At 64.2% G+C, this 55,470-nt stretch carries 60 protein-coding genes and 1 riboswitch (1 of these 61 running past the window's edge); of the genes, 23 read left to right on the top strand and 37 right to left on the bottom strand.

From position 1 onward, the window contains the following. Nucleotides 1–13: 13 nt before the first annotated feature. Nucleotides 14–586, bottom strand: coding sequence for a TetR/AcrR family transcriptional regulator (locus tag AC5WEY_RS08580; protein ID WP_495645469.1), 573 nt, complete (start codon nt 584–586; stop codon nt 14–16). A gap of 106 nt (nt 587–692) precedes the next feature. On the opposite strand from AC5WEY_RS08580, the gene AC5WEY_RS08575 reads away from it, so the two are divergent. Both AC5WEY_RS08575 and AC5WEY_RS08570 read left to right on the top strand, forming a co-directional pair. After that, the gene (locus AC5WEY_RS08575) at nt 693–1,712 is read left to right on the top strand and encodes an aldo/keto reductase (RefSeq protein ID WP_495645468.1); all 1,020 of its coding nucleotides are present in this window, start codon (nt 693–695) and stop codon (nt 1,710–1,712) included. A 19-nt stretch (nt 1,713–1,731) separates the two neighbouring features. Continuing rightward, on the top strand, nt 1,732–2,403 hold the full coding sequence (locus tag AC5WEY_RS08570) for an LLM class flavin-dependent oxidoreductase (RefSeq protein ID WP_495645467.1): 672 nt from the start codon (nt 1,732–1,734) through the stop codon (nt 2,401–2,403). A gap of 50 nt (nt 2,404–2,453) precedes the next feature. Here AC5WEY_RS08570 and AC5WEY_RS08565 read toward each other — a convergent pair whose 3' ends face one another. The 10 genes from AC5WEY_RS08565 to AC5WEY_RS08520 all read right to left on the bottom strand — a co-directional run bounded on the left by AC5WEY_RS08565 (nt 2,454) and on the right by AC5WEY_RS08520 (nt 13,597). Beyond that, nucleotides 2,454–3,389 (bottom strand): NADP-dependent oxidoreductase, encoded by a 936-nt coding sequence (locus tag AC5WEY_RS08565; RefSeq protein ID WP_495645466.1) that lies wholly within the window; start codon nt 3,387–3,389, stop codon nt 2,454–2,456. A gap of 37 nt (nt 3,390–3,426) precedes the next feature. Further along, the gene (locus tag AC5WEY_RS08560; RefSeq protein ID WP_495645465.1) at nt 3,427–4,551 is read right to left on the bottom strand and encodes an LLM class flavin-dependent oxidoreductase; all 1,125 of its coding nucleotides are present in this window, start codon (nt 4,549–4,551) and stop codon (nt 3,427–3,429) included. Then, a complete protein-coding gene (locus AC5WEY_RS08555; RefSeq protein WP_495645464.1) occupies nt 4,548–5,288 on the bottom strand; it encodes a DUF1684 domain-containing protein in 741 nt (246 codons plus the stop codon). Before AC5WEY_RS08555 ends, AC5WEY_RS08560 begins: the two co-directional genes overlap by 4 nt. Further along, nucleotides 5,285–6,640 carry an NtaA/DmoA family FMN-dependent monooxygenase gene (locus AC5WEY_RS08550; protein ID WP_495645463.1) on the bottom strand — a complete coding sequence of 452 codons (1,356 nt, stop codon included), beginning with the start codon at nt 6,638–6,640 and terminating at the stop codon, nt 5,285–5,287. Before AC5WEY_RS08550 ends, AC5WEY_RS08555 begins: the two co-directional genes overlap by 4 nt. After that, a complete protein-coding gene (locus tag AC5WEY_RS08545) occupies nt 6,637–7,713 on the bottom strand; it encodes an LLM class flavin-dependent oxidoreductase (protein ID WP_495645462.1) in 1,077 nt (358 codons plus the stop codon). The genes AC5WEY_RS08550 and AC5WEY_RS08545 overlap by 4 nt, the downstream gene beginning before the upstream one ends. Continuing rightward, the gene (locus AC5WEY_RS08540) at nt 7,706–9,304 is read right to left on the bottom strand and encodes a dipeptide ABC transporter ATP-binding protein (protein ID WP_495645461.1); all 1,599 of its coding nucleotides are present in this window, start codon (nt 9,302–9,304) and stop codon (nt 7,706–7,708) included. Before AC5WEY_RS08540 ends, AC5WEY_RS08545 begins: the two co-directional genes overlap by 8 nt. After that, entirely contained in the window at nt 9,301–10,194 is an 894-nt protein-coding gene (locus AC5WEY_RS08535) for an ABC transporter permease (RefSeq protein ID WP_495645460.1), read from the bottom strand. Before AC5WEY_RS08535 ends, AC5WEY_RS08540 begins: the two co-directional genes overlap by 4 nt. Further along, the gene (locus tag AC5WEY_RS08530; protein ID WP_495645459.1) at nt 10,187–11,167 is read right to left on the bottom strand and encodes an ABC transporter permease; all 981 of its coding nucleotides are present in this window, start codon (nt 11,165–11,167) and stop codon (nt 10,187–10,189) included. The genes AC5WEY_RS08535 and AC5WEY_RS08530 overlap by 8 nt, the downstream gene beginning before the upstream one ends. Continuing rightward, the gene (locus tag AC5WEY_RS08525; RefSeq protein WP_495645458.1) at nt 11,164–12,777 is read right to left on the bottom strand and encodes an ABC transporter substrate-binding protein; all 1,614 of its coding nucleotides are present in this window, start codon (nt 12,775–12,777) and stop codon (nt 11,164–11,166) included. Before AC5WEY_RS08525 ends, AC5WEY_RS08530 begins: the two co-directional genes overlap by 4 nt. A gap of 220 nt (nt 12,778–12,997) precedes the next feature. After that, nucleotides 12,998–13,091, bottom strand: a riboswitch (SAM riboswitch). Between the two features lie 104 nt (nt 13,092–13,195). Then, nucleotides 13,196–13,597, bottom strand: coding sequence for a hypothetical protein (locus AC5WEY_RS08520; protein ID WP_495645457.1), 402 nt, complete (start codon nt 13,595–13,597; stop codon nt 13,196–13,198). Between the two features lie 469 nt (nt 13,598–14,066). On the opposite strand from AC5WEY_RS08520, the gene AC5WEY_RS08515 reads away from it, so the two are divergent. Both AC5WEY_RS08515 and AC5WEY_RS08510 read left to right on the top strand, forming a co-directional pair. Next, nucleotides 14,067–15,977, top strand: a complete 1,911-nt coding sequence (locus tag AC5WEY_RS08515; protein WP_495645456.1) for an HNH endonuclease signature motif containing protein — start codon at nt 14,067–14,069, stop codon at nt 15,975–15,977. A 120-nt stretch (nt 15,978–16,097) separates the two neighbouring features. Continuing rightward, nucleotides 16,098–16,364 carry a hypothetical protein gene (locus AC5WEY_RS08510; protein WP_495645455.1) on the top strand — a complete coding sequence of 89 codons (267 nt, stop codon included), beginning with the start codon at nt 16,098–16,100 and terminating at the stop codon, nt 16,362–16,364. A gap of 165 nt (nt 16,365–16,529) precedes the next feature. Here AC5WEY_RS08510 and AC5WEY_RS08505 read toward each other — a convergent pair whose 3' ends face one another. Then, complete coding sequence (locus tag AC5WEY_RS08505; RefSeq protein WP_495645560.1) at nt 16,530–17,885, bottom strand: LLM class flavin-dependent oxidoreductase; 1,356 nt, start codon at nt 17,883–17,885, stop codon at nt 16,530–16,532. 163 nt (nt 17,886–18,048) lie between these two features. Here AC5WEY_RS08505 and AC5WEY_RS08500 point away from each other — a divergent pair, with 163 nt between their 5' ends. The 3 genes from AC5WEY_RS08500 (at nt 18,049) to AC5WEY_RS08490 (ending at nt 20,339) form a co-directional block, all read left to right on the top strand. Further along, on the top strand, nt 18,049–18,387 hold the full coding sequence (locus AC5WEY_RS08500; RefSeq protein ID WP_495645454.1) for a WhiB family transcriptional regulator: 339 nt from the start codon (nt 18,049–18,051) through the stop codon (nt 18,385–18,387). A 120-nt stretch (nt 18,388–18,507) separates the two neighbouring features. Further along, nucleotides 18,508–19,266 (top strand): HAD-IIA family hydrolase, encoded by a 759-nt coding sequence (locus AC5WEY_RS08495; protein ID WP_068053998.1) that lies wholly within the window; start codon nt 18,508–18,510, stop codon nt 19,264–19,266. After that, on the top strand, nt 19,266–20,339 hold the full coding sequence (locus AC5WEY_RS08490) for an isochorismate synthase (protein ID WP_495645453.1): 1,074 nt from the start codon (nt 19,266–19,268) through the stop codon (nt 20,337–20,339). Before AC5WEY_RS08495 ends, AC5WEY_RS08490 begins: the two co-directional genes overlap by 1 nt. Before the next feature lie 5 nt (nt 20,340–20,344). Here AC5WEY_RS08490 and AC5WEY_RS08485 read toward each other — a convergent pair whose 3' ends face one another. Genes AC5WEY_RS08485 through AC5WEY_RS08470 form a run of 4 tightly spaced genes read right to left on the bottom strand, consistent with a single transcriptional unit; the run spans nt 20,345 to nt 23,446 of the window. Beyond that, nucleotides 20,345–21,568 carry an O-succinylhomoserine sulfhydrylase gene (locus tag AC5WEY_RS08485; protein ID WP_495645452.1) on the bottom strand — a complete coding sequence of 408 codons (1,224 nt, stop codon included), beginning with the start codon at nt 21,566–21,568 and terminating at the stop codon, nt 20,345–20,347. Further along, nucleotides 21,565–21,978 carry a rhodanese-like domain-containing protein gene (locus tag AC5WEY_RS08480; protein WP_037172108.1) on the bottom strand — a complete coding sequence of 138 codons (414 nt, stop codon included), beginning with the start codon at nt 21,976–21,978 and terminating at the stop codon, nt 21,565–21,567. The genes AC5WEY_RS08485 and AC5WEY_RS08480 overlap by 4 nt, the downstream gene beginning before the upstream one ends. A 45-nt stretch (nt 21,979–22,023) precedes the next feature. Then, on the bottom strand, nt 22,024–22,551 hold the full coding sequence (locus tag AC5WEY_RS08475) for an Rv0361 family membrane protein (RefSeq protein ID WP_057476616.1): 528 nt from the start codon (nt 22,549–22,551) through the stop codon (nt 22,024–22,026). A gap of 34 nt (nt 22,552–22,585) precedes the next feature. Further along, on the bottom strand, nt 22,586–23,446 hold the full coding sequence (locus AC5WEY_RS08470) for a TauD/TfdA dioxygenase family protein (RefSeq protein ID WP_495645451.1): 861 nt from the start codon (nt 23,444–23,446) through the stop codon (nt 22,586–22,588). Nucleotides 23,447–23,741: 295 nt separating this feature from the next. On the opposite strand from AC5WEY_RS08470, the gene AC5WEY_RS08465 reads away from it, so the two are divergent. Then, a complete protein-coding gene (locus tag AC5WEY_RS08465) occupies nt 23,742–25,127 on the top strand; it encodes an FAD-dependent oxidoreductase (protein WP_495645450.1) in 1,386 nt (461 codons plus the stop codon). A gap of 72 nt (nt 25,128–25,199) precedes the next feature. Here AC5WEY_RS08465 and AC5WEY_RS08460 read toward each other — a convergent pair whose 3' ends face one another. Continuing rightward, nucleotides 25,200–26,069, bottom strand: a complete 870-nt coding sequence (locus AC5WEY_RS08460) for an SMP-30/gluconolactonase/LRE family protein (protein WP_495645449.1) — start codon at nt 26,067–26,069, stop codon at nt 25,200–25,202. A gap of 55 nt (nt 26,070–26,124) precedes the next feature. Here AC5WEY_RS08460 and AC5WEY_RS08455 point away from each other — a divergent pair, with 55 nt between their 5' ends. Then, nucleotides 26,125–26,871 (top strand): amidohydrolase family protein, encoded by a 747-nt coding sequence (locus AC5WEY_RS08455; RefSeq protein WP_495645448.1) that lies wholly within the window; start codon nt 26,125–26,127, stop codon nt 26,869–26,871. Nucleotides 26,872–26,884: 13 nt separating this feature from the next. Here AC5WEY_RS08455 and AC5WEY_RS08450 read toward each other — a convergent pair whose 3' ends face one another. Continuing rightward, nucleotides 26,885–27,367, bottom strand: a complete 483-nt coding sequence (locus tag AC5WEY_RS08450; RefSeq protein ID WP_495645447.1) for a DUF456 domain-containing protein — start codon at nt 27,365–27,367, stop codon at nt 26,885–26,887. Nucleotides 27,368–27,391: 24 nt separating this feature from the next. Beyond that, the gene (gene purT, locus AC5WEY_RS08445) at nt 27,392–28,588 is read right to left on the bottom strand and encodes a formate-dependent phosphoribosylglycinamide formyltransferase (RefSeq protein WP_057476622.1); all 1,197 of its coding nucleotides are present in this window, start codon (nt 28,586–28,588) and stop codon (nt 27,392–27,394) included. 96 nt (nt 28,589–28,684) lie between these two features. Between purT and AC5WEY_RS08440 the strand changes: the two genes are divergently transcribed. Continuing rightward, the gene (locus AC5WEY_RS08440) at nt 28,685–29,761 is read left to right on the top strand and encodes a CaiB/BaiF CoA transferase family protein (RefSeq protein WP_495645446.1); all 1,077 of its coding nucleotides are present in this window, start codon (nt 28,685–28,687) and stop codon (nt 29,759–29,761) included. A 79-nt stretch (nt 29,762–29,840) separates the two neighbouring features. Here the strand turns inward: AC5WEY_RS08440 and yczR are convergent, their stop codons facing one another. Continuing rightward, entirely contained in the window at nt 29,841–31,322 is a 1,482-nt protein-coding gene (gene yczR, locus AC5WEY_RS08435; protein WP_495645445.1) for a MocR-like transcription factor YczR, read from the bottom strand. Nucleotides 31,323–31,413: 91 nt separating this feature from the next. On the opposite strand from yczR, the gene AC5WEY_RS08430 reads away from it, so the two are divergent. Beyond that, nucleotides 31,414–31,938: a methylated-DNA--[protein]-cysteine S-methyltransferase gene (locus AC5WEY_RS08430; RefSeq protein ID WP_495645444.1), complete on the top strand. Its 525-nt coding sequence runs from the start codon at nt 31,414–31,416 to the stop codon at nt 31,936–31,938. A 68-nt stretch (nt 31,939–32,006) separates the two neighbouring features. Here the strand turns inward: AC5WEY_RS08430 and AC5WEY_RS08425 are convergent, their stop codons facing one another. The 8 genes from AC5WEY_RS08425 to AC5WEY_RS08390 all read right to left on the bottom strand — a co-directional run bounded on the left by AC5WEY_RS08425 (nt 32,007) and on the right by AC5WEY_RS08390 (nt 38,718). Further along, the gene (locus AC5WEY_RS08425; RefSeq protein ID WP_495645443.1) at nt 32,007–32,447 is read right to left on the bottom strand and encodes an LGFP repeat-containing protein; all 441 of its coding nucleotides are present in this window, start codon (nt 32,445–32,447) and stop codon (nt 32,007–32,009) included. 89 nt (nt 32,448–32,536) lie between these two features. Next, the gene (locus AC5WEY_RS08420) at nt 32,537–34,057 is read right to left on the bottom strand and encodes a S24/S26 family peptidase (RefSeq protein WP_495645442.1); all 1,521 of its coding nucleotides are present in this window, start codon (nt 34,055–34,057) and stop codon (nt 32,537–32,539) included. Between the two features lie 110 nt (nt 34,058–34,167). Continuing rightward, a complete protein-coding gene (locus AC5WEY_RS08415; RefSeq protein ID WP_495645441.1) occupies nt 34,168–34,761 on the bottom strand; it encodes a SipW-dependent-type signal peptide-containing protein in 594 nt (197 codons plus the stop codon). Further along, a complete protein-coding gene (locus AC5WEY_RS08410; RefSeq protein WP_495645440.1) occupies nt 34,761–35,270 on the bottom strand; it encodes a hypothetical protein in 510 nt (169 codons plus the stop codon). Before AC5WEY_RS08410 ends, AC5WEY_RS08415 begins: the two co-directional genes overlap by 1 nt. Further along, nucleotides 35,267–35,866, bottom strand: a complete 600-nt coding sequence (locus AC5WEY_RS08405; protein WP_495645439.1) for a signal peptidase I — start codon at nt 35,864–35,866, stop codon at nt 35,267–35,269. Before AC5WEY_RS08405 ends, AC5WEY_RS08410 begins: the two co-directional genes overlap by 4 nt. Next, the gene (locus AC5WEY_RS08400; RefSeq protein ID WP_495645438.1) at nt 35,863–36,414 is read right to left on the bottom strand and encodes a hypothetical protein; all 552 of its coding nucleotides are present in this window, start codon (nt 36,412–36,414) and stop codon (nt 35,863–35,865) included. Before AC5WEY_RS08400 ends, AC5WEY_RS08405 begins: the two co-directional genes overlap by 4 nt. A 12-nt stretch (nt 36,415–36,426) precedes the next feature. After that, on the bottom strand, nt 36,427–37,002 hold the full coding sequence (locus tag AC5WEY_RS08395; protein ID WP_495645437.1) for an alternate-type signal peptide domain-containing protein: 576 nt from the start codon (nt 37,000–37,002) through the stop codon (nt 36,427–36,429). A gap of 426 nt (nt 37,003–37,428) precedes the next feature. Beyond that, entirely contained in the window at nt 37,429–38,718 is a 1,290-nt protein-coding gene (locus tag AC5WEY_RS08390) for an adenylosuccinate synthase (RefSeq protein WP_032401538.1), read from the bottom strand. Between the two features lie 163 nt (nt 38,719–38,881). On the opposite strand from AC5WEY_RS08390, the gene AC5WEY_RS08385 reads away from it, so the two are divergent. Genes AC5WEY_RS08385 through AC5WEY_RS08375 form a run of 3 tightly spaced genes read left to right on the top strand, consistent with a single transcriptional unit; the run spans nt 38,882 to nt 40,870 of the window. Then, the gene (locus tag AC5WEY_RS08385) at nt 38,882–39,586 is read left to right on the top strand and encodes a hypothetical protein (RefSeq protein WP_495645436.1); all 705 of its coding nucleotides are present in this window, start codon (nt 38,882–38,884) and stop codon (nt 39,584–39,586) included. Next, nucleotides 39,583–40,356 carry a site-2 protease family protein gene (locus AC5WEY_RS08380; protein WP_495645435.1) on the top strand — a complete coding sequence of 258 codons (774 nt, stop codon included), beginning with the start codon at nt 39,583–39,585 and terminating at the stop codon, nt 40,354–40,356. Before AC5WEY_RS08385 ends, AC5WEY_RS08380 begins: the two co-directional genes overlap by 4 nt. Before the next feature lie 46 nt (nt 40,357–40,402). Next, nucleotides 40,403–40,870 carry a pyridoxamine 5'-phosphate oxidase family protein gene (locus AC5WEY_RS08375; RefSeq protein WP_495645434.1) on the top strand — a complete coding sequence of 156 codons (468 nt, stop codon included), beginning with the start codon at nt 40,403–40,405 and terminating at the stop codon, nt 40,868–40,870. Here AC5WEY_RS08375 and AC5WEY_RS08370 read toward each other — a convergent pair. The 3 genes from AC5WEY_RS08370 to AC5WEY_RS08360 form a co-directional block, all read right to left on the bottom strand. Next, the gene (locus tag AC5WEY_RS08370; protein ID WP_057476641.1) at nt 40,860–41,789 is read right to left on the bottom strand and encodes a cation diffusion facilitator family transporter; all 930 of its coding nucleotides are present in this window, start codon (nt 41,787–41,789) and stop codon (nt 40,860–40,862) included. The two genes, AC5WEY_RS08375 and AC5WEY_RS08370, sit on opposite strands and share 11 nt — an antisense overlap. Before the next feature lie 93 nt (nt 41,790–41,882). Continuing rightward, complete coding sequence (locus tag AC5WEY_RS08365) at nt 41,883–42,977, bottom strand: FUSC family protein (RefSeq protein ID WP_057476643.1); 1,095 nt, start codon at nt 42,975–42,977, stop codon at nt 41,883–41,885. A gap of 37 nt (nt 42,978–43,014) precedes the next feature. After that, complete coding sequence (locus AC5WEY_RS08360) at nt 43,015–43,431, bottom strand: DUF3151 domain-containing protein (protein ID WP_057476764.1); 417 nt, start codon at nt 43,429–43,431, stop codon at nt 43,015–43,017. 147 nt (nt 43,432–43,578) lie between these two features. Here AC5WEY_RS08360 and AC5WEY_RS08355 point away from each other — a divergent pair, with 147 nt between their 5' ends. Next, nucleotides 43,579–44,448, top strand: a complete 870-nt coding sequence (locus tag AC5WEY_RS08355; protein WP_495645433.1) for an Rv0361 family membrane protein — start codon at nt 43,579–43,581, stop codon at nt 44,446–44,448. Between the two features lie 61 nt (nt 44,449–44,509). Here the strand turns inward: AC5WEY_RS08355 and fbaA are convergent, their stop codons facing one another. Then, nucleotides 44,510–45,550, bottom strand: a complete 1,041-nt coding sequence (gene fbaA, locus AC5WEY_RS08350) for a class II fructose-bisphosphate aldolase (protein WP_032380186.1) — start codon at nt 45,548–45,550, stop codon at nt 44,510–44,512. A 151-nt stretch (nt 45,551–45,701) separates the two neighbouring features. Between fbaA and AC5WEY_RS08345 the strand changes: the two genes are divergently transcribed. Next, nucleotides 45,702–46,442: a VTT domain-containing protein gene (locus AC5WEY_RS08345; protein ID WP_495645432.1), complete on the top strand. Its 741-nt coding sequence runs from the start codon at nt 45,702–45,704 to the stop codon at nt 46,440–46,442. A 73-nt stretch (nt 46,443–46,515) separates the two neighbouring features. Continuing rightward, nucleotides 46,516–47,181 carry a DedA family protein gene (locus AC5WEY_RS08340; RefSeq protein WP_495645559.1) on the top strand — a complete coding sequence of 222 codons (666 nt, stop codon included), beginning with the start codon at nt 46,516–46,518 and terminating at the stop codon, nt 47,179–47,181. Nucleotides 47,182–47,207: 26 nt separating this feature from the next. Here the strand turns inward: AC5WEY_RS08340 and AC5WEY_RS08335 are convergent, their stop codons facing one another. The 3 genes from AC5WEY_RS08335 to AC5WEY_RS08325 form a co-directional block, all read right to left on the bottom strand. Then, entirely contained in the window at nt 47,208–48,344 is a 1,137-nt protein-coding gene (locus AC5WEY_RS08335; protein WP_057476646.1) for a glycoside hydrolase family 76 protein, read from the bottom strand. Between the two features lie 74 nt (nt 48,345–48,418). Beyond that, nucleotides 48,419–49,099, bottom strand: coding sequence for a TrmH family RNA methyltransferase (locus tag AC5WEY_RS08330; protein ID WP_495645431.1), 681 nt, complete (start codon nt 49,097–49,099; stop codon nt 48,419–48,421). Beyond that, nucleotides 49,096–49,332 carry a DUF6636 domain-containing protein gene (locus tag AC5WEY_RS08325; RefSeq protein WP_495645430.1) on the bottom strand — a complete coding sequence of 79 codons (237 nt, stop codon included), beginning with the start codon at nt 49,330–49,332 and terminating at the stop codon, nt 49,096–49,098. Before AC5WEY_RS08325 ends, AC5WEY_RS08330 begins: the two co-directional genes overlap by 4 nt. Nucleotides 49,333–49,459: 127 nt before the next feature. Here AC5WEY_RS08325 and AC5WEY_RS08320 point away from each other — a divergent pair, with 127 nt between their 5' ends. Next, complete coding sequence (locus AC5WEY_RS08320) at nt 49,460–49,621, top strand: hypothetical protein (RefSeq protein WP_495645429.1); 162 nt, start codon at nt 49,460–49,462, stop codon at nt 49,619–49,621. Between the two features lie 196 nt (nt 49,622–49,817). On the opposite strand, the gene AC5WEY_RS08315 is transcribed toward AC5WEY_RS08320, so the two are convergent. Further along, complete coding sequence (locus AC5WEY_RS08315) at nt 49,818–50,606, bottom strand: SDR family oxidoreductase (protein ID WP_495645428.1); 789 nt, start codon at nt 50,604–50,606, stop codon at nt 49,818–49,820. Between the two features lie 89 nt (nt 50,607–50,695). On the opposite strand from AC5WEY_RS08315, the gene AC5WEY_RS08310 reads away from it, so the two are divergent. Then, nucleotides 50,696–51,148 (top strand): hypothetical protein, encoded by a 453-nt coding sequence (locus tag AC5WEY_RS08310; RefSeq protein ID WP_495645427.1) that lies wholly within the window; start codon nt 50,696–50,698, stop codon nt 51,146–51,148. Here the strand turns inward: AC5WEY_RS08310 and AC5WEY_RS08305 are convergent. Continuing rightward, nucleotides 51,116–51,754 (bottom strand): lysoplasmalogenase family protein, encoded by a 639-nt coding sequence (locus AC5WEY_RS08305; protein WP_057476650.1) that lies wholly within the window; start codon nt 51,752–51,754, stop codon nt 51,116–51,118. The two genes, AC5WEY_RS08310 and AC5WEY_RS08305, sit on opposite strands and share 33 nt — an antisense overlap. A 131-nt stretch (nt 51,755–51,885) precedes the next feature. On the opposite strand from AC5WEY_RS08305, the gene AC5WEY_RS08300 reads away from it, so the two are divergent. From AC5WEY_RS08300 to AC5WEY_RS08285, 4 genes are all read left to right on the top strand, one after another. Then, entirely contained in the window at nt 51,886–52,485 is a 600-nt protein-coding gene (locus tag AC5WEY_RS08300; protein WP_495645426.1) for an Rv1733c family protein, read from the top strand. A 69-nt stretch (nt 52,486–52,554) separates the two neighbouring features. Next, complete coding sequence (locus AC5WEY_RS08295) at nt 52,555–53,016, top strand: MarR family winged helix-turn-helix transcriptional regulator (protein ID WP_052058227.1); 462 nt, start codon at nt 52,555–52,557, stop codon at nt 53,014–53,016. Beyond that, the gene (locus tag AC5WEY_RS08290; protein ID WP_495645425.1) at nt 53,013–54,239 is read left to right on the top strand and encodes an MFS transporter; all 1,227 of its coding nucleotides are present in this window, start codon (nt 53,013–53,015) and stop codon (nt 54,237–54,239) included. The genes AC5WEY_RS08295 and AC5WEY_RS08290 overlap by 4 nt, the downstream gene beginning before the upstream one ends. 274 nt (nt 54,240–54,513) lie before the next feature. Continuing rightward, a protein-coding gene (locus AC5WEY_RS08285; RefSeq protein WP_495645424.1) for a hypothetical protein crosses the window boundary here: on the top strand, nt 54,514–55,470 show its 5' portion. It continues 900 nt past the right edge of the window; the window shows 957 of its 1,857 coding nt (coding positions 1–957); its start codon is at nt 54,514–54,516; its stop codon lies beyond the right edge, outside the window.

Raw genomic sequence — 55,470 nt, 5'->3', positions numbered from 1 at the left:
TCTCGTCAGGCTCTCAGGTGATGCGCAGTCCTGCAACCAGTACCCGCGCCATTTTTCGCGGGTCGTAGCGGGGGTCCGCTGCACCGATGCACAGGTTGCCGACCGCGCGCATCAGCTCCAGTGCGCTCTGCCCCGGTGCAATCTCCCCCGAGTCCGCAGCGGCGTCGAGCAACGACTCGCACACAGGAACCAATCGATCCAGGAAGTAGCTGTGCAAAGTTTCGAATCCGGCGCTGTCCGACTGCATTGCCTCGGCCAGACCATGTTTGGTGACCAGGAAGTCGACAAACCGGTCGATCCAGAGCGTCAACGCGGCGTGCGGTGACTCGCGGCCCGCGAGAAGCTCCTGACCCGCGACGACACACGCCTCCACCTGATGCCGAAAGACAGCAACGACGAGATCCCCGCGTGTGGGGAAGTGCCGATAGATGGTTCCCACGCCGACGCCGGCCCGCCGTGCAATCTCGCGCACCGGTACCTCTACTCCCGAGTCGACGAACGCAGACGCAGCCGCGTCGAGCAAGGTCGCTTCGTTGCGCCGCGCATCCGCCCGTTTTCTTGGCTGCTCGGCTTCGGCCACGGTCACTGCCCCTCCCGGTCTCGACAAACGGAACAGTGTTCCGTATGTTGGGTTACGGAACGTTGTTCCGCTTACTCACACCGTAGCCCACACTGGGCACAAGGAGATCAACATGCAGTACCGCACATTAGGACGAACCGGCGTCCAGGTCAGCACGCTCTCACTCGGCGCGATGAACTTCGGAGCCATCGGGCGCACTACGCAGGGCGAGGCCACCGCCATCGTCGATGCCGCACTCGAGGGCGGCATCAACCTCATCGACACCGCGGACATGTACAGCCAGGGGCAGTCCGAGGAGATGGTCGGCAAGGCGATCGCAGGTCGCCGCGAGAACGTCGTGCTGGCCACCAAAGTGTTCAACCCGATGGGCGACGAACGGAATCACCAGGGCAGTTCGCGACGCTGGATCACCACCGAACTCGAGAACAGCCTGCGCCGACTCGACACCGATCACGTCGACCTCTACCAGATGCACCGCTGGGATCCCACAACGAGCGACGAGGAAACCCTCGCCGCGCTGACGGATCTGCAGCGAGCCGGGAAGATTCGCTACTTCGGCTCCTCCACCTATCCGGCCTACCGAATCGTGCAGGCGCAGTGGGCAGCCCGGGAACACCACCTCGCACGGTTCGTCACCGAGCAGCCGCAGTACTCGATCCTGCAGCGCAGCATCGAATCCCACGTTCTTCCGGTCACGCAAGAGTACGGAATGGGAGTACTCGTGTGGAGCCCACTGGCCGGCGGTTTCCTCACCGGAGCCATCCGGGCAGGGCGAGCGGCCACCACCAACCGTGCGGTGATGATGCCCGAGCGTTTCGGCACGGACACCCCCACCGGACAGGCCAAACTCGATGCTGTGGAGAAGCTGGTCGCTGTCGCCGACGAGGCCGGCCTCACGTTGATCCAACTCGCACTCGGTTTCGTGACAGCGCATCCGGGCGTCACCAGCGCCATCGTCGGGCCCCGTACTGTCGACCACCTACACTCGCAGCTCGCTGCCGCCGACACCGTCTTGCCAGCCGACATCCTGGACAGGATCGACGAGATCGTCGCGCCCGGTGTCGATCTCGCTCCCGGTGACAAATTCGACACCCCACCCGCACTGCTCGACGCGTCCCTGCGGAGACGCTGACATGGCGAGTTTCGGTCTCATGACCCCTCCACAGAACGTCCCCTACGCCGACCTGCTCCGGGTGTGGCGCGAGGCAGACAGCATGCCCGAGATCGAGCACGCGTGGCTGTTCGATCACCTCATGCCCATCGGCGGAGATCTCGACGGCCCGATCTTCGAGGGTTGGACCACGCTGGCTGCCCTGGCCGCTCGGACCGAGCGGTTACGACTGGGAATCATGGTCACCAGCAATCGCATTCGCCCGCCGGCGATCCTCGCGAAGATCGCCGCCACGGTCGACGCGGTCTCGCACGGTCGGCTGGACTTCGGTATCGGTGCCGGGTCTCGGCCGAGTGTGCCGATGGCGCGACGGGAGTACGACGGCAACGGTCTTCCGTACAGTGACGCCGCGGATGCCGTTGCGAGACTGGGTGAATCGCTCACCGTGATTCGCAGACTGTGGACCGAGGACGAACCCTTCGACTTCCACGGTACCCACGTCGACGCAGTGAGCCGAGCGAGACTGCTCGACCGGTTCTGTGCGGAGATCGGGCGCGATCCAGCGACGATCACGCGATCGGTCGCTCTCGGAGTGTCGTTCGAGGAACCCGAGAAGACGAGAAACGACATCGGCGACGCCATCGCCGCAGGATTCGATCACATCGTCCTCATCCTCCAGGCCCCTACCCCGCCGGCATTGCGCACCGAGTGACCGAGGAGTTCATCGGTCGCTCATAGGAACCTGTGCGCCGAGCTTTGTCCTCAGGGAATCAGGACGAACTTTCCGCGCGGGTGCGTCGACTGCAACTCAGCATGCGCCTTCGCGGCGTCGTCGAGTGGAAAGGTCTTGGCAACCGTCACCTCGAACACCCCTGCACCTGCCTGCTCCAACAGCACCGGGGACGCCAGACGTCGACGCTCCATGCTCGCCGGCCCACCAACGGTGAGGAAACCGTCCGCCGACGCCCGCCCGAAAGCTGCCGTGCTGACCAATCTAGATCTGTTCGTGAGTAATTCGAGAGACACGTCGATGGCCTCGTCGGTGCCCACCGTGTCGATTGCCGCATCGATACCGTTCGGTGCGGCTGCTCGAACACGCTCGAGCAAGCCCTCGCCGTATTCGACGGGCTCGGCCCCGAATGCACGCAGTGCATCGTGGTTCTGTCGGCGCGCAGTCCCGATGACGGTGGCACCGCGCTCGAGGGCAAGCTGAGCCACGACGGACCCGACACCGCCTGCTGCTCCGTGCACGAGGACAGTGTCTCCGCTCTTGATAGCGACCGATTCCATTGCGTCGTAGGCGGTTCCAGCCACAGCGAGTACACCCGCAGCAATGTTCCAGTCCAAGGCGTCCGGCTTCGGAAACACAAATCGTGCGGGAACCAGAATCCGCTCGGCGTATGTACCGTTGTGGCCGGACACGACCACCTCGTCGCCCACTGCGATAGGCCCGCTCGGGCCCTCGACGGGTCCGCCGACCGCAACCACGATCCCCGATGCCTCGCTACCCAACGCAATCGGGAGTTTGGATTCGTCGGTGCCGAACGCGCCGCTGTAGCTCTTGTAGTCGAAGGGGTTGACGCCTATTGCCTTCACCTCGACCAGAACTTCACCTTCGGACGGCTCGGGCAACTCTCGGTCGACGATCTCGATGACGTCGGGACCGCCGTAGGACGCCGCAACTGCAACTCGTGTCATGCGCCGTACAACGGTCGCCACGGCGCATATGTTCCGCTCAGATCCGGAGGCGCGGTAGTCCCCATTCTTTACCGAGTAGTTCGTACGAGCGCAGCCGGTCTGCATGTCCATGTGCGACCGAGGTGATCACCAGTTCGTCCGCGCCGGTTGCGTCCTGCAGCGCCTCCAACTTGTCCGACGCCGTTGCCGCAGACCCGACGACCTGAGTGTCCACCCGATCGGCGACGAGCTGGTACTCCTCGCCGGTCAGGGGTGCCACAGCTTTCGGATCGGGATACTCGACTGCACCTCGGCCGCTCCGAATGCTGTGCACCCACTGCGGAAATGACGCCGCCAATTCTGCCGCCACTGAATCCTCTGCTGCTACAACCACATCGGCCGACACCGCAACGTATGGCTCGGACAGCCGATCCGACGGCACAAAGGCACGGCGATACTCGTCGATCGCCCCGAGAGTCGTCCCCGGGCTGAAGTGGTAGCTCGCTGCGAACGGCAGACCGCGGGCCCCGGCCTCACGGGCAGTCGGCCCAGCGCTGCTGCCGAACAGCCACAGCGCCACGTCGGCCCCGACACCCGGCCGTGCCGTCAGCGACACCCCGTCCCGCTCGTAGGTACCGGCAAGCAATGCAGTGAGGTCGTCGAGCTGCTCGTGGAAGTCCGGAGCCTCAGCGTGTGGTTGCTGCAACGAAGCCAACGACGCAGCCAACATCGGGGTCTTGCGCGGGGCGGCCGCGGCGGGTGCTACCGGGAACAGCTCCGAGGACCCTGATGACACCGCACGCTCGGGCGCAGCCTGCTCGGCATCGGCCAGGGCTGCTGCCTTGCGCTGACCGGACCTACCGACACCCAGATCGATGCGTCCCGGATACAGAGCGTCGACTGTCCCGAAGGATTCGACGACGGCAGCAGCCGTCGTGAATCCGAGCTGGACCGCGGCGGATCCAACACGAATCCGGTTGGTAGCAGCGGCAATCAGACCGATCAACACTGCGGGTGAAGAGCTGGCTGCCGCCACGAAGTGGTGCTCGGCCACCCAGTATCGCTCGTAACCCCACTCCTCGGTCTGCCGTGCAAGGTCCAGGGTGTTACGAAGCGCTTGCTGAGCGGTCGACCCCTCGCTGATCGGGGACAGATCGAGAACGGACAACGGAACTCGCGTCATCTCGGGTTCTTCTCCCCTGCCTCGACAGCGACAGTCAGCCTGTTCTCGGTAGGCGCGACGGGGCACGTCGCGTAGTCGGTGAACGCACACGGAAGGTTGGATGCCCGGTTGAAATCGAGGACGACGATGTCATCTTCCGGAGCGGGTACTGCCAGAATCCGGGCCGCCGGATACGTGGTGACACCACTGGTCTTGTCGGTGAACAGCACCTTCAGATCACTGCCCGCACCGCCGAAAGCGAGCAACTGCTGTGTGGTGCCCGCCAATTCGAAGTCGAGAGTGCCCACGGCCGTGTGGTGGTGTTCGAGTCCTTCCACCACCGCTCCGGTCGTGATGGTGATCGGCGAGTCGTACGGGGTGAACCTACCGGTGGCAACGAAGTGCTCGTTCGGCTCGTAGGCCGGGATACCGGTATAGGACTGCAGGGTCTGTGCTTTCGGGTCGTGTACGCGCAGCGCGACCGAACCGGTCCGACGGATCACTTCGATACGCCGATCGCCGTCCTCGACGAGGATGCCCGGTGCACCCTCCACCGGATTCAGCGTCGTCACCCCGTCGAATCCCTCGACGGTCACCGAATCGACATCGGCTTTCCACCGGCCGGGCAGGTCCGCGACGGTCTCGAATTCATCCGTCAACCAATACAAGCCGGTCAACGACACCCAGCCCAGCGGGTCACCGTAGGACGTCTCACGGTCGGCATGCCATTGCTTCCAGTCCTGCTCGAAATCACTCATGATGCTCGCACTCCTTCACGCTGTTCGTACGGATGCCGCAGACCGAGGTGGTCGCGCAGGGTGGTTCCGGCGTACTCGGTGCGGAAGCTACCGCGGTCCTGAAGTTCCGGAATTACCTTGTCGACGAATTCATCGAGCCCGGCCGGGGTGATATGCGGGACGAGAATGAAGCCGTCGCTCGCGTTGTTCTGTACGTAGCTGTCGATCTCATCCGCCACCTGCGCAGGCGTTCCGACGAACTGCTGCCGCGTCGTCATCGCGATGATCAGTTCACGGATGCTCAGGTTGTCTGCTTCGGCGCGCTCGCGGTACTGCTGGGCGATGGTTCTGGGGTCGCCATGTCGCGCGCGGCCGCGGGTGATGGACACGTCCCCGCTGGGTTCGATATCGGGCAACGGACCGTCCGGGTCGTATGCGGAGAGGTCCTGTCCCCACACCTGTTCGAGGAACGAAATTGCCGTCTTACCGCTGACCTGCTGATGCCGGATGTGGTCCGCCTTCTCGACCGCGTCCTGAGCAGAGTCTCCGAGCACGAAGGTCGCTGCGGGCAGCACCTTCAGGTCGTCGTGCTCGCGGCCGTACTTGGCGAGCCGACCCTTGACGTCGGAGTAGAACTTCTGTCCGTCCTCGAGCGTGCCGTGGATGGTGAAGATCGCATCGGCCTTCGCTGCTCCGAACTCTCGGCCCTCGTCGGAGTCGCCCGCCTGCAACAGAACCGGATGCCCCTGCGGACTGCGCGGCAGTGTGAAGCGGCCCTCGACCTCGAACTGCGGCCCGGTATGCCTCACGGTGCGGATCTCGGACTCGCGACCGAAGATTCCCCGCTCCCGATCGACGACGAACGCGTCGGTCTGCCAGGAGTCCCAGAGCTTTCGAGCGACATCGATGATCTCGTTGGCTCGCACGTAGCGGTCGGCACGATCCAAATAGCCGCCCCGCCGGAAGTTCTCGCCGGTGAACGCATCCGAGGACGTCACCATGTTCCATGCCGCCCTGCCGTCGGACAGGTGGTCCAGCGACGAGAATTGTTTGGCGAGCTCGAACGGTTCGTTGAAGGTGGTGTTGATCGTGCCGGCCAGTCCCAGCTTGGTCGTCACCGACGCAAGCGCGTTCAGGACGGTGAGCGTGTCCGGTCGACCGACCACGTCGAGATCGTGGATATTGTTGCGGTGCTCTCGCAGTCGCAGTCCTTCGGCGAGGAAGAAGAAATCGAACAGACCGCGCTCGGCCGATTCGGCGAGGTGCACGAACGAGTCGAACTCGATCTGGCTCTTCGATTCCGGATCGGCCCAGACGGTGGTGTTGTTTACGCCGGGAAAATGAGCACCCAGATGTATCTGCTTCTTCGTCACAGGCTCTTTCCTTCGAGTGCATAGCGATTGACGGGACGCGTCAGACCGAGACGCTCACGCAGAGTCGATCCGATGCGAGTGTCGGTGGCCGGTAGCGCTGACAGTCCCGACGGCAACGCGAGCGGTACCAGAGTCACACCGTCGAGCCCGGCCGCTTCGACGGATCCGAGTAGGAGATGCAAGCCGGCGAGGTCGCCGACATGCGACACGGTCTCAGCCGCTCTGACGTGCCCCGCCCAGTTGTCGAGCTGAGCGAGTTCCTCAGCGGCAGAATCGGATACCAAGGTCTCCAGGTCCAGCAGAACGAACACGTCGGCCGGGTCGCGGCCTTCGGCAACGACGGCCCGTCGAATGCGGGCGGCGGTCGTTGCCGCGTCCTCGATAGTGTCGGCGGCGATACGGACAATGTCGGCGCGCGCAGCGGCTACCGCCGCAGACTCGTCGGACTCGGCGCGAATCACGACGAGCGGCTGACCCTGCGGAGACCTCGGAGTGATCGACGGGCCCTTGACCGAGAAGTTCTCGCCCTCGAAGTCGATGTAGTGCAGCTTGTCTCGGTCGATGAACCGTCCCGACTCGACGTCGCGGATCTCCGCGTCGTCTTCCCAGCTGTCCCACAGCCTGGTGACGACCTCGATCGCCTCGTCCGCCTCACGCCACAGGCTGCCGTTGTCCTGCTCCGCTTTCCGACCGAACAGCGCTGCCTGCTCGGCACCCGGACTCACTTCGACCTGCCAACCGGCCCGGCCGTGAGAAGCGAAATCGAGACTCGCGATCTGCTTCGAGATGTGGAACGGCTCGGTGTGCGTGACGGTGCTCGTGGGCACCAGCCCGATTTGCTCGGTGAGGGCGGCTGCCCGTGCCGCGACGGCTGCGGCCTCGAGCGTCCGGCTGGCGAACGAATCGCCCAGAAACGCGAGATCGATACCCGCTCGGTCTGCAGTCTGGAGCTGGTCGATCCAGAACCCTGCTGTGAACAGGTCTTCGGCGCGAGAATCAGGCCGACGCCAGGCCTGCGGATGGGCGCCGGTGCCTCTCAGGTCTATCGCGGTCAGGAACAGCTTGTCAGACACTGGTGCTCGCTTTCTCGTGCGCGCTTCCGGGAATGGCCCCAAGTAGCTCGCGGGTGTAGTCCTGCTGTGGATTGCCGAACAGTGCTGCGGTGTCTCCGTATTCCACGATGACGCCTGATTGCATGACGGCCACGGTGTCGCTGATCTGACGGACGACGGCCAGATCGTGCGAGATGAACAGGTAGCTCAGACCCAGCTCCGACTGCAGGTCGTCGAGCAGCGTCAGGATCTGTGCTTGCACCGACACGTCGAGGGCCGAGACCGGCTCGTCGAGCACCACCAGTTCCGGTGCCAGCGCCAGTGCTCGGGCAATCGCGACGCGCTGGCGCTGCCCACCCGACAGCTCGGCAGGCCGACGGGCCAGGTAGTCGCTGGTGAGTGCCACCTGATCGAGCAGCGTTCGGGCACGCTCGGAGCGCTCGCGGGAGGAGCCGACCTTGAACGCGTCCAAAGGTTCTCGCACGATCTCGCCGACGCGTAGCTTCGGGTTCAGTGACGCGTACGGGTTCTGATAGACGATCTGAACACGCCGCCGCAGTTCACGCTTCGCCTTGCCACGCAGACCGGTGATGTCCACACCGTCGAACGTGACCGATCCCGACGACGCGGTTTCCAGCCCGATCGCAATGCGCGCCAAAGTAGATTTGCCGGAACCGGATTCGCCGACGAGCGACACGGTGCGCCCACGTTCGACGGTCAACGTGGCTCCCTTGACCGCATCGAGGTGAACACCACGGCCGATGGTGAACCGCTTCGATACATCGCCGACCGTCAGGATTGGATCGGCTGCCGTGGTGCGCGCGGGTCGTACGGTCGTATTCAGCGACGGTGCCGCGGCCAACAGTTGACGTGTGTACGCGTGCGTCGGGTTCGCCAGCACCTCTGCGGTAGGCCCCGTTTCGACGATCTGTCCTGCGCTCATGACGATGAGGCGATCGGCTCGGTCCGCCGCCACGCCCAAGTCATGGGTGATCAGCAGAACCGCGGCACCGGTCTCGGCGATCCGGGCATCGAGATGGTCGAGGATGCGTCGCTGCACGGTGACGTCGAGGGCGCTGGTCGGCTCGTCGGCGATCACCAGTTCCGGGCGGCACGCGAGAGCGATTCCAATCAACACGCGCTGACGCTGCCCACCGGACAGGTCCTGCGGATATTGCCGCGCCCGCACTTCGGGGTTGTCCAGACCTGCTTCGGTGAGGATACGAATGGCCTCGACCTCCGCGGAGCGACGATCTGCGAGGCCGTGCACCCGCAGCACCTCCGCAACCTGGTCGCCGACGCGAACCACCGGGTTCAGGGAGGTGGTCGGATCCTGCGGGACGAGCCCGATATGACGGCCGCGCAACCGGTTCAACGTCTTGTCCGAGGCTGTGTCGAGCCGCTGCCCGTCGAACGTCACCGATCCGCCCACGATGCGGCCGGACCCCGAGAGCAGACCGATGAGGGCGTGGGCAGTCGTCGACTTTCCGGAGCCCGATTCACCGACCACGGCCACCACTTCACCGCGGTCGACGGTGAACCCGATGCCGGAGACGGCGGTCGTCTCACCGTAATTGACGTGCAGATTCTCTACTTCGAGAATGGGGCTCATTGTGATCGCCTCTCGAGTGCGTGCCCTAGGCGGTGCGCGGACACGACGACGGCCACGATCACCAATCCCGGCAGTGTGGTCATCCACCAGGCGGTGGCCAGGAAGTTGCGGCCCTCGGAAATCAGCGATCCCCACTCCGGTGTGGGCGGAGCAGCGCCGAAACCGAGGAAGCTCAACGCCGACACCGCAAGAACTGCCATACCGAATTCGACTGCAGCGAGTGCGATCACCGGTCCGTACGAATTTCTGAGGATGTGCCTGCGGAACACATCGAACCACCGCACACCCGAGGCGTAGGCCGCTTCGACATACAGTGATCTGCGCACCCGCAGCACCTCCGAGCGCATCACTCTGGCGAAATTGGCAATCAGCGTGACGCCGACGGCGATAGCGACGTTCACGGTGCCGAAGCCCAGAGCGGTCACCAGCGCCAACGACAGCAACAACGTTGGAATCGACAGCAAAACATCGACAATGCGCATCAGCACCGCATCGACTATTCCGCCGACGGCCCCCGAGACCAGACCGATGATCGAGCCGACCACCAGGGCGATACCGACTGCCAACAGCGTTGCCGTCAGAGACAGTCCGGAACCATGGACCACTCGGGTGAAGACGTCACGGCCGATGTTGTCGGTGCCGAACCAGTGCGACGCGCTGGGTGCCTGGAGCTTGTCCGCAGGTGTACCCACCAGCGGATCGCCGCTGGCGAAGACGGACGGGAACAGCGCGAACCCGAGAGCCAGCAACAGCACGACCACGGAGGCACCGAGCCAGATGTGCTTCAGCACGTCTCGCGGACCCCTGCGCCGCGCGGGTGCCGGTGCTTCTTCGACTACCGGGGGAACTGCCGAATGGACGGCGGTCTCGCGAATCAGGATGTCAGACATGAGCTTTCTCCGGTTCTGCACTGGCCTGCGCGGGCCGGTACTCACGCACGATGCGTGGATCGATCAGCGGATAGAGCAGGTCGACTGCGAGATTGACCAGGACGAAGACCAGCGAGGTCAGAACCACGATGCCCTGCACCACCGGAATATCCTGGGCCAGCACCGATGTCTGGGTCAGCCGTCCGACTCCGGCGCGCGAGAACACCGTCTCGACCACTACCGATCCGGCCAGCAGGGTGCCCACCAAGACCCCGGCAATCGTGAAGGCGGGGATCGAGGACAGACGCAGAACGTGTCGCGACTGCACCCGAAGGCGTGAGACCCCCTTGGCGCGAGCCACATCCACGAACGGCTGCTTCCACGTGGTGGTCATGCTGGTAGCCAGGACCTGCGCGATGACAGCACCGGTCGGCAACGCCAGTGTCACCGCAGGCAGCACCAACGACGCTACGCCGTCGTCACCGAACGCCGGGAACCAGCGCAGTCGGAACGAGAACAGTTGCAGCAGCAGTAGTCCTACCCAAAACGTCGGCACTGCCACCCCGAGCGGTGGGAGCGCAAGCAGCAGGTTCTTCAGCCATGGGATCTCGGTATACGTGGCGGCGTAGGCCACCGCGGCTCCGCACACGACGGCCAGCACCAGGGCCGTCCCCGCCAAGCCGAGCGTGCTGGGCACCGCGTCCAGGATGGCCGTCGTCACTGGCTGGCCGGTGGCGATGGACAATCCGAAGTCGCCCTGCACAGCCCCGACCAGTGAATGCCAATACTGCACCAGCACCGGCTGATCGAGACCGTAACGAGCCTGCAGTTCAGCGATGGCCGCAGCGTCGGCTGGGGTACCAGAGCCCGCCGAGTCCACGGCAAGACTGACCGGGTCCGACGGCAGCAGGAACAGCACGATGAACGAAATGGTGAACGCAGCCCACAGCACTGCCACTGCTTGCAGTACTCGCTGTCCGATGTAGCGGATCATGCGTTCAGCCAAGTGTCGAAGAACTGAAGGCGGGCCGAGGCCTCGAATTTCAGATCCTGCACTGTCGACGCCGCGCCGACGGCCTGGGAGAGTTCGATCGTGGGAATCCACAAGCCGTTGTCGAGCACCTGCTGCTGCGCGGTGGCGATTATCTCGTTGCGCGCCGCCACGTCGGTGGTCGAGAGCTGATCGGTCAACGTTGCATCCAGATCCGGGATCGGACCGCGGGCGTTCAGGTTTCGTCCGTCCACCGCAAACGAGGTACGCAGAATGTCGCCGTCGGCGCGAGTGCTGTTGTAGTACGTCGCGTCGTAGTCCTTTGTGCCTTGCCGCGCCGTCGCCTCCGAATTGGAGACCAGCTCGAGCTGCAGGTCGACACCCACTGCACGCAGTTGCTGTTGGGTCAGTTCCAGAATCGCCTGGTTGCCGGCGAACACCGCCGAGTACATGACCTTGAAACTCAGCTTCTGCCCGTCCTTTTCACGGATGCCGTCTCCACCGGGAACCCAGCCCGCGGCGTCGAGCAGCGACTTCGCCTTATCGGGGTCGTAGGTGACATCGGCGAGCTCGACGTAACCCGGCGTGGCGCTGGCCAACGTGCTTGTCGCTGTTCGGAAGTCGGGGCCGAGGACCGTATCGACGAGTTCCTGACGGTTGATCGCCGGCACCAAGGCCGTCCGGACGGCGGGGTCCTGTAGCGCACCGCGAGTGACGTTGGGCTGAATGCCGAACGGAACGCCCGGGTTGGATGCCGTCAGGATTCGGCCACCGGTCGCCTCGATCTGCGGCGCGTCCTGCGGTAGTGCGTCGCTGACGGCGTCGAGCTGATCGGAGGAAAGACTACCGGTACGCACACCCGACTCGGGCACGATCGTGAACTCGATACGGTCCAGGTACGCCTCGCCCTGGTGAGCGAATACCGCAGAGCCCCAGTTGTATCCGCTTCGCTTGGCCAAAGCGACGGAACGGTCCTGCTGATAGTCCGCATAGGTGAACGGTCCCGATCCGATATTGGTGCCCAAGCACCGAGACTCCGCCGACTGGGCCGACGTCGCGGTGGACTGAATCCCGAGCTGAGGCGTCGAACTCGCCTGCAGAAACTGCGCATTGGGTGCCGAGAAGTCGATGCGAACCGTGAGCGGATCGACGACCGTGGCACCTTGGTACCCGGTGAGGTAACTGGCGGCCAGCGGCGCCTTGGCGGCACCGAGGGTGCCGGTGATGGCGTCGAAATTGTCCTTGACGGCGGTGGCGTCGAGCGGAGTGCCGTCACTGAACGTCACGCCATCTTTCAGCTGGAAGGTGAAGGATTTCGCGTCGGGAGTCACTTCCCAACTTTCGGCCAACCACGGCTCGATCTCGCCGGTGTCAGAGTTCTGGTCGGTGAGCGAATCGACCACCTGGCGAGTCACGTAGATCGTTTGATTCGTACCCGCCTGCGCCGGATCGGAGCAGGTGGGAGCCCCGGACAGGCCGTAACGCAGCGTCCCTCCGGACTGCGGTGGTCCGGCGTCGGCGGCCGAGGTGGTGGCGCTACCTGCGCACCCGGCGAGCAATGTGGCGGTGGCGGCAACTACTCCGGCCACCAGAAGTACAGGGCGAGTGGACACGTGGGTGTCTCCGGTATCTGGTCGATCGCGCGCACGGTCCAGCGTCCGAGCTGGGTGTGCCCAGGAAGGAGTGCGCGCAGATGATGAAGTGAAACGTGAAGTACGAGCTGAGCCGAAATGTCAGCTGAGACAGGTCGACCCGTTCAGACGGCACAGATCGACATGAAGCCGACGACATCCGTCGACAAAGCCTGAGGCGACTCGGGTGTTCACGTGTATTCCTCCATCGGTCCCGGCGGTAGCACCCTCACCCGACGAGCGGGGGGTTGCTGCGACGTCATAGAGCCAGGTCTCTCGGTCGCTCTGGATGGTCCTTCGTATTCGATACTACGAGAGGGTAGGCGCAGTTGCCAACCGGGGTAGAAAATGGACTTACCGACGAAAGTCTCGAACAGAGTGAACGGACGAGCCCTCCCAATCAGACGGCAACTGTCAATTCCGCTTTTTCACTGACGACCGAATCCGAATCAAGCTGTCGCTCAACCATATCGGATCGCACGTCGATCATGCGTTGCACCCAAAAGTCGACCGTTTCACCAGCGGCGCAAAACCGATCCAGCACGTCCATACACAGCCAGGTCGCAACCGAAAAATCCTGCTCCGCCCCGTCGAGACCCATGAGTGCCAATTCTTCGCCCACGGCGATGAGAGCGCAATCGACACCGGCACTACTGCGCTCCAGCCATCCCAACGCCCGACGGAGATACTCCCAATCGGCTGCGGGCACAGGTTCGATGGCCGATTGCCTGCACAATTCCGCCGTCGCGACGAGCGCGTCCACAACCGGCCCCGACAGTGCACCGTCGAGTTCGACGAGCATGCCCCGATCGGAATCTATGAGGTCGGCCATGTAGCGCCAGCGGGTCGAAGGGGCGACATCCTCCGGCCACAGGTCAGTCGTACCGAACTGAAGTCGACTGATCAGTTCTTTCGATGAACTGCACGAAGCGGCGAAACGGAATGCGTCGTTCATGTCGATCATCCCCACTGGGTCGTAACACAACATTGGACACCGGCTCGGCACTCGAGTTCGGAGGTACTGCCAAGCAGTGGCTTTCGTCACCGATGCAAGCAACGATGCTGTGGTCGTTACGACCGCCTTGGGGGATATTGAACGCCCTCACCAGCATCTACGCGACTCGTCGTTACTGAAAATCGACAACGTCACACTTGTGGTCGATGTGTAATCCGCCACATACTGCAGCACTTCGACTCGGCATCCCGGCAGCCGAGCGCGAGTTGGAACGCGTGTTCGAAAGTCTGTCGGTGGGTCGCGATAGATTCTGTTCATGCTTTCGGGGGACGGCGGATCAGGGGTGGACGGCATCGAGACGGTGCCGCCTCCCCCTGTCGTGTCCGATCCCGCACTGTCGGCGCTGATCGACCGGGTCGAGTCCGCGGTGGCGGAGTTGGCCGGGCAGGGGTCGGTGTCGTGGACGAACGCCGACCGGCGTGCGGTGATCCAACGCATGGAAACACTCACCCGATCCGTGACCGCGTACTCGTACACCTGGCTCAACGAGCTGATCGATCAGCGCGGCCTCGATGTGTATCCCGGCTCGGTACCGTGCTCGGTGGCATGGATGCTGCGCATCACCCCACGCGCCGCCGGAGCGCGAGTGCGTCTGGCCGCCGAATTGGGGGATCGCACCGCACTGTCCGGTGAAGTCCTACCTCCGTTGTTGCCGCACACCGCGGCAGCGCTGCGGGCGGGATTGCTCGATGCCAAACATGTGCAGATGATCCGCGAATTCTTCAAGCACTTGCCGGCCAGTGTCGATCCGCAGACCCGCGATCTCGCCGAACAGCAATTGGTGGGCTACGCCTGCACCCGACGGCCCGACGACTTCGCGCCGTTGGTGGCTCACCTGGATTCGATCCTCAGCCCCGACGGCGACTACGACGAAGACGAGGACGAGGACGAGAACGGCAAGCCCAAGCCGAAGAAGCGTCGGGATGCGTTCTTCTATCTCGGTGAGCAGGGTGCCGACGGGATGTCGGACGGGAAGTTCTGCGTCGACTCCGAACTGCGGGCCTACCTCGAGGCCCTGTTCTCCAAAGCCGCGAAACCGGGGGTGAACAATCCTGCCGACCCGACATCGGTCGTCCACGACGACGAAGACTGCGAGACCAGCAGCGACGACGAAGACGGCGAGACCAGTAGCGACGACGAGCGCGGCGGGAGCGGCAGCGACGACGAGGGCGACCAGAGCGGCAGTGCCACAGCGCCGAAGGCCGAGCCGACCACCCACGAAGCAGACTCCAGTGACGCCGAGTCCACCGATGGAGGCCCGTGGGATGAGACGGACTGCGACGATGGCGCCGACTGCGGTGAATGCGACGGTGCCGACTGTGGTTGCGGCACAGCACCCGACGGCACAGCACACGACGACACAGCTGCAGCCAACGGCAGTGCCGAACCAGGCGACACAACCGACGCAGCCGAGACCGACGACGACCCCAACGGATCCGATACCGATACCGACACCGACACCGACACCGACACTGCGGCACGCGCCGCTGCCGCTGCGCGGGATCGACGCACCCAGAACGAACGCCGCCACGACGCCCTGAAACTGGCACTCCGGCACACCCTCGCCTCCGGAACCCTCGGCACCCACCGCGGCCTACCCGTCACCGCCATCGTCACCATGAGCCTCAAAGACCTCGAATCGGGCTGCGGATACGCCATGACCGGCACCGGATCCCGCGTCTCCATCCGCGACGCCATCCGCATGGCCTCCCACGCCCGCCACTACCTCACCATCTTCGACGACCACGGCAGAGCCCTCTACCTCGGCCGATCCAAACGCATCGCCTCCGCCGACCAACGCATCGTCCTCATCGCCCGCGACCGCGGCTGCAGCTTCCCCTCCTGCACCCGCCCCGCGACCTGGTGCCAAGCCCATCACGTCGACGACTGGACCGACGGCGGGCCCACCGACATCGACGCCCTCACCTTCGGCTGCGACATGCACCACGCCCTCGTCGGCACCGGACCAAGAAAATGGGCGACCACCAAAACCGGAGCAGCACATCGCTACCCGGGCCGCACCCTCTGGCACCCACCCACCGGAATGGACCCACGCAGGCGTGGGCTCATCAATCACGCACACCACCCCGAAGAAGTCCTCTACCCACCAGACCACCACGGCGACACCGGCGACACCGGCGACGAGGAACCACGACAACCCGCATGACGACCCACACCAACACCACGGCACAGCCCTGCCTGCTGCACACGCCTACGCCAAAGCAATCGGGAGTGTCCGATTAACGGTGGATCCGACCTCGGTGTCGGTTAGTTACCGTTCGGGGTGATGCGTCCTTCGAAGGTGATCGCGAACGCATTGAGCGCCGGCTTCCACCTCACCGACCAGGAAAGCCTGCGCGAGCAGAAGATGTTCGGCGGTCTGGCGTTCCTGGTGCGAGAGAAAATGGTGGTATGCGTCGGCACCGGGAACCGTGCTCTGTTGGTCCGAGTGGACGAAGCTCGCGAACCCGAATACCTCGAGCACACCACGCCGTCATGGGCCGAGATCGCTCGATGGGCGCAGGGTGGATCACCGTCGATGCTGATGCGCTGACGAGCGAAGCAGCACTGGAGTTCTGGGTCGCTGCAGCCCTGGAGCACAACGCCAACAGTGCGGACTGAACGCAAACTCCGGCCGTACACCGGGGGTCTATGCGACGGCCGAGTACAGGTCACCGCCTCGGGTGCTGTCACGATGACCTCGGCTATCAGCCTGGCATCAACTGAAGGCACCCCGGTATCGGGCCGCCGGATGCGACCCGGGCAACCTGTCCCGTCCGGTGAGTTTGTTTCGGACGGTGCCCTGCCCGTACTCGTGTTGCGCCAGCCCGCGCTGCTGGAGAACCGGGGTCAGATGATCGATGAACTCCACGTAGCTGCCCGGGATCGTCGAATTGATGACATTGATTCCGTCGACTCCGACCGAGCGCCACTGCTCGAGCCGATCGGCGATGGACTCGGGCGTTCCCACCACCCGGCCGCTGCGACTCCGCATCCGGGCGAGATCTCGGACGGTGGGTTCGCGGTCGGGAATCGCCTCCCGAAGCCACTGCAAAGTACTCAGCGAACCTTGTGCTTCGACCTCTCCGATCGGCGTATCGAGATCGTAGAAGCCGAGGTCCACGCCGATGCCGCCTGCAGCATGCGCGATGATCATGGACTCGTCGACGTACTCGTCCAGTTCGGCGGCTTTACGTGCCGCTTCCGCCTCGGTGCTCCCGATGACGAACGACAGACCCTGGAAGAATTCCAGATCCCCCGCGGATCTACCGGCCTCGACGACCAGGCGGCGAGTGTCGGAGATGAGCGAGCGCGCGGCCTCGGGTGTCGGAGAAGCAATGAATTGGGCCTCGGCGTTACGCGCCGCGAAGCGTCGACCCGTCGGAGATGATCCGGCCTGGAACAGCAACGGCGTCCGCTGCGGAGACGGTGCCACGAGATGCGGGCCCTCGACGCTGTAGCGCGCGCCGACGTGATCGATCTTGTGCACCTTCGAGAAATCACCGTGCCGACCGGATGCTTTGTCCTGCAACAGAGCTCCGTCGTCCCACGACCCTTCCCACAGCTTGTACACCACATCGACGTACTCGTCCGCCCAGGCGTATCGATCCTCGTGGAGAGCCATGTCTCCGAAGCCGAAGTTGCGCCAGGCGTTCGGCGACAGACTCGTCACGATGTTCCAGGCGATGCGGCCGTCCGACGCGTGATCGAGCGTGGACATCTTGCGCGCGAAGTTGAACGGATGCTCCTGCAGAATCGACGACGTCAACGCGATCCCGAGATGCTCTGTTGCATAAGCGATTGCCGACGCGATCACGGTGGGATCGTTGCTGGGGATCTGCAATCCGGATTCGACGAACTTCTCCCACGACCCCTGATAGTCGTCGTACAGCCCCACGACATCGGCAAAGAATATGAAGTCGAACTTGCCCCGCTCGAGTTCCTTCGCCAACGACACCCAATGCTCCAACGAGGAGAAATCGGTCTGCTCCGCCTCCGGCTTGCGCCACGCACCGTGCACGATGTGGGACGTGGTGTTCATGACGAATGCGGAAAACCTGAGCGGCCGAGTCATACCGCCACCATGCCACGAACCCAGCGCACCGAGCAGAGCCCCTCGAATCAGCCTGATTTCAACCATTGCCTCCCGCCACCGACGCGGCGAGCCTTCTCGGTAGCGAATCGTTCTGTGCGAGCCGGCCCTCGCGCAGCGTCGACGAAAGGAATGGGTCGCCACGATGCCGAACAACTCTGCTACGTCGAAGAACGCCGCGATTGCCATGATCGAACGCAGGGTTTCTTCCACCGCCGAATCCTTGGACTGGCAGATCGATGCACTGTGCCGAGGTCAGGACGCGGAGATCTTCTTCTCCCCGTCGGGTGAGGGGCGAACGGCGCGTCGCCAACGCGAGGATCGAGCCAAGCAGGTGTGCGCCGGCTGCGCAGTGCGCGACGCATGCAGGCGGTTCGCCTTGGCCGCAAACGAACCGTTCGGCGTCTGGGGTGGCACCACCGCCCGCGAACGCCAGTTGCACAGAGCCACCTCTCGACGTGCCGAAGAACGGCAGGCGAGTTAGTAGCAGGAGTGGAGCCGGCGCAACGACGCGATAGTTCTGCAGTCGAGCCTGAGCGCGACCGGCGTAGTTCACAATGGACGGGTGAGCGAAACCGAGAAGCCCCAGCAGTGGACGTATCTGATGGACATGGACGGTGTCCTCGTGCACGAGGATCATCTGATTCCCGGTGCCGACACGTTCCTCGCCGAGCTGCAGGCCAACGAGATCCCGTTCATCGTGCTGACCAACAATTCCATCCGCACCCCCCGTGACCTGCGCGCCCGTCTCGCATTCACCGGGTTGGACATTCCGGAGAAGTCGATCTGGACCTCGGCCCTGGCCACCGCCACGTTCCTGGGCAATCAGCGGCCCGGCGGCAGCGCGTATGTCGTCGGTGAGTCGGGGCTGACCACGGCGCTGCACGATATCGGCTACACCCTTACCGATTCGAGCCCCGATTACGTGGTGCTCGGCGAGACCCGCACCTACTCGTTCGAGGCCATCACCACCGCCATTCGTCTCGTCGAGAAGGGTTCGCGCTTCATCGCCACCAACCCCGACGCCACCGGGCCATCTCGTGAAGGCTCGCTGCCGGCGACCGGTTCGGTGGCCGCGCTCATCACCAAGGCCACCGGCAAAGAGCCGTACTACGTGGGCAAGCCCAATGCGTTGATGATGCGTTCGGCACTGCGCGCGATCGGCGGTCACTCCGAGAACACGCTGATGATCGGCGACCGGATGGACACCGACGTGCTCTCCGGTCTCGAAGCCGGGCTGCAGACCATCCTGGTTCTCACCGGAATCTCGACGGTCCAATCCGTCGAGCAGTATCCGTACCGCCCCACCAAGGTTCTCGATTCCGTCGCAGACCTGGTGGGCCGCACACAGAACCCGTTCTGATGACCCTCGAATTCGTCCTGTCCCGGCAGGATCACCACGTCGTCGGACTGGGCGTTCGACACGCATTTACCGACGTCGCCGACGCGGTGACCGCGGTGCGGGAAGGCCGAAATGTCGTCGGCGCGTTGCCTTTCGATATGTCCGACGCCACGGCGCTGATCGAACCGGAGGAGTTCTACCGACTCGACGGGCCCTGGATGACAACGGACCCCCTGCCTCAGCTGCCGGCCGTGACCGTTGCACGTCAGATTCCCGATCCTGACGTCCATGTGCAGCGGGTGCATGATGTCGTCGAGCAATTGAAAGCCGGTGTCGCCGAGAAGATCGTGCTCGCTCGGGCCATCGAAGTGACCGCGGATTCGCCGATCGAGCCTGCCTCGATGTTGAGCGCGCTGGTCTCCCGCGATCCGATGGGTAACGGCTTTCTGGCAGACCTTTCTCCCATCGGTGCCTCGGGCGGGCACATCATCGGTTCGAGCCCGGAACTGTTGGTTCGCAAGCGCGGCAACGTCGTCACCTGCCATCCGTTCGCCGGAACGGCCGCGCGATCCACCGATCCGGCCGAAGAAGCACGCATCTCCGCGGCGTTGGCGGCCAGCGCCAAGGATCAGGCCGAGCACCGATTTGTCGTCGACGAGATCCGCGCTGCGTTGGAGCCGTACTGCGAGACGCTCGATGTGCCCGAGTCACCCCAGCTGAGCAGCACTCCACAGTTGTGGCACCTGTCCACGCCCATCGTCGGCACCTTGGCCGATCCCGCGACCTCGGCGCTCGACCTCGCGCTGGCACTTCATCCCACCGCTGCCGTCGCCGGCGTTCCCCGAGCGGCGGCCATGGCTGCGATCGCCGACGTCGAGGGCTCCCGCGGCTTCTACGCCGGAGCCGTCGGGTGGACCGACGGCAGCGGCGACGGCGAGTGGATGGTCACTATTCGCTGCATCGAACTCGCTGCGGACGGACTTTCCGGAACGGCCACGGCAGGCGGCGGCATCGTCGCAGATTCCGACCCGGCCGCCGAATTGGACGAAACGACGGCGAAGTTTCGTACGGTGCTCAGCGTCTTCGAACGCTGAACCAGCTACTTCAGCGCCTGGTCCAGGTCTCCGATCAGATCCTCGGTGTCCTCGAGACCGATCGAGATACGTACGACTCCGTCGGTGATGCCTACTGCGGCACGACCTTCCGGCCCCATTGCGCGGTGCGTGGTGGTGGCCGGGTGAGTGATGAGCGACTTCGAATCGCCGAGGTTGTTGGAGATGTCGACGATGCGCAACGCGTCGAGCACCTCGAAGGCACGCTTCTTGCCTTCACCCTCGGGGGCTTCGAGCTCGAAGGTCACGACGGTACCGCCGCCCGACATCTGCGACTTCGCCAGCTCGTACTGCGGATGTGATTGCAGGAACGGGTATTTCACCCAGCGCACCGCAGGGTGAGCTTCGAGGAACTCGGCGATCTGCAGCGCCGAGTTCACCGAATGCCGAACCCGCACCGGCATCGTCTCGAGCCCCTTCAGCAGCGTCCAGGCGTTGAACGGGCTCAATGCCGGACCGGTGTGCCGCATCAGAGTCTGCACCGGACCGTCGATGTATTCCTTCGATCCGAGGATCGCACCGCCGAGCACGCGTCCCTGGCCGTCGATGTGCTTGGTGCCCGAGTACACGACCACGTCGGCACCGAGTTCGAGGCTGCGCTGCAGCAGTGGCGTCGCGAACACGTTGTCCAACACCACCGTTGCTTCGGCAGCATGCGCCAGCTCGGAGACGCGCCGGACATCGACCAACGACTGCATCGGGTTGGACGGAGTCTCGAAGAACACCGCCGTGGTCGGCACCGACAACGCCTGCTCCCACTGCTCGAGATCTTCACCGTCGACGAAGACGGTCTCGACACCCCAGCGCGGCAGAATCTCGTTGCACACCACGAAGCATGACCCGAAAAGGCTACGCGCAGCGACCAATCGGTCGCCGGCCTTCAACAGTGCGCCAAGCGCGGTGAACACCGCGGACATGCCGCTCGAGGTACCGAAGCACGCCTCGGCCCCCTCGATCAACCGCAGCCGCTCCTCGAACATCTTGACCGTGGGGTTGCCGTAGCGCGAGTAGACGAAGTGATCGATGTCGCCGGTGAACGCCTGCTCCGCGGCACCGGCGCTCTCGTACACGAAACCTGAAGAGAGATAGAGAGCTTCGGCGTTCTCGTCGAAGCCGGACCGCATCAGACCGCCGCGAACCCCGAGGGTTGCCTGACCCACACCCTCGGGCAACGGCTTGCTGAATCCGCCGCCTTTCGGATTCCCGCTCACGACTGCCGCCAGGGCAACCCGACCGCACGCCAACCCGTGGCTCCGCGGTGGCCGTCGGCGTCGGTGGCACCTTCGAAGCCGTCGAGCACGTTGTAGGACGGACCGATGCCCGCAGCCGTCGCGGCCTCGGCGGCACCGATCGATCGCTGACCGGAGCGGCACAGGAAGACCACCGGCCGATCACCGTCCACGCCTGCGGCTTTGAGGTCGTCGACGAAGTCGGTGTTGCGAGCACCGTCGGGGTAGCTGACCCACTCGATGAGGTGCGTCGGACGGTCGATGCCGGAGGTGTCCGGAACACCGACGTACTGCCACTCGGCGCGCGTTCGAACGTCCACGAGTACGGCCTCGGGGTTGCTCTGCAACAACTCCCAGGCCGCTTCCGGGGTTATGTCACCTGCGTAGGTCACTGGATCAGCCTTCCGTCACTTGCCGTTACGTCACACATACCTGGATCACACATTGCACACCAGCCACTTGTCGTCGACGCGGACGAACTTCCACTCGTCGTCGGTCTGCACGCCGGATTTCTCTTCCTTCAGCGGCACGGTCACCACGCCGCGGTCGCCGTTGACCTCGTATCCCGTGGGCACTCCGTCGATGGATGTCTCGCCGTTGCGCTCCACTTCACCGGCACGGTCGGTGCGGTACTGCGCATCGTCGCCGGGGATGAGCACGGCGACCTGGTCGAAGCAGGTGTTCTCACGCAGGAGATCGGCGTCGCCGGAGTTCTGTGCCTCGAGGAATCCGTCGACGGCGTCGGTCAGCAGCTGCGCTTGCGTCACGTTGTCCTCCGCGGGGGCGAACTTCGACGCCGCGAAAATACCGACGAGCAGAACGACGACGATGCCCGCAGCGATGATGAACGGCCACGCGTTGGGCGGACGCTGCTCACCGGAGTCGGCGGCCGCTTGGGACGCGTTGTTGCGCGCTTCCTCACGACTGTCGACCCACTGCTGCCTACGTTCACTCCACGACGCCATGTAGGCAATCTTCCTCGATCCGACGTGCCCGGAACTACCGGGGTCCGACGGGAATGTCGCCGCGCAACGTGATGCGGTGCATCTTGCGGTGCTCGGTGCCGTAATCGCGATTGGCGTAGTGCGAGGTACTGCGGTTGTCCCACAGCACCAGATCGCCCAGACGCCAGCGGTGTCGCACGATGTGTTCGGGTTTGGTCAGGTGCGCATAGAGCAGGTCGAGGATTCCGCGACTCTCCGCCTCCGACACCCCCACGATGTGGGAGGTGAAACCGGGATTGACGAACAGCCCCTTGCGGCCGGTTTCCGGGTGCACCCGCACGACGGGATGTTCGACGGGGACCAGTGCGGTGACTTCCTTGCCGTCCCACACGTTGCCCTTGCCGCCGCGCTTCTGCGCGAGGTAGTAGCCGAACTCGCGGTTGCCGTCGTGAATTGCAGTGAGTCCGTCGATCATTCGGCGAACGGGCTCGGACAGCGACTCGTAGGCGAGTTGGCTGTCGGCCCAGTTGGTGTCGCCGCCGTGTGGTGGCAGGACGACGGGCCGCAGGATCGAACCCATCGGCGGACGCTCCATGAACGTCACGTCGGTGTGCCAGACGTCGGCGAACCCGTTGTCCTGACTGTCGAGCGCGTAGACCTCGGGGGCGACGTGGCCACTGTCGTGTACCGGGTGCCCGGCGGTGAGGTCTCCGAGACGACGACCGAATTCGACGTGTGCCGCGTCGTCGAGCGTCTGCCCGCGCAGCACCAGAACCTTGTGTTCGACGAGGGCTCGGCGGACAGCGTGGATCTGCGCAGCGGACGCCGACGCGACGTCGAGGCCGATGACCTCGGCACCGAAGGACGGGCCGAGCTTGTCGAGAGTGAGGGTGACGGTCTGTTCCAGGGTGGTCATGTGTCCTCGAATCTGTTTACGGCGAAAAGGGCTGATTCAGGCAGCGCTGCCGTCGAAAGAGGGTCCCGTCCTGTTCAGGGAGGGGAAGGGCGTCGGGTCAGTTCACCGACAACACATGTTGGTGCAGGTACGACAGAAGTCGACGGTGAACCGTCGGACCAGGAATGTCGTCTGCACAGAGCAATTCCTACCCGAAACCGGGGAATACGGCAAGTTGCCCACTGCCCCAGCTCAGGTAGTCCTTAATTTATGCTGGGGTGTCCGCACTTCCCTCGAAGAAGGTAGCTCGCCGCACATGACTGATCAGACTCGTCCACTCCGCGTCGCCATCGTCGGTGCCGGACCGGCCGGCATCTATGCCGCCGACGCGCTCATGAAGTCCGACCACAATGTCAGCGGACCGGGCGTGAGCATCGACCTCTTCGAGCGGATGCCGGCTCCGTTCGGGCTCATTCGCTACGGCGTCGCCCCCGACCACCCGCGCATCAAGGGGATCATCACCGCCCTGCACAAGGTGCTCGACAAGCCCCAGGTACGCCTGCTCGGCAACATCGACTACGGCAACGACATCAACCTCGACGACCTTCGCCGCTTCTACGACGCCGTCATCTTCTCCACCGGAGCCAACGCCGACCGCGCACTGAACATCCCCGGAATCGACCTCGACGGCAGCTACGGTGCCGCCGACTTCGTGTCCTGGTACGACGGCCACCCCGACGTGCCGCGCACCTGGCCCCTCGAGGCCGAGAAGGTCGCCGTCCTCGGTGTCGGAAACGTCGCCCTCGACGTCGCACGCGTCCTCGCCAAGACCGGCGACGAACTGCTCCCCACCGAAATCCCCGCCAACGTCTACGAAGGCCTCAAGGCCAACAAGGCCCTCGAAGTACACGTCTTCGGTCGCCGCGGACCGGCCCAGGCCAAGTTCACCCCGCTCGAACTGCGCGAGCTAGACCACTCGCCGAACATCGAGGTCATCGTCGCCCCCGAGGACATCGACTACGACGAAGGCTCCGAGCAGGCGCGCCGCAACTCCAAGCAGGTCGACATGGTCGCCAACACCCTGCAGGACTGGGCCATCCGCGACGTCGGCAACCGCCCGCACAAGCTGTTCCTGCACTTCTTCGAGTCGCCCAGCGAGATTCTCGGTGAGGACGGCAAGGTCGTCGGTCTGCGCACCGAACGCACCGAGCTCGACGGCACCGGCAACGTCCGCGGCACCGGCAAGTACAACGATTGGGACGTTCAGGCCGTCTACCGCGCCGTCGGCTACCTCAGCCAGAACATCAGCGCGCTCCCCTTCGACGAGCAGGCAGGCACCATCCCCAACGAAGCCGGACGAGTGGTCGAATCGCCGCACTCCACCACGCCCGTGCCCGCCACGTACGTCACCGGCTGGATCAAGCGCGGACCCGTCGGCCTCATCGGCCATACCAAGGGCGACGCCAACGAAACGGTCGCGAACCTGCTCGAGGATGCGCCGAACTTCGCCGGTGCAGCCGAGCCGGCCCTCGACGCGGTGACCTCGTTCCTCGAAGGCAAGCAGGTACCCTTCACCACCTGGGACGGCTGGTACCGCCTCGACGCCCACGAACGCTCCCTCGGCGAAGAAGAAGGCCGCGAGCGCGTCAAGGTCGTCGAGCGCGAGGACATGCTGAAGGCCTCCGAGCCCGACAAGGCCTAGAGAGCGGCTGCGCCGCATGTGAGCGGAACTTCGTAGTGGGCTACGAAGTTCCGTTCACATGCGCGAAGCGCACTACACCCGAACCGCCAACAGCTTTCCCTCGGTTTCGATCTTGCGTTGATGCTCGTTGAAATCCGGTGCAGCGCAGACGAACAGCGTGCGGCCGTCGGATCCGCCGAGTCCGCAGGCGAAGACGCCGAGATCGAAATCGAGCTGGTCGAGCACCTTTCCGCCCTGCGCAACGTGCAGCACCCGCTGACCCAGCGCATCGGCGATCCACATCGTGCCGTCGGTGTCGATGCAGCAGCCGTCGGCCGCCACCTTCACCTCGCCGATGGCCGTCGCCATGTCCGTCGACGTCGGTAGTTCGCCGAACTTCGCCCAGTCACGCCGCTCCCCCAGTGAACCGTCCTCACCGATCGCGAACGCACTGACCCGGTTTCCGACCGTCTCGTCGACGAGCAGTTCGCCCGAACCCGTGAACGCCATCCCATTGGGGAAATACAGATCCGACGCCACGACGTGCGCCGAACCGTCCGGGTCGACGCGAATCAGATCGGCCGTCTCGACGGGCGCGAAGTTCATCAGGTCGAACCCGAAATTGCCGATGTAGGCGCGGCCCTGCGCGTCCACGAGCATGTCGTTGAGGTTCGCCGTCACGTACGTCGACAGGTCGGCATGGACGGTCAACGAACCGTCGTTCTCCCGCAGCAGCAGCTTGTAGTCGCGCATCGAGACGATCAGCAACCGCCCGTCGGGCAGCCAACCGAGCCCCGACGGCTGGTTCGGCACCTGGGCTTCGACGCGCACGTCGGAACCGTCTTCGAGGGCGGATACAACGCGATGGCTGTAGAAGTCCGATACCCAGATCCTCCCTTCGTGCCAGCGTGGACATTCGAAATAGGTGTAGCCGTCGAGAACGACAGTGGTCTCCGGTTTCATGTTTCGAATTCAAACACCGAGCACGGTGGCCGCGACGCCGAATGCGTGAGCTGGCATGCTGGGGGCCGTGTTCGACGCCCACCTACACATCATCGACCCGAAGTTTCCGCTCATCGAGAACCACGGATTCTTGCCCGATCCCTACACCGTCTCGAACTACCTCTACGACGTCGACGGGCTCGGCATCACCGGCGGCGCGGTGATCTCGGGATCGTTTCAGGGCACCGATCAGACCTACCTGCTGGCTGCTTTACAGACCCTGGGCCGAGGCTGGGTGGGCGTCACTCAGATCGATCCGGAGTGTTCCGACGAGGACATCGTCGCGCTGAACGATGCGGGCGTCCGCGGTATGCGATTCAACCTCAAACGCGGTGAGACCGACGTCGAGATGCTCACCACCCAGGCACGTCGCGTGCACGAACTGGTCGGCTGGCATGCCGAGCTGTACGTCGATGCGTCCTTGCTGCTCTCGCTCGAACCCATCCTCGCGAAGTTGCCGGCGGTGAGCATCGATCACCTGGGCTTGTCCACTCAGGGTCTGCCGTACCTGCTCAACCTCGTCGACCGCGGAGTACGCGTCAAGGCAACCGGATTCGGCCGAGTGGATCTCGACATCGCCGACACACTGCAGCAGATCCATCGAGTCAACCCCGCGGCGTTGATGTTCGGCACCGATCTACCGGGAACCCGAGCCCCACGCCCGTTCTCGGAGACCGACCTCGACATCATCACGCACGCCGTCGGCGGTGACCTACCCGCTGTGCTCGACGGTAATGCCCGGGCCTGGTACCGGGTCCCCTGAGTCAGCAGGTCCCTTAGACGAGCAGTGCCCCGCCGAGCCACACTGCGGAGGCGAGCAACGCGCCGAACAGCTCCACCAGAATCGACAATCCCGCAGCCTTGGTGGCATGCAACGTCGAACGCCAGGCCTCGGAATGATTCCGGTGCCTGGGCACTTCGGCCACGTAGACGCCTGCGATGAAGCCGATGAAGAGCCCGACGACGGGGATGACGAAGAATCCGACGATGCCGAGCAGGCCGCCGACCATCAGCGATCGCATCGGCACGCCTGCCTCCCGCATCCGACGACCCGGCCAGGTGTATTTCACGACCCCGCTCAGAACCAGCAGCACCGTCGCGATAGCGAACACCGTCCACGCGGCGGCTCCGCCGGTGATCCACGCCCACAGTGCGACTGCCGCGAAGATCAAGATGGTGCCGGGCAGAATCGGGACGACGATACCGACGAGGCCGACCAGAATCGCCAGGCCGACCAGAACTTCTCCGAGCGCGCTCATGAGCTCAGTGTGCCCTGTGCCGGATCAGACGACAGGACGAACCTTGCCTGCTGCCTCGCGGGCCCGACTCCGCGCAGTCTCGATGTCCGACGCCGTCGACACCGCAACACCCATCCGGCGCCGGACGAAGCTCGTCGGCTTGCCGAACAGCCGCAGGTCGGTCTCGGGAACCGCCAATGCATCGGCGACGCCTTCGAAGGAAATGCCGTCCGCGTCGACTCCGCCGTAGATCACCGCCGACGCGCCCGGGGAGAGCAGCGTCGTGTCGATCGGCAAACCGAGTACAGCGCGGGCATGCAGCTCGAACTCCGAGAACCGTTGCGTACGAAGCGTTACCAGGCCCGTATCGTGAGGCCTCGGGCTGACCTCGGAGAAGTACACGGTATCGCCCTGCACGAACAGTTCGACCCCGAACAGCCCGCGCCCACCCAGTGCCGTCGTGATCCGCTCGGCAACGTCGCGCGCACCGGCGAGGGCCGCGTCGGACATCGGTTGCGGCTGCCAGGACTCGATGTAGTCGCCTGATTCCTGCAGGTGGCCGATAGGCTCGCAGAAGAAGGTCCCGTCGACAGCTCGTACGGTGAGAAGTGTTATCTCGTAATCGAAGTCGACGAATCCCTCGACGATGACGCGGCCGAGGTCGACGCGGCCACCCTTCAATGCGTACTCCCAGGCCGCCTCGACATCGGCGTCGCTGCGAACGACGGACTGCCCCTTGCCGGACGACGACATGACCGGCTTGATGACGGCCGGAAACCCTATGGTGGACAACGCCTGTCGAACGTCGTCCAACGAATCGGCAAAAGCGTAGGGCGAGGTCGGCAGCCCGAGTTCCTCGGCGGCCAATCGCCTGATGCCCTCGCGATTCATCGTCAACTGCGTCGCCCGAGCCGTGGGGATCACCACGCTCCGGCCGCGGGCTTCGACCTCGGCGAGGGCGTCGGTGGCAATGGCTTCGATCTCCGGGACCACGAAGTCGGGCTGCTGCGAATCGATCAGCGCCAGAAGCTCTTCCGGGTCGCTCATGTCGATGGTGAACGCATGATGGGCGACCTGATGGCCGGGAGCGTTGTCGTAGCGATCGACGGCGATCACCTCGACGCCGAGACGCTGGAAGGCGATGATCACCTCTTTGCCCAGCTCACCTGAGCCGAGCAGCATCACCCGGGTGGCCCCGGGAGTGAGCGGAGTACCGATGCGGACGGGATCTGGGGCAGTCACAGCCCTATTATCCACACCCCAATCGGTTGGACGACCTAGTACAAGTTAGTCTCCATTCACATTCGCAGCTGACGAGTCGGAACGAGGCAATTAACCGTGTCGAACACTGGTGGACCGCTCACAGGGCTCCGCGTCGTCGAACTCGCAGGTATCGGCCCCGGCCCACACGCCGCGCTACTGCTGGCCGACCTCGGCGCAGACGTCGTTCGCGTGCAACGCGCTGGGCAGGTCTCTCCGCACGATCACCAGCTGCGCAGCCGCACCATCGTCGAGGCGAACCTCAAGGACCCCGCCGACATCGAGAAGGTTCTCGGCCTCGTCGAGCGTGCCGACGTGCTGATCGAGGGGTTCCGGCCCGGTGTCACCGAGCGACTCGGACTCGGACCCGACGACGCCCTCGCTCGCAACCCGCGCCTGGTCTACGGCCGCATGACCGGCTGGGGCCAGGAAGGCCCCTGGTCGCACACCGCCGGCCACGACATCAACTACATCTCCGTCACCGGGGTGCTCAACGCGATCGGCCGTGCGGGCGAGCGTCCGGTGCCGCCGCTGAACATGGTCGGCGACTTCGGCGGTGGATCGATGTTCCTCGTGTTCGGCATCATGGCCGCGCTGTACGAGCGACAGAATTCCGGTCAGGGCCAGGTGGTCGACGCAGCCATGGTCGACGGCACCGCCGCTCTCTCCCACATGATCTGGGGCTGGCGTGGCGTCGGAGCATGGAGCGACGACCGCGGCACCAACCTTCTCGATACGGGCGCACCGTTCTACGACACCTACGAGACCTCCGACGGCCGGTACATGGCAGTCGGCTCACTCGAGCCACAGTTCTACGCTCAGCTGCTCACCGGACTCGGCCTCGCCGATGCCGACCTACCGTCGCAGATGGACAAGTCGCGCTGGCCGGAATTGCGTGAGAAGTTCACGCAGACATTCCTGACCAAGACCCGCGACGAATGGGCCGCGATCTTCGACGGCACCGACGCCTGCGTGTCGCCGGTCCTCACGTTCGCCGAGGCACCGAACCACCCACACCTGAAGGATCGCGACTCGCTCATCGACATCGACGGCGTCACCCAGCACCGTCCGGCACCGCGGTTCTCCCGCACCGAGAACGGTGTCCCGACGCCGCCGCCGTCCACTGCCACCGACATCGGGTCGGTCTGGGTTTGATGGTCCGAACTCGAAGTTGTGGACAATTTTCAGCTGATTTCCGTCCATAACTTCGAGTTCGCCGTCAGAACACAGCCGCTCAGAACACCAGAGCCGGCTGCTCCGCTTCGGCACTCGGGGCCAAGGCTCGATACGCCGCCGCAGTCGCCGCAACAGCGACCCGAAGTTCTTGCGGCTCACGGGTGTACGGCAGCCTGAGATAGCGCTCGAACGCACCCTCGACGCCGAATCGTGGTCCTGCCGCCAGCACCGCTCCGAAGGCGGGAGCCGTGGCCGCGAGCGCACTCGATACCGGCGCGGGAAGCTGCAACCACAGCGACATGCCGCCCTCCGAACGGCGATAGCGCCAGTCCGGAACATGTTCGGCCAGAGCATCTTCGAGAATGTCTCGACGCTCACGCAGCTGCGATCGACGGAACTCCAGTGCCGGTTCTGCGTCCTGCAGCAGGAACGAGGACGCCAGCTGATCCATGATCGAGGTACCGAGGTCGTGTGCTGCCCGCGATCCCGCCAACTGCGAAACCAGTGACGGATGCGCCCTGATCCATCCGATGCGCAGGCCGCCCCAGAACGACTTGGACGCCGAACCGATCGTGACGATATCCGAACCGGAGACCCGCCCGAACGATGCGACCGGTGGTGGAGGCGGTGCGTCGAGCCACAGGTCCACCATGGTCTCGTCGACGATCAACGTCATCCGGGTGTCGCGGGCAATGCGCGCGAGTTCGGCCCTTCCCTCGGCACCCAGTACCTGACCGGTCGGGTTGTGGAAGTCCGGAATCAGGTACGCCACCTTGGCTGCCGTTTGTCTTGCAGCGCTGCGAATTCCGTCGAGATCCCAATCGCCGTCCGCGGGGCGCACCGGCACCGGCACGGGCCGAGCCCCCACCCGCCTGATGGCTTCCAGGGCGTTCGGGTACGTCGGGTGATCGATCAGCACACGGTCGCCGGGCGAGGTCAGGGTGCCCAGCAGAAGCCGAACTGCTTGCTGCGCACCGGACGTGACCATGATCTGATCCGCTGTGGTCGGTAGGCCACGTTCGACGAAGCGCTGCGCGATCGCCTCACGCAACACCGCCAGACCGATGGGCTCCATACCGTGCGTCGGCAGATACGCTGGAAGTGCTTGCAGCGCAGACTCGTACGCGGCCGTCATCGTTCCGTCCGCGGCCGACATCGCCGCGTGAGACATGTCCACCACCGGACCCGACGGCGACGTCGACTGAATCAGCAGCCCGTTCGGGGTGGGAGCAGCGGGCAGTGCGACCGTGCTGCGTGAGCCCTGCTTGCTGATCAGATATCCCTCGTCGCGCAACACCGAATACGAGGAAGTGATCGTCGTGCGACTCAGATCGAGTGCTGCCGACAGATCGCGTTCACTCGGCAGCCCCACGCCGAGCGGAATTCGGCCGTCGTGAATGAGCAGCCTGACGCCGTCCGCCAACGCCCGATACGTCGGACGCGAGGCCTTGCGCTTACCGGATCCATCCGCGGACGCGTCGCCGCGCCAGCTACCGAGATCGCGGGCCAGTGACGTTGCATTGAGGACTCTGGAGGCCATGTTGTCCAGTATCCGCGTACTGGCCTCCAGAATTCAAGTCCATTCCGGGCCTAACTGGACTGCTCATCTAGCGCAGGTGGATACTGGGCCCATGCCGAGCTACACGCTCTTCGACACCGCCATCGGCCGCTGCGGTATCGCGTGGACCGACGACGGAGTGGTCGCCGTTGCACTGCCGGAACCGTCGGACGAACCAATGAAGGCGTACCTGGCCGGCTTCGGCGCGACGCACGGGCAGGTGGATGCACTCGCGGCCGACGCGATCGATCGAATTGTCGGACTACTGAACAGGCAGGCCGTCGACATGACGTCCATTCCGTTGGTTCTCGACGTCTCCGAGTTCGACGCCTCCGTGTACACCGTATGCAGCGAGATTCCGCGGGGCTCGACGCTCACCTACGGCGATATCGCCCGCCGACTCGGTCAGCCCGGCGCAGCGCAAGCGGTGGGTGGAGCACTCGGACGCAATCCGGTACCGATAATCGTCCCGTGCCATCGAGTACTCGGCGCGGGCACCGAAGTCGGCGGTTTCTCGGCACCGGGTGGAGCGAATACAAAACAAATAATTTTGGGTATCGAAGGAGTTCCCGGATTCGATGAGCCCACATTATTCTAATGTGCCGCTATTTCGATTCGAAACCTCGCGACCAGATAAGTGGATTGAAACGGGGAACAGAATTGTTTTCAGGCTGATATTTCAAGCGAAGAGATAGAGCCGTCGACTGCCGAAACCATTACAGCGTCCGGCCCAGGGCTGACGTCCGATTCATCCGGTCGGCCGCCGATGGTGAAGGCACCCACTTCCGGCAACCAACCGATGGCTCCACGCTGAAAGAGGTTGTACCTGCCGGAACCGGTGGGTGTCGGACGCTCGTTGCTGATCGGATAGCCAAGTGCGCCATAGGGTCCCCCATGTCCCAGGTACCAGTCCAGGATGGGACCGTGCACCTCGTGGGCGCCGCCCTCGGGTAGCGCGAACACGGTGGCATGCGTGAAATCGAGCATTCCCCCGCCTTCGGGACCGAGCATGAATTCACCGGTCTGCGCGCCGATCCACGGGTGTTCGTAAGCGAAGCGATCGAATTGGTAGCTGAAAACTTCCAATCCATTGTAATTCTCAGTCATCGCCCGACCTTCCGTCGCTTTATCTGACGGTAATTATCCACGCCGTCGAGCAGATGCGCAGTTCGATTCGGAGATATATGTATGAATCGCTAGTTCAACCGCGCAAGAATGTCTGCCGGAATCTGATCCGTAGCCGTCGGATCGACCAGCGTCCGGGACCACGAACCGCCAGAGCCGTCGAGACGAACGAGCTGATCGGGGCCGAGTAGCCACAGCTGATCCTCCGACCAGTTGACGCCGTAGCCGTAGGCGTCACTGGAAGTAGCGGGAGCGCTGTACTGAACGGTGCCGGCGGTGTCGACGATCTGCAGCGTGGGAGCGCCGTCGAGGCTGACCACGCGTGCAGTCGACGCACCCGATGTCGAGGTCACCGGGCCGGACAGAACCGCGGGAGCCGGCGGGGTGGTCGTGGTCTCTTCCGGTGGCGGTGCGGCGGCCGGAGCCGCGGCAGGGGTGTCGGTGGTCGTCGACGGTGTCGTGGTGGTGGTCGGCGTGGTGGTGTTCGGCGTCGTAGTGCTCGGCTCCAGCTCGCCAGGCGAGGTGGTCGAGGGACTCGAGGTGGCGGATTCGGGAGCGGGGGCCGGGACGGGTGACGACTCTGTCGGGGCAGGTGTAGTGGTTTCGGGAGCTACGGCCTGCGGGGCACTGCGGGCGGAGACCCCGGAGGTAGAACTGGTGGGTGCCGGCGTACTGGACACACACGAAGTCAGTAGCGCGGTAGTGAAGTTGATCGTCCACGTGCCGGCAGATGGCGAAAGGAAATCGCCCAGAAATGCCCTGAGCGTGAAAGTCCGATTTCCGACCATGAGCAATACCGCCGGAGGGGTATAGGTCCTGGTTGTAGCGGTCGACGGTTCGAGGATGACCGGATTCGTCACGTCTGCGACGGCAGGCGTGAAATCCAAACGGTAGCTGTACGCCGTATTGACGTTGGGCCAACTCAACCTGGCGCCGGTCAGACCAGCAACTGTGTTCGTGCAGCTGAAGCTTGCCGGTCTCTGCAGGACCGTTCGGAACTCCCCGCTCGCGGCGGTGGACGTATCACCCAATTGGGCAAGTGTCGTCGGAATGTGCGCAGCTGACAGCCCGACGGTCCCTACTGCTGCGATCGCGAGCAACACCGTGAGCGGTGCTTTGATGTGCCGTCCGCCAGAATTGTTCGAGTCATGCAAGTCTGCCGCTTCGCGCTTCTTCGCAATTCCCCTCGGCGACCAGGCGACCATCAGCAACACGCCGACGAGGACACCCCCGACGAACACCGCCACCGGTCCACTCAACCAGCTCACCGCGTAGCCGAGCTTCGGCACGCTGACCACCACTCGGCCGACCTCGGAGACGATGTACGCCTCCGCATCTCGCTCTGCGTTTGCATCGCCCTGCAAGTACAGCTCGGCACTGTCGGTGCCTACGGCGCCTATCTCCACGACTCGGTGCGTGATACGGCTTCCCGCCGCATTGGTCACGTTGACGATATCGCCGACGCTCACCGCCGTCGCTGGTGTCTCCTTACTGATTGCCAGTGCGCCGGTGTCGATTGCCGGAGCCATGGATCCCGAACGGAACACCAGGGGCGTCACCCCGAACAGCAGTGCCAGAGCGGCGATCGTCACGCAGAATAGACCTGCGAGCGCGCCGACCGTGAGCGCTACTTCGCGAACCATGTTTCGTTTCGCAGAAGGTTCACCGAACTGCGCCTGTTGGCGATTCGTTTCCGACATGGTCAGCTCGACGTCGCGATGAGGGTGTAAGTGACCGTACCTGTTGCGCCCAGCGCTGGGACTACGGTCCCTGAAGGCATCGTGACGCTGATACACAGCTGATCGGTAGCGCCGACTGCGATTGTTCGTGGGAATCCTGTGAACGGCTTGGAGGTACCGAGACCGGTCACACTGGACAGAGCGGTTGGGCCACAGGCAGTTTCGAACACCGATGAGTTCAGCAGGTTGCCGATTCCGGTGTTGCTTGCCACGACGGACAGCGTGTAGGTGAACGCAACGGTTCCCGAGTTTCTGACCAACAGCGGCGCGGTCACGACATTTCCGGGCACGATTGCCGGGTTCGTCAGCGCCGTGCTGAACGGTGCAGGGTTGTTGTCGACACCGGGGTCAGCACCCAACTTGATGTCGATCCGCCCCGTTGTGAACACGCCCGACGTCGCTGTTGCCGTATCCGACCATGCTGCAAGGGTTCCCACGGCACCGAGGCCGAGGACAATACCGATCGACATGATGGCCCGAGCCCGCGCGCTGATCAGCGCGATGCCGATCCGGCGGAGGACGCTCGAAGCATCGGAACCGCTACCGTGACGCGCCATCAGGACTGCGCCCCTTCCATATCCATCCGTGCACCCGAAAGCTCCGGGCACACGTCGCTCATGCTGTTGTCCCACTGCAGAACCAGATCAATTCTTGCGGTGGAGGTTCGGGTGTCGTTGCCAACTGCTTCCGACATCGCGACTACCACGTCGATTTGTTTCTTCTCCCCGGCGGGGACGCTGGTCAGTGCGCACGACTCGGTCACGGCGTCACCGGTCGAGACATCGAGGGCGCGAACGAACGCCGGATTGTCACTGTCGAGAGACACCCACAACCGCCCGTCGGTGTCAGTGTCGTTGAAAACATGAAACTGTGAACTGCGAGTGTCCCGCGGAACCCACCGAATGTCCTTGTCGAACAACGGGCTTGTGAAATCGGTAGACCACCGCTCGCCGTCGGCGCTGTACTTGATCGTCTGAGCGGCCTGCGTTGGACCAGCACCCATCAGCAGAACAACCGAACTGCCCGCAAAAGCTGCAGTGCAGGCGACGAACGTGCTGTGCTTCACCGCGCCTGCTCCTTCCGGCTCCGGTGACGGTCCACGCCGGCTCCGACGAACATCACCAGTGCATAGCCGAACAGACCTATGACGATGACCGCGACCGTGATCTTGCGCTGCTCGCCGTTGAGCCAATTGTTGACGTAGCCCATGTACGGAACCGAATACCAGACCTCACCGCGAATCTGACCCACCTGCACCGGGTTCTCGTCGTCAGCGCCGTTGTTGTCACCCCGCGTGATGAACGTGAGTTCACCGCGGCCGCTCTGCCGAGTGGCGACGATGCGGTGCGTCACCACTTCGGGCTCACCCGAACGTATTTGGTAGGTGATCGGCGTTCCGAGAGCGAGTTCGTTCGGCTCGACGGGCCGCACGACGATCAAACTGCCGGGCGGATACGTCGGCTCCATCGACTGAGTCAGGACGGTATACGGAGTGGATCCGGTGACACGCGGAACGACGACGGTAGCCAGAAGAATCAGAACCATCACCGCAAGAAGGGTGTACGAGCCGATCCGACTGACCCACCACCACACGCCGGTGTGCTCGTCCTCGTCGTCGCGCACGGAAACGACCGGAATGACGTCGGTGTCGTCGGTGGTCATGCCTGATCCGCTCGGAAAGAGAACGTCACTTTGGAAGTAGCGCTCTGGGGTGGTTGATCGGAGGTGGTGAGCCGGAAGCACCACACCTCGCTCGCACCTGGGGCGAGCGCACGGGCTGCAGGCGCGACCGGCACCTGAGCACCTTCTGCGACGTTGTTGTACAGAACAGTCGCCCCGGTTGGCGAACCGGTTGCGGGACACGCATCGGGTTTGGCCACGGTGCTTGCGATCAGCGTGAACGGCAGCGTTCCACTCACTGTTGTGTTCTGCAGTCGAAAGAGGAAAGGGGTGCTGCCGGTGTTTCGGATCGACAGCGGTGCCTGAGCGAATGCGTTCGGCTTGAAGTTCAACGACCCCAGCCCTGTGATCGTGAAATCGTTCACCTCCGCACCCGCTTCTCCCACCTTGATGTCCAAGGTGCCCGAGGTGATGGTGCCGCCCCCGATCACCTCTTCATCGCGCCACAGCGCGCCCGTCACCTGTGCCGAGCCGAAGCTCACCACAAGGACGGACGCGGCTGCCAGCGCCCAGTATCGACCGTGCTTCAAGAGAACCAGGGCTCAGGGGCGGATTTGCGTGAGATCGAGATTGAAGTTCGCCAGATCGATACTCTGGTTCTGGGCGACGACCCCTGCCGTGGCCGCACTGAAGGTGAACTGGATCTCGACGCTGATTGTCTGATCAGCAGGATCGCTCGTCGTGCGAGTGATCACGGCAGCGCCCGCGCCATCGGTAGCCAGTGGATCGCCGGCCTCGTCGGTAGCCTCCAACGTTGTGGTGATGGCAGCCAGCAGATCGGCCGAACCGGGGCCCGCCACCACGTCACTGATGTCGGTGGTCAGATTGGCAGTGAGGTTCTCACCCTCTGCCTCGACCAGGAAGTCTGCGGTGTAAGCGACGGTGTCACCCGGGACGATGCGGAACGTGTCGATGTCGATGGTCACCGGAGTGACGTCGTACGACACGTCCTGCCAGAGTTCGGAATTCTCGACCAGGGTCAACTTCAGATCGCCGGAGGTGATGGTGCCGCCGCCGAGCGTCTCGCTGTCGTTCCACAAAGCCAGCGATCCCATACCACCCAGAAGCAGTACCGCCGCCGCCCCTGCCGCTATTGCACCCTTGGTTGCCTTGTTCATTGACGTTCTGCTTTCTTCGTAGGCCTTCGAGAACAGGCCGGGTGAGGGGGTGACCCGGTCGGGTCGTCGGCCATCCGAAGAGGCCTCCGCAACTGGTGCGATGATCATTGTTTCGCCATGTCTAGCTGGTCCGTTACCCATGTGGCGGTAAAAGTCCAGGAGACTTTTTGGTCGGTTATTTCGGACTACGCGTTTACACATCAATAACTGATGTAAAGCATCAGAGGGCGTGGAATTTCCCGCTTCACTGCACGCCGCTACTGGTCAGACCGTACTCAACGGCGGGCGCATCATTGTTCGGCACGATTTCCCACAAGTGTCCGCTGTTTCCGCGGTGCCACTGAAATTGAGCGCTGATGCGTCTACGAGGCACACGACAAAGCCCCGAGGCCGAATGCCTCGGGGCTTGTTCTCAGATCGAAATACTTACCGCAGAATATCCCGGCGCACGATCGTCTCGTCCCGACCCGGTCCGACGCCGATGCACGACATGTACGCGCCCGACAGCTCTTCGAGACGCAGGACGTAGTTCTGCGCGTTGATCGGCAGTTCCTCGAAGGTGCGGGCACCGGAGATGTCTTCCCACCAACCGGGCATTTCTTCGTAGATCGGCTTCGCATGATGGAAACCGGTTTGCGTCATCGGCATTTCGTCGTGCCGCACACCGTCCACGTCGTAGGCGACACAGATAGGAACGGTGTCCAGGCTGGACAACACGTCGAGCTTGGTCAGGAAGTAGTCGGTGATGCCGTTGACGCGGGTGGCGTATCGCGCGATGACCGCGTCGAACCAGCCCGTACGGCGAGCGCGACCGGTGGTGACGCCTACCTCGCCGCCCTGCTTGGCCAGGTACTCGCCGTAGTTGTCGAACAACTCCGTCGGGAACGGACCCGAGCCGACACGCGTCGTGTATGCCTTGAGAATGCCGAGCACGGTCCCGATCTTGTTGGGGCCGATACCGGAACCGACAGACGCGCCGCCTGCGGTCGGGTTCGAGGACGTCACGTACGGGTACGTGCCGTGGTCGACGTCGAGCAGCGTGCCCTGCGACCCCTCGAGCAGAATGGTCTCGCCGCGCTCGAGAGCCAGGTTGAGCTGCAACCTGGTGTCGGTGATGCGGTGCTTGAAGCCCTCGGCCTGCTCGAGCACCTCGTCGACCACCTGCTGTGAATCCAACGCACGGCGGTTGTAGATCTTCGAGAGCACCTGGTTCTTGAATTCCAGTGCGGCCTCGACCTTTTGGGTCAAGATCTTCTCGTCGAGCACATCGGCGGCCCGAACTCCGACGCGAGCGATCTTGTCCTGGTAGCAGGGCCCGATGCCGCGGCCGGTGGTGCCGATCTTCTTCGCACCGAGGAAGCGCTCGGTCACCTTGTCGATGGCCACGTGGTACGGCATGATCAGGTGCGCATCGGCGCTGAGCAGCAGGTTCGAGGTGTCGACGTCGCGCTTCTCGAGCCCGTCGAGCTCGGTCAGCAATACACCGGGATCGACGACGACGCCGTTGCCGATGACGTTCTTGACGCCCGGCGTGAGGATTCCCGACGGGATCAGGTGCAGCGCGAACTTGTCTCCGTTGGGAAGAACCACGGTGTGGCCGGCGTTGTTGCCGCCCTGGTAGCGAACGACCCACTGAAGTCGTTCGCCGAAAAGGTCGGTGGCTTTGCCTTTGCCCTCGTCGCCCCACTGGGCGCCGATCAGGACTATCGCCGGCATGTGCTCTCCTACGTTGCTTTCGTGCGAGGACGTGCTGCAGATTTGCTCGAACGAGTGCAGCAGTCACCATTTGTCGCAGGCGCGACAGTGGCCGGGGGAACAGTCTAGCCGAGCCGGTGAGCTGGCCCGCATGCCGCTACGGTGGAGCCCAAACGAGGGCACTATGGTCGTGACGAGGATTCATCGCAGACCGAGGAGCGCCGTGACACCGTTTGTTCTGCAGTGCGGCAACCCGCTGCTGCCGATCACGCTGACCGACGTCCCACTGCGCAGCGCCGACGCAGTACCGACCGACGACGACTGCAGCGCGATCTTCTCCGACATCGAATCCGCTCCCGCACCCCGCATCATCGTCCTGGGCGACGACGCCTCCCTGGCCGCAGTCCTGACCCGCTTGATGCGTACCGACCGCCTGCACGTCGAAGTCGCATTCGTACCGGAGACTGCGACCAACGCAGCTCACATCTACAAACTCGGCACCGGATCACGCGCCGCAAAAGTGGCGCTCACCGGGACTGCGTCGAGTACACCTCTGATTCGCGACGATGCAGGTAAAGCCGTCGTCGGTCGAGCGCTGCTCGGCGGTGCCGACGGCGCGGAACTCGAGGGCGAGGCATACGTCGACGACACCCGACTGTTCGCCGGCGTCGTACCCGGAGTCGAGGTGGCACCCACCCCGGAAATGCCGGGCTTGCGCGCGCGAGTGATCGGCCGCCGACGCCTGTTGCCCCGCCGTTGGGTGAGCGGGCGCGCGATGCAACTCGGTTCCCCCGCAGCGCAACTGCTGCGTGACGGCGTCGCCGGCGACAGAACAGTGAAGAGATCCACGTTCTACCGCCACGATCAGGAGTGGTTGCTGGTCCGATGACCGTCCCGCTACGACGCAGTCCAGTTCTACCGAGCCCGGTGTTCGTCGCCGTTCTGGCCGTCGCAGGAGTCGGCGGCGCACTCGCGTGGACGGCGGAGGATGTCACCTCCTTCACCGCGCGCCTCGGGGTGTTCGTTCTGGTGCTCGCCGGCTGGATCGCCTCGGTGTGCCTGCACGAGTTCGGTCACGCGTTCACTGCATTTCGCGCCGGGGATCGCGAGGTCGAACTCCGCGGCTACCTGACGCTCAACCCACTGAAATACACCCACCCGTTGCTCTCGATCGTCTTGCCGGTGGTGTTCATCGCGATCGGCGGAATCGGACTACCAGGCGGTGCCGTGTATCTGCGGACCGGCCAATTCTCTGCGTCGACGCAGCGGCGCATCGCCCTGGCCGGGCCGTTCGCCAATGCCGTTGTCGCCGTCGCACTTCTGGTCGTGATCAGACTGTTCGGCACCGACGGCACTCACTCCGCCTTTTGGTACGGGCTCAGCTTCCTGGCCTTTTTGCAGATCATGGCCACCATCCTCAACCTGATTCCGGTGCCGGGGCTCGACGGATACGCCGCACTCGAGCCCTCGCTCTCACCCGCAACGAGGGCATCGCTGAGCCAGTTCAAGACGTACGGCTTGCTGGTACTCGTGGCCTTGCTGTTCGTGCCCGCAGTGAACTCCGCCTTCTTCGGAGCGATCTACGCCCTGTTCGGATTGTCCGGGGTTCCCGAGTTCTTCGCCGGCAACGGCAACTATCTGATGCGGTTCTGGGCCTGACAGGAGCAATCTCGACACTTTCGGTGCCGAGTCGCATAATTTCCGCATGACGACGTGGAACGAGTTCTCGACTGCAGCCCCGAACTTGGCATCGGCGGTCAGAGCCAGATTCACCGCCAACAAGCACCATGTACTCGCGACGCTCCGATTAGACGGCTCACCGCGCGTGAGCGGAACCGAAGTGGAATTCGACGCCACCGGCGTAGTGCGCCTCGGGTCGATGCTCGGTGCCGTCAAGGCGCGGGACCTACAACGTGACGGACGCTTCGCACTGCACAGCAACCCGGGGCACCATTCGATGGAGGGCGGTGACGCGAAGATCAGCGGAGTAGCCGTCGAAATCACCGATCCCGCTGTGCTGCAACCGATATTCGACGCCGCGCCGGGCGAGCTGGTGCCGTACCACGTGTTCGACCTCGACATCACCGAGATCGTGCTGACGTCACTGGTGGATGATCAGATGCAGATCGAGATCTGGCGTCCGGGAACCGACGTTCGCACCGTCACCAGGTGATCTCTTCCTTGCACGTTCGCCCGTGTGCGGCGGGCTCGACCTGCACCGTGGCGTGGTCGAGTCCGTACGTGGACAACAACGACTTGGCACGATCGAGCACCATCGACGACGACCCCTCGCACTCGAGATGCACTGTCGCCACGTCCATTCCGGTGGTGAGCGTCCACACGTGCAGGTCGTGCACTCCCGTCACTCCGGGAAGTGCGCTCAGGTCCCCGGTCAACGCGTCCACGTCGACGTCGGCGGGACTTGCCTGGGTGAGAATCCGCAGGGCCGAGCCGGCCAGCTTGATCGCTCGCGGAATCACCCACAGGGAAATCAGCACACCCACGACGATGTCCACCCAGGTCCACTGGAACAGCAGCATCAGCACACCGCCGACGAGCACCCCGACGCTGCCGACCGCGTCGGCCAGGACTTCCATGTACGCGCCGCGGACCGCGAGCGAATCCTTGGCGTCACCGCGAATGAGCAGCATGACAACGATATTGGCCACGAGACCGGCCGCCGCAGTGAGAATGAGCGGTAGGCCGGGGATTTCGGGAGCGTCACCGATTCGCGATATCGCCTCGTACATGATGAAGGCCGCAACACCCAGCAGCAGAACAGCATTGGCGATGGCGGTCAACACCTCCGCGCGGTGCCAGCCGAAAGTCCTTGCCGCGACTGCACTTCCCTTACGAGCCAGCAGAAGTGCTATCAGCCCCATCGACATACCGAGCACATCGGTGAGCATGTGGCCCGCGTCGGCCAGCAGACCGAGCGAGCCGATCGCCAACGCTACGGTGAACTCGACGACGAGGAACACCACCAGAATCGCGAGCGCCACGACCATCTTGCGAACGCGAGACCTGGGCGGACCTGCACCTGCAGGCGAATGACCGCCCACTCCGTGACTGTGCCCGTGACCGGCGCCCATGACTCCCCCTTGCGTGCCTGTATCTACTTCCGGCAGTTACCATATGCGTACATACGCATATATGCAATGGTGTCGGACTGCTACAGGGCTCGGTCACACCTCAGGCGGAACGTGCGGATTCTTCACCGTCGGCGGCAGGGTGGCGAGCGCCGAAATGCGCTTGAGGCCCGCGACCTGCAGCAAGTCGACGATGATCGATCGCAACTGAGCCAGCACCACGGTCGCCGACAGGCCCGCATTCGAGATCAACTCCGGCTTGGCACCGGCGGCAACCGAACGCAACACTCGGGCAGCCTCCGCCGCATCCGGTTTCTGCCCCGGATCGGCAAGAACCATCTGCCGCAGAACTTCCACGGCGTGTGCCAACTTCTCCACCTCGTCGACGACACGTGGATCGAGAATTTCGTCGTCTCGCACCAGCGTCAGCGAGCGTCGAGCAAGCACCCGAATGTTCCGGACGGCATTGTCGATGGGATCGGCCGTCGCCGCGAGCGCGGCCAGACGATTGCGGTGATTCCAGTACATCGGCGAGATTCGGGCAATTTCCCGGCCGCCCTTGAGGTCGGTGCGAAGCGCATCGATACCCGACTGCGTCGCCCTGGCCTTACGCAAGGCTTCCTCGATCGGCTTGGGATCGTTGGCCACCAAACCGTCGGCCACCTTCTGCAACACACTCGCAGCCGTCCCCAGGACATTTGCCGCATCCTTACGCGCACGCCACACCGGATGAGTCGGGATCAACGCCACGATCGCAACGCCCACCAGACCACCGACCAACGCGTCGACCATGCGGTTGGGGCCGCCCATGTTGCCCGGCGGAATCAAGGTCGCCACCAGTACGGCGGACGATCCGGCCTGCATCGCGATGATCGGACCACCGTCGAGGAACACCGCAGCCGACATCGCCAGTAAGACCACCAAGGCGATCTGCCAGGGCCCGCTACCGATCAGCGAGATCAACAGATCGCCGATCCCGATGCCGACCGTCACGCCGGCCACCAACTCGACCGAACGACGCAGGCGAGCACCGAGAGAGACACCGAGCGAGACGACCGCGGCGATCGGCGCGAAGAACGGGCTCTGGTGACCGACGATGTCCGTCGCGACGAACCACGCCACACCTGCGGCCAACGCGCATTGAATGATCGGAAGCAGCGACAGCTGCAGGCGCGCGGTCCCCGCCTTCATCCGAGTGCGCCCCCGCGAGCGGCTGGCGCGGGCTCGATCAGCCCAGGCCGAGCGCTTCTGCTGCCTTGGGGTCACAGTCTTCGAGGAGGTCGAGGCAGCGGGCGTACTCGTCGTTCTCGTTGATGTCGCGCGCGGCTTTGGCGAGGACTGCGACGCATCGGAGGAATCCGCGGTTGGGCTCATGGCTGTACGGGACCGGCCCGAATCCCTTCCATCCGTTACGACGCAACTGGTCCAGCCCTCGGTGATATCCGGTACGAGCGTAGGCGTAGGCCGTGATGGTGGCACCGGACTCGAGCGCAGCCTCGGCCAGGTAGGCCCACGCAATGGACGCCGTCGGATGCGCGGCTGCGACCGTCTCGGGGGCCTCATGGTTGAGCAGTGAGGATTCGGCCTCGTCGTCGCCGGGCAACAGTGTGGGTTGGGGTCCGAGCAGATCACCGAAAGAAGTCATGGCGCTCATTGTGCCCCTACGTCACCGAATCGTGTCCGAACACCCCCGCATCGCTCGCGCCCGGCCACCGACACCATCGATAGGCTGCCAGCTGACGAAATTTCAGACATACCGCTCTTGCAAGAATCAGGTGGACGAGGGAGAAGCATGCCGGACGAGAAAAAGAATGCACCCTCCGAGGCCGACGCCGCCACCGAGAAAATCGATCTGGCGAAGACGAAAAAGGATGCCGGGTCCGAAGAGACTGCAGCCGAGTCGAAGGCAGTCGACGACGATCCGACCGAGAAGATCAGCGCCGACAAATCCACTACCGACGAGATTGCCGGGTCTCCCGCAGACGAGCCGGCAGCGGCAATCGCGAAGCCGACTGCGGCACCGCGTCGCATTCCGCCTCGCGATACCGCTGATAAATCGACCACAGCTGTTGCGGCAGAGAAGAAATCTCCGGCAGTGGTGCCCCCGCCGGTCGGGCCTCGCAAGGTCGAACCCCGCAAGATCGAGCCACAGCAGGCCGGCTCCAAGCAGGCCGGATCCAAGCAGGCAGCGCCCCAGCGCGTCGGCCCGCCGCCTACGGAGCCGGGGAAGTCGAGCCACAAGAAGTGGTGGGCGGCGCTGGTTGCCGTGGTGGTCGTCATCGCTGCCGTTGCCGCCGGGGCGTACCTGCTGATCGATCGGACGAGCGAAGACACTTCACCGGAGGCGCAGATCCGATCGACGGTCGAATCGTTCACCAGAGCTCTGGCCGGAGGTGACCTGGCCACGCTCCGCAGTACCTCGTGCGGCGATCTGGCGACTTTCTACCGTGACATCCCGGACACCGAGTTCGCCGACGTCCACCGCGTCTCCGTCGAACAGGGCAGTATCCCGACGGTCGACAGCATCGACGCCATTCAGGTCACCGACGCCACCACCGCTATCGCTCAGGTGATCGCGCACACCGACGCCAATCCGAACGATCGGTCGCCACGCACCTTCGACCTACGCCTGGAAGGCGAACAGTGGAAGGTGTGCAGCTGACCGACGTGAGTGGAACTTCGTAGCCTGCTACGAAGTTCCGTTCACATGCGGCGAAGCCGCTCTAGCCTGCGGAAACGCTGCGACCGGCGGACTTCAGGTCGTTGCACGCCTCGACGACACGGGCCGTCATGCCGGCTTCGGCCTTCTTGAGGTAGCTGCGCGGATCGTAGGCCTTCTTGTTGCCCACCTCGCCGTCGATCTTGAGCACGCCGTCGTAGTTCGAGAAGAAGTGCCCGGCAATGGGACGGCTGAATGCGTACTGGGTGTCGGTGTCGACGTTCATCTTCACGACGCCGTACTCCAGTGCCTCTTCGATCTCGCTCTTCGCCGAGCCCGATCCGCCGTGGAAGACGAAATCGAACGGCTTGGAACCCGATGCCAGACCGAGCTTCTCCGTCGCGACCTTCTGGCCGTCGGCGAGCACAGACGGCTTGAGCTTGACGTTGCCCGGCTTGTACACGCCGTGCACGTTGCCGAAGGTGGCCGCCAGCAGGTATCGCGAGCCCGCGTCGCCTGCTCCGAGTGCCTCGACGGTCTTGAGGAAGTCTTCGTTCGAGGTGTAGAGCTTGTCGTTGATCTCGGCCTCGACGCCGTCTTCCTCGCCGCCGACGACACCGATCTCCACCTCAAGAATGATGTTCGCAGCCGCAGCGCGGGCGAGCAGATCCTTGGCGATCTCGAGGTTCTCGTCGATCGGAATGGCCGAGCCGTCCCACATGTGCGACTGGAACAGCGGGTTCTTGCCTGCGTCGACGCGTTCCTGAGAGATCGCGATCAGCGGCCGCACGTACGTGTCCAGCTTGTCCTTGGGGCAGTGGTCGGTGTGCAGAGCGATGGTGACGTCGTACTTGGCGGCGATCACGTGCGCGAACTCTGCGAGCGCCACTGCGCCGACGACCATGTCCTTGATACCGAGGCCGGAGCCGAACTCGGCACCGCCGGTCGAGAACTGAATGATGCCGTCGCTACCCGCGTCGGCGAAACCCTTGATGGCGGCGTTGATGGACTCGGAACCCACACAGTTGATTGCCGGAAAAGCGAACTTGTGTTCCTTCGCCCGGCCCAGCATCTCGGCGTAGACCTCGGGAGTTGCGATAGGCACGGCGTCATTCCTCCATTGAAAGTTCGATTGTGTCCTGTGCAGTATGGCAACTGCCGCGCCCGGTGTCGTGCGTACCCGGTGAGGGAAGCGTCGTCGGGATCATGGTCGCGCGTCACCGACCGTTCAGGAGTTACCAGTTTCGGCCGGTAGTGTGGGCGCGGTGAGTCTTCTAGCTGCCTCGGAATCGGTGACGACCAATCTGGCCCTGTTACCTGGATTCCTCGACCCGGTGAACCTGCTCAACTCGTTCGGACACTGGGTGCTCATCGGGCTCCTGCTGGTGGTGTTCATCGAGTCGGGCCTGCTGTTCCCGCTGCTACCAGGCGATTCCTTGCTCTTCACGGCCGGTCTGATCGCAGCGTCGAAGTCCACGGAGATCGAGCCGTTCGCGTCGATCTGGACGCTCGTCATCCTCATCCCGATCGCGGCCATTCTCGGCGATCAAGTCGGCTTCCTCATCGGCACCAAGGGCGGCGCTGCTCTGTTCAAGAGCAACGACGCTCGCTTCTTCAAGAAGAAGTACATCGACGAGTCGCACCTGTTCTTCGAGAAGCACGGTCCGATCACCATCATCCTGGCTCGCTTCGTGCCGATCGTGCGGACCTTCGCGCCGGTCGTCGCCGGTGCATCGCACATGAAGTACTCGCTGTTCCTCACCTACAACGTCGTCGGCGGCATCCTCTGGGGCGCGGGCGTGACGGTACTGGGTTACCTGCTCGGGCAGATCGCGTTCATCCGAGAGCACGTCGACATCATCTTCCTGATCATCGTGGCCGTCTCCGTCCTGCCGATCGTCATCGAGGTCGGCAAGCGAATGATCAAGGCCCGTAAGACTCCGCTCGGCGAGGCAGCCGACGCAATCGAGGCAGACGCCCCGGACACCAAGTCCTGATCGAGATCCTCCGAAAGTGATCGAGCCTGTGCAGTCGATTACCACCGCCCTGAGCGCAACAGCGCTGCCGGACGTGTCCACGCAAGCAGCCGGCAGCTTCGGCCCACTACAGACGGCAGGCCCCCTCGTCGTCTGGGTCGTCGTGATGGCATTCGTGTTCATCGAGTGCGCGGTCATCATCGGTTTGTTCCTGCCCGGAGATTCGATGCTGATCACGGCGGGAATCGTGATGGCGACCCACGCGTCGGGCACCGGGCACATTTGGGCCCTCTCGGTCGGAGCGATGGTTGCCGCGATCGCCGGCAACCAGGTGGGATACATGATCGGCCACCGAACCGGCTCGACGCTGGTCGCCCGCAAGAACGGCAAGTACCTCAACACGAAGAACCTGCACAAGGTCAATCTGCTGCTCGAGAAGCATGGGTTCTGGGCCGTGCTCGTCGCGCGATGGATCCCCTGGGTGCGCACGCTGTGCCCACTCGTCGCGGGCGCGGCCAAGATGGATCACCGCCGCTACACCATCGCCAGCACCCTCGGCGCCATCATCTGGGCACCGGTGCTGCTGCTGATCGGGTTTTACTTCGGCTCGTTCATCCAGCGCATTCCGTGGCTGATGCCCGCGGTTCTCATCAGCATGATCGTGCTGCTGGTGGTCGGAACCGGCTTGGGAATCTGGCAATACCGCAAGGAAATGGCGCGGCCCGAGGAGACCATCGAGGTCGAAGAGGTCGTCGAGTAGCGGCCTCAGAAGCCTGCAGAACGACCTTAGAAACCAGCAGCCGAGACGCGATAGGCCGCTTCCATCAGCATCCAGCCGCCGAGTTGGACCGACAGATCTCGCTCGGGTACGTCGGACGGTCGCACCGTGCCCTCGGTGAAGGTGGCGATGTGCAACCCTTGCCCGGGGAACCTCGCTTCGCGGGTCCAGTCGGCTCCGAACAGCGGATTGTCTTCCACTTCGAGTCGGTTCTCCCACGCGGCCTCGGCCGAGTTCAGCACGATCGCCGCGGCGAGCTCGCGGGCTCGGTCGTCGGCATCCGAATCTCCGGGTAGCTCCACCGCCACCACGGCCAGGTAGCGCGCCAGGATGGAGTTGAACAGGCCGCCGTCTCCCCCACCGCCGCCGGTGATGACGAGGTTGCGGGTCAGGTGGTTCTCCACTGCGTCGACCAGTGTGTGGACGCGTTTCGCATGTCTGGGTTCGCCGAGTCGAACCGCGAGTTCGGTCTCGAGGCCTAGCGCGACCCCCTGGCAGTAGCTGTAGATCGCCCGTTCCGCCTCGGGCTGTTTGCCTGCGTCGACGATCGCGCGAGTGGAGTGCACTCCGTCGATGATCAAGCCGGTTCGCGAGTCCGACAGAGTCCGATTCATCCAGTCCGACATCTCCTGGGCGCGCCACAGTCGACCGGTGCGCGCGAGCATGATCGCGGCCGGACCGTTGGCCGGGGCGTTGTAGAAGTCGTCCTTCTTGCGCCACGGGATGCCGCCGCCCTCGGCCGGAGCCCAGGCGTCGAACAGCTCCATCTCGATCTGTTGGATGCCACCCCGATTGCCGACGAAATGCTGTCGCTGGGCACGTTCGAGTGCCAACCCGAGCCAGGCCATGTCGTCGTAGTAGCTGTTGGTCCATCCGCTGATGTTGCGGGTGCGATGCGCTCGGGTGATCTTGTTCAATCGGCGACGGCGCTTGGGCGTCAGTTCGCGATCGGCGGCATCGACCGCGCAGTCGAGCAGATGGGCCTGCCACCAGTAGTGCCAACGCAGGAACAACCGCTCGCGGCGTACCGGAGGCCAGGCCACGACTCCGAGCGTCGTGCCCGGCAGCCCCCAGAGCCGACGCATGTGCCGTGCGACGACGGCCCCCTCCGCAGCGTCCGCACGCTGCGACCACAACTCCTGCATACCGAAGATCCTGCCACTTCCGTTGCTGATTCGTTACATCCCGCCCCGGATGAGTGCAGTGTCACCAGGCAGTGTCACCAGGCAGTATCGAGGTCGGCGTGCTGCCGAATCCACGCGTGCATCGCGATCCCAGCGGCGACACCTGCATTGATGCTGCGGGTGGACCCGAACTGGGCGATCGATACCGTCATCGACGACGATTTGCGGGCTCCGTCGGTGACGCCCGGACCCTCTTGGCCGAACAGCAGCAGGCAGTCTCGCGGCAGCTGGGCCGTCTCGATCGGGACCGATCCCGGGGTGTTGTCGACGGCGACGACGACAAGTCCCTGCTCGGCGGCGAACGCCATCAATGCCTCCACCGAATCGTGGTGATGGAGATGCTGATAACGGTCGGTGACCATGGCACCGCGGCGATTCCATCGACGGCGCCCGACGATGTGCACGGCCTGGGCGGCGAAGGCATTCGCGGTGCGCACCACCGTGCCGATGTTCGCGTCGTTGGTGAAGTTCTCGATAGCGACGTGCAGCGAGTGTCGTCGAGTGTCGATGTCGTCGACGATGGCCTCGCGCCGCCAGTAGCGGTAGGCGTCGACGACGTTGCGGCGGTCGCCACCGGCGAGGAGCTCGGGATCCAATCGAGGATCGTCCGGTGGCGGTTCGGAATGAGAATCGGCCCAGGGCCCGACGCCGTTCGGGTTGTCGCCCCACTCGGTGGGTCCGATGTCCTCCGACGGCGAATTGCTGTCGCCGCTCAATAGACTTCGTTGCTGTCGGGTGCGATGCGGAATCCGTGGCCGGTTGCGTCGTCGACGCACGAGATGCCGTTCTCTGCGGATGTGCAGGTGAATCCGGCCTCGGCGATGGTAGCGCCCACAGCCAACGGCGGATCGATGGTTTCCCCGCCCGAGGTGTAGACCACTCCGCCCGAGCACATGAATGCTGCGGGCCCATCGTTGGTGACTCGAATTCCGTTGCCCCAGTTGATCATACAATCGTCAGGCCGTGGCGGAACCGGGCTCGTGGTGCCCTGACACCCGGCCTCGGTACGGCTCGACAACGGCACGATGCCGCACTGGAACAGACCGTCGGGAGAACTGAAGTAATACGCACCCCCGATGGCCGCATACGTAGTCTGCGGTTCGGCGGTGGGTGGCGGTTCGACCGGCGGCGGAGGAGGAGGCAGCGGTACCTCGGTTGTCGTCACCGGAGCCACAGTGGTGGTCGCGGTGGTCGTCGTCGGCGCGGGCGTGGTGGTCGACGTCGGCGGCGGGGGCTGAGCGGCGGATTCACCGCTACAACCGGAGAGAACGAGAGCCGTGACCGCCCCGATCCCGATCAGCCAACCCCGCATCGAACCCAGCCTGCTCGAACCACACGTGCTCAGCATGAAAAAACCCCGACCCACCTTTCGACACCGATTGCTCGAAAGACCGACGATACCGGCGCACCGCCGGCATCGTTCGGCGAGAAGTCCTAGGTGTGGCTCAGGCGCCGGTTGACCTCACGAGTGAGCCATGCGGGCGAGAAGCGCGACCCGAGCGAGAGCGCCTTGGACGGCAAGCCGACCGGGAAATGCACCTTGTGCAACCGACGCTTGACCGGACGGGTCGCGTCGAAGATCGCGTCGGACACATCCTTCACGGTGAGCTTGATTCCGAGCGAGCTCGTGGTGCCCGTCGAGACACCCTGGGTCATCGCCGTCTGGACGAACAGCGGCCACATGGCCTTGACCGAGATGTCGTACTTGCTCCACTCGAGGTCCAGCGCTTCGGTGATGCCGCGCACCGCGAACTTGGTCGCGCCGTAGGTCACCAGCTCGGGCTGACCGTAGATGGCCGACGCGGAGCACAGGTTGACGACCTGCGCGCCTGCGGTGTCCTTGAGGTACGGAAACGCCGCGAGGGTGCCGTAGATGACGCCGTTGACGTTGATGTCGATCTGCCGGCGGTGTACCGACAGCGGCATGTCCTCGAAGGCACCCGCGGCAAGAATGCCGGCGTTGTTGATCAGAATGTCGAGGCGACCGTCGCCCTCCCCGACGAACTCCTTCAACCGGGTTTCCCACTGGTCGGAGTTGGTTACATCCAAGGTGCCGGTCACGACGCAGCCGCTGAGCGAGGCAGCTTCCTTGCCGAGTGACGCCAAGCCGGTCTCGTCGATGTCGTACGCACCGACGAGGTAGCCACTGGCCGCGAACTTGAGAGCAGTTGCGCGGCCGATACCTGCTGCTGCGCCGGAGATGAAGACAGTTGGTCGAGTCACATCGATCACCGTACATGTAACCCTACTTACCGGTAACCCCCTATCGTCGAATATCGAACCACCGCTGCGGGCGGCCCAGGAGTGTCGAAGTGAACAACACGAGAATCGTGCGTGCTGTCGTCATCGTGACGATCGTGTACGCCGTCGTGCTGGCGATCTGGATCGGCTGGTTGAACCCTCGAACGCCGCCCGGAACGCTTCCGTACCAGCTCGCTGCCTTGGTCGCCGGATTCGGCGCGGCTCTCGGGCTGGCGATGATGATCGCCGGACGCCCGACGCGCGAGCAGAAGGAACTGATCGAGCACGGCGTCGAGGGGTGGGCGACGGTGGACGCCATCCGCCGGATCGACGACGACACTGCCGAGCTGGACCTGGAATTCACCGTGCCGGGTTCGAGCAGCTACTTCGGCAAGATCGTCTACGACATTCCCGAATCGGACAGCGCCCGGTTCGAGCCGGGGACGGTGATCGCGGTCCGCGTCGATCCGGCACACCGCGAACGGGTTCTGCTACTGCCTCGACCGCAACGCCTCGACGAGTAGGACCTGCGCCGCGACGTACGTCGACAGGATGATCGCCTCCGCGGTCCTGCGGTGACGGTCCTCGGTCAGGAACAGGCGACGGAACACGATCAGTGCATCGGATGCGGTGAACAACGCGCCGCCGATCATCAGCCGTCGATCGCCGCCGCGCGCCGGGGAGAGGGCAGACAGCGTCGATGTGGTCGCCAGTATCGCCCCGTAGGTCGACAAGGTCGACGCCACCGCCGGCTGCCGTCGGGCCAACAGCACCGCCGCGGCCGCCCACCCGGCGTACCTCGGAATCGCATCGATCGGTGTCGGCCGTGCACCGCGACGAAGCAGCAGACAGGTGTAACTCCCCTGCATCACGGCAAAGGCACGCGCGCCCCATTTCAGAGCGGAATCGTCGTCGGGATCGATCAACAGAACGTCGCCGGCCGTCGCCGCGGCGAGGCCGACCAACAGCACTCGATCACGAGCCGGATCGAGCCCGGTCGCCAAGGCCGGAACGATCAGCGGCTTGGCGATTTTTTGCAACCCAGCCGAGCCTGCCCAGGCCCCGAACACCGTCGCCGTACCCGCAACCAGAGCTGCGGCGCGGGCTCGCTGCACCCGGTCGAGAACCATCGCACGCCTTCCGCCGAACCCATCACAGCCAAAGTCACATGTGACGCTGGCCCCTACTGCTTGATACTCGCAGGTCGTCTCGTCATCGTGGAAAGGTCGGTCGGAATCATTTCCAAGTAGTGGGGACCATCATGCGCCGCAAACTCACCGGGCAGGCCCGCTCGGCACACACCGACCTCTCGGGCTACCCCAACCCGCTGCTTCGCGACTGCGACATCCGCCAGTCCCGCGTCAAGCACTGGGTCACCGCGCTGCTGATCGTCATGATTCCGGTGTCGCTGTGGATCGGCCTCGCCGCTCACAGCGATCAGCAACAACGCCTCGAGGATCAGAGGGGCTCGATCCACCAGGTCACTGCCACCACAACGGCGACTACGACGACGCCATCCGTTGCATCGGCGGATTTCGGCTCGTCCGGTGCCGCCGCTGCCACTGCCGTCGACTCCCGCTGGGTCTACCGGGGCGTCGAGCACACCGGTCGCGTCAGCGTCGACACCGGTTCTCCGATCGGAACCACCGCTCAGATCTGGGTCGACAACAGCGGCAACCTGAGCCTGCGGCCACTGACGTCGTCGGACGTCGTCGCCGCGTCGATCTTCAACGCGACCGGAAGCTGGATTCTGGCCGCGGTGGTTCTCCTCGGCATCTACTTCGTGGTGCGCTTCCGATACGACGGTCGACGTATCGCCGAGTGGGACCGCGACATCGCGGATCTCCTGAGCCGACACTGACTCCCCGACTTCCCGATCTCCCTCGGGCCCACGTTGCGATAGATAGTTAGTGTATGTAACAATAAAACCGTGAGTCATTCCGATGAAGACATCCGGGACCTGCTCTCCCAGCTGGTCACCAGTTCGTCGCGCTTCGTTCGACTGGCCGCCCGGTTCGGCAGTGACGAATGGCCGCGAGCATGGATGCGAGCCCTGTCGCTGCTCGAGGAGTACCAGCCACTGCGCATCAGTACCTTCGCCGAGCTGGATCGATGCTCCCAACCATCGGCGACGGCATTGCTCGCCAAGCTGAGCAACGCCGACCTCGTCACCAGGCGATCCGACCCCGACGACTCGCGCGCCGTGCTCGTCGAGATGACCGAGGCCGGCCATCGCTGGCTCGCCGACGGTCGACGCCACCTCGTCGACGGACTGGTCCCGTACCTGTCCGACCTCGACCCAGAACAGATACAGAAACTGACCGACGGCTTGGGCGAGCTTCGCAGCATCCTCGAGCCCGTCGATCACGGAATGAGAGGAACTCTTTCGTGACCACCAGCACCTCCCCCGACAGCCTGCTGAAGCAGCCGCGCGCGGTATGGGCAGTCGCATTCGCCAGCGTCATCGCTTTCATGGGCATCGGCCTCGTGGACCCCATCCTCAAACCGATCGGTGAGCAACTCGATGCCTCGCCGTCCCAGGTATCGCTGCTGTTCACCAGCTACATGCTCGTCACCGGCGTCGCGATGCTGATCACCGGAGTGGTGTCCAGTCGCTTCGGCCCGAAGCGCACGTTGCTGGTGGGCCTGGCGATCATCGTCGTCTTTGCCGCGCTGGCCGGCACGTCCGGATCGGTCGGCGAGATCATCGGTTTCCGCGCAGGCTGGGGACTGGGCAACGCACTGTTCATTGCGACTGCGCTGTCGACCATCGTCGGAGCCGCGTCGGGCGGAGTCGCACGCGCGATCATCCTCTACGAGGCCGCGCTGGGTATCGGCATCGCGACCGGCCCCTTGGTCGGCGGTGTCCTGGGCGGATTCAGCTGGCGCGGACCGTTCTTCGGCGTTGCTGCCCTGATGGCCGTCGCGTTCATTCTGCTCGTCGTCATGCTGCCGGACACCCCCAAGCCGGCCCACACCACGTCGATTCTCGACCCGTTTCGTGCGCTTCGGCACCGCGGGCTGCTGACCGTCGGGATCACCGCGCTGCTCTACAACTACGGCTTCTTCACCCTCCTCGCCTACACACCGTTCCCGCTGGACATGGGCACCTACTCGATCGGATTCATCTTCTTCGGCTGGGGCCTGTGCCTGGCCGTGGCGTCGGTGTTCATCGCGCCGAAGCTGCAGCGGGCCTTCGGAACGCTGAACATGATGATGCTCGCGCTATTGCTGTTCGCAGTCGACCTGGGCGTCATGGCGATGTTCACCGAGAACAAGACGGTGCTGATCGTGGGAACCGCCGTCGCCGGATTGTTCCTCGGCGTCAACAACACTCTGATCACCGAGACCGTCATGATCTCGGCACCGGTCGAGCGGTCGACGGCATCTGCGGCATACAGTTTCGTCCGCTTCGTCGGCGGTGCCGCCGCTCCCTACCTGGCCGGCAAGTTGGGCGAATCGAACATGCACGTCCCGTTCTGGGTCGGTGCGGCCTGCACGCTGCTCGCGATCGTCGTGTTGTCCACCGGGCGCAAGGTCCTGGCCCACGTCGACGACCACGAACCGGCACCGCACAGCATCGACGAGGCCCGAGCCATGACGGTCGGCGACTGAATTACGTTCATCCGAAAGCCTTTTCGCGACGGCCGAGATCATGCATCTCGGCCGTCGCGTCGTATCTGCGCTCCCTTTGGTCACATGAGCCTCATCAGTAACACTTTCATAACCAATACACAGGTAAAGCACATTTCTGTTTGCAGGACCGGACGGTTGGTTTACGGTTCCCCCATCACGGTTGTTCGTGTGACTCACCAACAACACTCGTTCCGCGTGGGAGGACGGGTGCGCGCAGCACGATGCTGCCACTGACCGAAGGGCCACAATCTCCATGTCGCAGAAGTCGATCGCCAGGTCCAAGAAGGCGCGCCTCGCCGCTGCCGGGGCCGCCATGGCACTGTCCCTCTCCATCGTTGCACCGGGAATCGCCAGTGCTCAGCCGTCCGACACACCGGACAGCTCCGAAGTACAGCAAGAGCCCGGCACCGAGGAGGGCACCGATCCCGGAACTCCCACCGGCGAAGAAGGCGCACCTGCCGACGGATCCGGCACCGTCACCACCGAAGGCAGCGCAGATCTGCAGCAGCCTGCCCCGTCGGTGACGCCGCAAGATGCCGAAGCTGCGGCCGCCGCGGCAGCCGCCGTACCGGCCCCCGAAGCCCCCTCGGCCGTTCGTCCCCTCCCCCAGATCGTCCCCGGCATCGTCATGAACGAGGACGGCACCGCAACCGTCAGCCTCGACATCATCCCGCAGCTGTCCGACGCCGAAAAGAAGGCAATCGCCGACGCCGAGGCAGCCAGCAAGGTTGCCGTCGAAGCATCTGCTGCCGCTCAGGTGCGGCTCGACACAGCCAAGGCCGCCGAAGCCGCCGCGAGCACCGACGCCACCAAGGCCGAGGTCGCCGCTGCCGAAGCCGATGTGAAGGCGAAGGCAGCCGTCACCGCGGCCGCAGCAGCCAAGGTCCAGAGCCAGGCGGCGAGTGCTGCGGTCACCGCTGCGAAGAACACCGCTGCCGAACTGAAGACTGCAGCAGACGACGCCACGGCCGCCGCCGACAGTGCAGCAACACTCGCCACGGAGGCAGAAGCGAAGGCCAAGGAGCTCGAAGCCGCAGCCGTCTCGGGCGACCCAGAAGCCACCGCCGCCGCTGCGGAGGCCCGCGCAGACGCCGACGCGAAAGCGGAACTTGCCGCCACCGCCAAGGCCGACGCCGAGGCGTCGAACAAGGCTCTTGCGGATTCCGTTACTGCCGTTCAGGATTCGTTCAAGAACTTCAACCTCGCCAAG

The sequence above is a fragment of the Rhodococcoides sp. S146-33 genome (assembly GCF_059489205.1).
This window is presented reverse-complemented; position numbering and strand designations above follow the sequence as displayed.

Excerpts from the sequence above, each read along its gene's own strand:
- AC5WEY_RS08575 (WP_495645468.1), top strand. The coding sequence starts at position 693 with ATGCAGTACCGCACATTAGGACGAACCGGCGTCCAGGTCAGCACGCTC.
- AC5WEY_RS08570 (WP_495645467.1), top strand. The coding sequence starts at position 1,732 with ATGACCCCTCCACAGAACGTCCCCTACGCCGACCTGCTCCGGGTGTGG.
- AC5WEY_RS08565 (WP_495645466.1), bottom strand. The coding sequence starts at position 3,389 with ATGACACGAGTTGCAGTTGCGGCGTCCTACGGCGGTCCCGACGTCATC.
- AC5WEY_RS08560 (WP_495645465.1), bottom strand. The coding sequence starts at position 4,551 with ATGACGCGAGTTCCGTTGTCCGTTCTCGATCTGTCCCCGATCAGCGAG.
- AC5WEY_RS08555 (WP_495645464.1), bottom strand. The coding sequence starts at position 5,288 with ATGAGTGATTTCGAGCAGGACTGGAAGCAATGGCATGCCGACCGTGAG.
- AC5WEY_RS08540 (WP_495645461.1), bottom strand. The coding sequence starts at position 9,304 with ATGAGCCCCATTCTCGAAGTAGAGAATCTGCACGTCAATTACGGTGAG.
- AC5WEY_RS08535 (WP_495645460.1), bottom strand. The coding sequence starts at position 10,194 with ATGTCTGACATCCTGATTCGCGAGACCGCCGTCCATTCGGCAGTTCCC.
- AC5WEY_RS08530 (WP_495645459.1), bottom strand. The coding sequence starts at position 11,167 with ATGATCCGCTACATCGGACAGCGAGTACTGCAAGCAGTGGCAGTGCTG.
- AC5WEY_RS08520 (WP_495645457.1), bottom strand. The coding sequence starts at position 13,597 with ATGCTCGTCGAACTCGACGGTGCACTGTCGGGGCCGGTTGTGGACGCG.
- AC5WEY_RS08515 (WP_495645456.1), top strand. The coding sequence starts at position 14,067 with ATGCTTTCGGGGGACGGCGGATCAGGGGTGGACGGCATCGAGACGGTG.
- AC5WEY_RS08510 (WP_495645455.1), top strand. The coding sequence starts at position 16,098 with ATGCGTCCTTCGAAGGTGATCGCGAACGCATTGAGCGCCGGCTTCCAC.
- AC5WEY_RS08505 (WP_495645560.1), bottom strand. The coding sequence starts at position 17,885 with ATGACTCGGCCGCTCAGGTTTTCCGCATTCGTCATGAACACCACGTCC.
- AC5WEY_RS08500 (WP_495645454.1), top strand. The coding sequence starts at position 18,049 with ATGCCGAACAACTCTGCTACGTCGAAGAACGCCGCGATTGCCATGATC.
- AC5WEY_RS08495 (WP_068053998.1), top strand. The coding sequence starts at position 18,508 with ATGGACATGGACGGTGTCCTCGTGCACGAGGATCATCTGATTCCCGGT.
- AC5WEY_RS08490 (WP_495645453.1), top strand. The coding sequence starts at position 19,266 with ATGACCCTCGAATTCGTCCTGTCCCGGCAGGATCACCACGTCGTCGGA.
- AC5WEY_RS08475 (WP_057476616.1), bottom strand. The coding sequence starts at position 22,551 with ATGGCGTCGTGGAGTGAACGTAGGCAGCAGTGGGTCGACAGTCGTGAG.
- AC5WEY_RS08470 (WP_495645451.1), bottom strand. The coding sequence starts at position 23,446 with ATGACCACCCTGGAACAGACCGTCACCCTCACTCTCGACAAGCTCGGC.
- AC5WEY_RS08465 (WP_495645450.1), top strand. The coding sequence starts at position 23,742 with ATGACTGATCAGACTCGTCCACTCCGCGTCGCCATCGTCGGTGCCGGA.
- AC5WEY_RS08460 (WP_495645449.1), bottom strand. The coding sequence starts at position 26,069 with ATGAAACCGGAGACCACTGTCGTTCTCGACGGCTACACCTATTTCGAA.
- AC5WEY_RS08455 (WP_495645448.1), top strand. The coding sequence starts at position 26,125 with ATGCTGGGGGCCGTGTTCGACGCCCACCTACACATCATCGACCCGAAG.
- AC5WEY_RS08450 (WP_495645447.1), bottom strand. The coding sequence starts at position 27,367 with ATGAGCGCGCTCGGAGAAGTTCTGGTCGGCCTGGCGATTCTGGTCGGC.
- yczR (WP_495645445.1), bottom strand. The coding sequence starts at position 31,322 with ATGGCCTCCAGAGTCCTCAATGCAACGTCACTGGCCCGCGATCTCGGT.
- AC5WEY_RS08430 (WP_495645444.1), top strand. The coding sequence starts at position 31,414 with ATGCCGAGCTACACGCTCTTCGACACCGCCATCGGCCGCTGCGGTATC.
- AC5WEY_RS08425 (WP_495645443.1), bottom strand. The coding sequence starts at position 32,447 with ATGACTGAGAATTACAATGGATTGGAAGTTTTCAGCTACCAATTCGAT.
- AC5WEY_RS08415 (WP_495645441.1), bottom strand. The coding sequence starts at position 34,761 with ATGGCGCGTCACGGTAGCGGTTCCGATGCTTCGAGCGTCCTCCGCCGG.
- AC5WEY_RS08405 (WP_495645439.1), bottom strand. The coding sequence starts at position 35,866 with ATGACCACCGACGACACCGACGTCATTCCGGTCGTTTCCGTGCGCGAC.
- AC5WEY_RS08395 (WP_495645437.1), bottom strand. The coding sequence starts at position 37,002 with ATGAACAAGGCAACCAAGGGTGCAATAGCGGCAGGGGCGGCGGCGGTA.
- AC5WEY_RS08390 (WP_032401538.1), bottom strand. The coding sequence starts at position 38,718 with ATGCCGGCGATAGTCCTGATCGGCGCCCAGTGGGGCGACGAGGGCAAA.
- AC5WEY_RS08385 (WP_495645436.1), top strand. The coding sequence starts at position 38,882 with ATGGTCGTGACGAGGATTCATCGCAGACCGAGGAGCGCCGTGACACCG.
- AC5WEY_RS08380 (WP_495645435.1), top strand. The coding sequence starts at position 39,583 with ATGACCGTCCCGCTACGACGCAGTCCAGTTCTACCGAGCCCGGTGTTC.
- AC5WEY_RS08375 (WP_495645434.1), top strand. The coding sequence starts at position 40,403 with ATGACGACGTGGAACGAGTTCTCGACTGCAGCCCCGAACTTGGCATCG.
- AC5WEY_RS08370 (WP_057476641.1), bottom strand. The coding sequence starts at position 41,789 with ATGGGCGCCGGTCACGGGCACAGTCACGGAGTGGGCGGTCATTCGCCT.
- AC5WEY_RS08365 (WP_057476643.1), bottom strand. The coding sequence starts at position 42,977 with ATGAAGGCGGGGACCGCGCGCCTGCAGCTGTCGCTGCTTCCGATCATT.
- AC5WEY_RS08360 (WP_057476764.1), bottom strand. The coding sequence starts at position 43,431 with ATGACTTCTTTCGGTGATCTGCTCGGACCCCAACCCACACTGTTGCCC.
- AC5WEY_RS08355 (WP_495645433.1), top strand. The coding sequence starts at position 43,579 with ATGCCGGACGAGAAAAAGAATGCACCCTCCGAGGCCGACGCCGCCACC.
- AC5WEY_RS08335 (WP_057476646.1), bottom strand. The coding sequence starts at position 48,344 with ATGCAGGAGTTGTGGTCGCAGCGTGCGGACGCTGCGGAGGGGGCCGTC.
- AC5WEY_RS08325 (WP_495645430.1), bottom strand. The coding sequence starts at position 49,332 with ATGATCAACTGGGGCAACGGAATTCGAGTCACCAACGATGGGCCCGCA.
- AC5WEY_RS08320 (WP_495645429.1), top strand. The coding sequence starts at position 49,460 with ATGGCCGCATACGTAGTCTGCGGTTCGGCGGTGGGTGGCGGTTCGACC.
- AC5WEY_RS08305 (WP_057476650.1), bottom strand. The coding sequence starts at position 51,754 with ATGGTTCTCGACCGGGTGCAGCGAGCCCGCGCCGCAGCTCTGGTTGCG.
- AC5WEY_RS08300 (WP_495645426.1), top strand. The coding sequence starts at position 51,886 with ATGCGCCGCAAACTCACCGGGCAGGCCCGCTCGGCACACACCGACCTC.